The sequence below is a fragment of the Pseudomonas sp. genome, from assembly GCF_049590575.1.
Lineage (GTDB): Bacteria > Pseudomonadota > Gammaproteobacteria > Pseudomonadales > Pseudomonadaceae > Aquipseudomonas.
In genome coordinates, this window is sequence record NZ_JBAWDE010000310.1 from 1 (window position 1) to 47,095 (window position 47,095).

The window sequence follows — 47,095 nt, forward strand, 5'->3', positions numbered from 1 at the left end:
GACTGACACACTGCAATCGGGGGCAAGCCCCCTCCCACATTTGTTTTGCAGTGTTCTTTAGCGCAGGTTCAAGCTGAACCCCACCCGCGTCAGCCACTCCGCTTCCTGGGCGAAGTCCGCCTGGGTCAGCTGGTTCTCGTCCAGCCAACCTTTCGGGAACACCACGTCCAGGCTGTCGCCATTGGCGCGCAGGGTCACCTGAGGCATTTCCTGGGTGCCGCGGATGTGGTGGAACAGGATCGCAAAACGCAGCAGCGCGCACAGGCGGATCAGCTTGATGCCTTCGTCGCCGAACTCGGCAAATTTGTCCTTGGGAATGTTGCGGCGATGGCCGCGTACCAGCAGGGCAAGCATCTGTTGGTCTTCACGGGAGAAACCGGCGAGGTCCGAGTGCTCGATCAGGTAGGCGCCGTGCTTGTGGTAATGGTAGTGGGCGATATCCAGGCCCACTTCATGCACCTTGGCCGCCCAGCCCAGCAGTTCACGCCATACACCGTCTTCCAGGTCCCAGTCTTCGGCCACCTGGTCAAAGGCGTGGAGGGCTTTACGCTCCACCCGCGCGGCCTGTTCGAGGTCAACGTGATAACGCTCCATCAGCGAGGTCAGGGTGCGCTCACGCACGTCCTCGTGGTGGTGGCGGCCGAGCAGGTCGTAGAGCACGCCTTCACGCAGCGCGCCGTCGCAGTGGTCCATGCGTTGCAGTTCGAGGGCGTCGAAGATTGCTTCAAGAATCGCCAGGCCGGCCGGGAAAATGGTGCGGCGGTCGGGCTTGATGCCGTCGAAGTCGATTTTCTCCGCGTCGCCCAGCTTGAACAGCTTGCGCTTGAGCCACGCCAGGCCTTCGGCGTTGACCTCGCCGGTGCCATGGCCGCCGGCTTTGAGCGCCAGGCCGATGGCGCGAATGGTCCCCGACGAACCGATGGCTTCATCCCAGGTCAGGCGGTGCAGGGCGTGTTCGATGCTCATGATCTCCAGCCGCGCTGCCGTGTAGGCCTGGGCGTAGCGCGCCGGGGTAATCTTGCCGTCCTTGAAGTAGCGCTGGGTATAGCTGACGCAGCCCATCTGCAGGCTTTCGCGCAGCAAGGGTTCGAAACGTTGGCCGATGATGAATTCGGTACTGCCGCCGCCGATGTCCGCCACCAGGCGCTTGCCGGGGGTGTCGGCCAGGGTGTGCGACACCCCGAGGTAGATCAGGCGCGCTTCTTCACGGCCGGAGATGACTTCTACCGGGTGCCCGAGGATCTCCTCGGCGCGGCGGATGAATTCGCCACGGTTACGTGCTTCACGCAACGCGTTGGTGCCGACGATTCGCACAGCACCCAGGGGCATGCCGTTGATCAGTTGGGCAAAGCGCTTGAGGCAATCGAGCCCGCGTTGCATGGACTCTTCGTTGAGTTGGCGCTCGTCGTTGATCCCGGCGGCCAGCTGCACTTTTTCGCCGAGCCGCTCGAGGATGCGGATTTCGCCGTTCTGGGCCTTGGCCACGACCATGTGAAAGCTGTTGGAGCCCAGGTCGATGGCGGCGATCAGGGACAGATTCTTGGCTTGGGATTGCGGCATGGTTTGGGGGTCTCGGTCGATAACCTTGCCATCGTGCCACGATCGACCGCTGACGCCAACGCGTTGTGCTTCAGTAATTTCCATGGGGCTGTCTGTGGGGAATTATTGTGGGAAATGTAGGACTCTTTTGTAAGGCCCGGTGGGTAAGTTCCTCGACGCAGTAGGGCATTTTAGCTGTGCGGTGTAGTAGAAGGATTATGAGATTTTCCTACACTAAGTGAGTCAGTATCTTTTTCGTTATTGTGTCTGGGACTACCTCGTTGTGAAGATGTAGCGACTGCTTATTCTCGTGGCGCCCACAATTAACACCGTTTTATCTGATTCTTAAGTCGAGTGCCAAAGCGACAGACTGTCATCAGGCAATTCTGCCTGGGTGTTATTTATTTATCGTGGTGTATTTCCCGGAAGATGAAGAACAAGGCGATGGAGTCGCCAAGGCACAAATAAACAACGCCTGTAAACTTTATAGTGACAGGACAAACATGAAAAAAATTGTTGGCTTGACTCTCGGTATCGCATGCATGGCTGCTGGCTTGAGTGCCCAGGCATCCACCAGCGCCCAATTGGTGGTCAGGGGCACGATCACACCGGCGGCCTGTAACCTCAGCCTGGCGGGCAGCGGCATTATCGATTACGGCACGATTCGCTCCGGCGAATTGTCCCAGACGGCGTTCAACCCGCGCGAAGAACGCAGCACTTCGCTGGTCGTCAATTGCGGCGCGACGCCTACCCGCTTCGGGCTTTCCTTTACTGATCTGCAGGCCGGCAGCAAGGTGACGAATATCCTGGGAGCCGGGTTTACCGAGGCGCAGAACTTTGGATTGGGCGCGGTGGGAACCCGGCGAACCGGTGGCTATTCGGTCACCCTCAGGGACCTGCGGGCTTCCAATGTGGCACTGGGCCCCATCACGCGTATCGGCGCGGGTGCGTGGCAATTAAGCGATGGCAGGGTTGCTCAAACCCCAAGTCAGTACTCATGGCGTAATGGTGTGGCCGCTACTCCTGCGTCGATTAACCAACTGACCGGCACGCTTGTGGTCAGGGCAGTGATCAATCGGGCTCAGGATCTGGACTTGAGTCGCGATGTGTCACTTGATGGGCGCGCCACGCTTGTATTGAGTTACATCTAAACAACGGAAAACAGCCGGTCAGAAAGTTACGCTTTCTTATTGGCTGTTTTCTCGTGGGCGTTTGACTGTTAACAGTCAAGTTAATCGTAAGCGGGGAAGGTTAAGTGCGCGGTCTTTTATTAATAAGTAGTGCGCTATTGTGGAGTGCCAGTGGTTGGCTCTTTTTTACCGCTGCCGCCATCGCTGACGGCATGCAACCGGAAACCACCGTCGTGGTGCTTTATGAAGAAGACGGTGAAGCCACAATAAATATCAAGAATACCGATGCGGGGCCGGCGCTGCTCCATTCGGTGATCGAAAACGTACCCGAGGACCTGGAGCCGCTACTGATTGTCACACCGCCCATTACGCGGGTGGAGGCAGGCGACACGCAGTTGGTGCGTTTCATCAGCACCCTTAAGGCGCCGCTCAAGACTCAACGGCTCAAGCGCGTGTCCTTCGAAGGTATTCCCCAGGCGCGCACTGCTGGTGGAGCGACCATCGGTATCACGCTGCGGCAGAATTTGCCGTTGATCCTGCACCCGCGAGGCCTGCCTAGGCACCACACCCCATGGGAGTTGCTGACGTGGAAGCGCGCAGGCGAGCGCCTCAGGGTCCATAACGACAGCGCCTATGTCGTACGCCTGGCGCCGGAGGTGAAGTTGCTGCCGCAAGGTTTGCCGGCGACTTTGCCGCGGACCTACATTTTGCCGGGTGAAGTGCTGGAGGTGAAGGTCGACAGCCCGTTGGGCAGCGTTGCCGAGGTCGAGATCGAACCGGCCACGGTCTATGGGTTTGCGGTGGACAGCTACCGCACACCGATCAAAGCCGGCGAGGGTTGATCGACTCATGACAAACCCTTCGAGTGAGCGTTTTGCGGCCTGTACCTGGCCCGGCGTATCGACCCTGTTTATCGGCTTCGCGACGCTATGGAGTGTCCCTGGCCTTGCGCCCGCGCTGGAGTTGGGGGAGGGCTTCGATCTCGCCGCACTGACCGCCCACGGGATCGACCCAAAGGTCTCCGACTACTTCCGCAGTGCCGCGCGCTTTGGCGAAGGCGAACAGGTGGTGGGGGTGCGGGTCAACGGTAACCCGCTTGGGTTGGTGGACGCACGGTTCGACCAGGACGGCCGCTTGTGTTTCACCCCTGGTTTGCTGGAGAAAGCCGGGCTGGTGCAGCCCGCTGCAGTCATCCGCGAAGGCGCCGCACCGGAACAGGCCTGCCATGACTTCCTGGGTGCATTCCCGACGACCAAGGTAAAGCTGCAGCCCGGTACCGACGAAGTAGCACTGGTGGTGCCGACCCAGGCATTGCGTGCGCCCGAGTGGGACGTCGGGGATTTTTCCAGGGGCGGCGCGGCGGCGTTGTTCAACTATGACGTGCTGGGTTTCGACAGCCGCTCGCGCAGTGGTCCGAGCCGGTTTGTGTCGGCCTACACCGAGGTGGGTTTCAACCTTGAGGACTGGATTGTGCGCAGCCGTCAGTTCTACGTGTCCGACAACGGCGAGGCGCGTACCGAGCACCTGTACGCCTATGCCCAGCGCGATATTGCAGCACTGCATTCGACATTCCAGGTGGGCCAGATTTCCAGCAACAACCCGGTGTTTGGCGGCCTCCAATTGTCGGGCCTGCAGTTTTCCCCGGATGGTCAATCGCGCACACCCGCCAGCAGCAACAATGCTGTGGTGGAGGGCCTTGCCCAGAGCCAGTCGCGGATTGAGGTTCGCCAGTCCGGCGTATTGATCCACAGCACGCTGGTGCCCGAAGGTCCCTTCCGCTTGACCGGGCTGCCGTTGCTCAATGGCACCAGTGACCTTGAGGTCGGCGTGATCGATGCACGCGGCGTCAGGCGCAGTTTTGTGGTGCCGGCAGCTTCATTTGCGGGGGCTGTTCCAGCGGCGCCCGGTTATTATTTTTCGCTGGGCAAGCTGCGCGAAAACACCGGCGAGCATGTTCCCACCTCGGTGGTCGCCATGGGCAGCGGCACATGGGGGCTGGGGCAAAACGCCTCTGCTGGCCTGGGCTTGTTGGGCACCGAGGGTTACTGGTCGGCCGGTGGCACTTTGAGCAGCAGGCTTTTCCAGCAGGTTTCCGTGAGCGCACGGCAGAACCTTTCACGAGACAGCAAAAATTCAGTCTCCGGCTCGCGCACCAGCGTTTCGGCAAGCAGCCCGGTGTACGGCAATCTCGAGGTCAACCTCAGCGCGACCACCCAGACGCCGGGTTATCGCGAGGTTACTGAAACCACGCGGGGCTTGAGGGCTGATGCGCTGGGTTCGCGTTTCAAAAATCAATACACCGCCGGCATGAGCTGGGCCGAACCCACGCTGGGGGTGTTCTCCCTGGGCTATACCCGCAGTGCGCAATTTGACCGGCAAGCCACCGAGCATGTATTTGCCGCGTGGAACAAGTCATTCAGCCGTGCCGACGTTGCGCTGATCGCCGACTCGCAAGTAGGCGGAACGCGCAGGGAACCAGGCGCCAACCCAGGTGGCCGGGAGCGCGAAAGGACTGTGGATAATGAGCTGTCCGTGCGATTGCAGGTCAGCGTGCCCCTGGGCAGTGATCGCCGCGTGAGCAGCTTTACCAGTCGCCGGGGTGACCAGTTCACGGCCGGTACGGCGCTCAGCGAACGGGTCAATGACTACGTGAATTATGAAGTGGGTGTCGAGCGCGACATCAGCGCCCGGGAGCAATCTGTGCGTGGGCAGGTGAACCTGCTGCCGCGCTATACCCAGGTTGCCCTGGGCGTCAGTCGTGATCCCCAGGGCAATAGCTATACCGGGCAGTTGCAAGGCGGTGTAGTGGCCCACGGACGTGGGCTGACTTTCTCACCTTATCCGGTGCAGGACACGTTTGGCATTGTCTCGGTGGGGGATATTGGTTCGGCGAAGGTCGAGACTCCGCAAGGCCCGGTGTGGACCGACTTCAGCGGGCAGGCGGTGATCGCAGGCTTGCCGGCCTACACCCGCAGCCGGGTCGAAGTGCAGACCAAATCCCTGCCCAGGCGCGTCGACCTGAAAAACGGCACGCAGCTACTCGCGGCGGGCCGTGGGTCGGTCAATGCGGTGAACTTCGACGTGGTGAAAGTGCGCCGCCTGTTGGTCACCGCGAGTGATCAGCACGGCCGCCCATTGCCTCAGGGCGCCGCAGTATTCGGCAAAGGTGACCGCTTCCTCACCAGCGTGGTGGGTGAGGGCATGATTTTCCTAAACGACGTCGATGAATCGCAAAGCCTGCGGGTTTCATTGCCGGACTCTTCAACCTGCCATTTGCGCATTGACCTCGAGACCAAGCCTGACAATGACTCGTTCTATGAAACCACGTCGGCGGTGTGCCATGGCCGCCAAGCTTGACGTCCTGTGCCTGGCAGTGCTCTGCACGCTGCTGGCAGCGCCTCACGTACGGGCTGATAACTGCCGATTATCCTTAAGCCAGCCGCGCATCGACTATGGCGCCATTCGCAGCGAAGCGCTGGTTGAAAACGCTTCCGTTATGCTTGGCACACGCTCGTTGAGCCTGAGCGTTTTTTGCGCTGAACCTGCTGTGATGGGGCTGCGTTTCAATGCTGTTGCAGCTGATGCCGATGGGTTCCGGTTGGGTCGTCAGGGGCGGTTTCGCCTGAGCCTCAAACACGCCCAAGTCGATGGGCGTGCGGTGGGGTGGGCTGCTGCGCATTTACCCGGTGACCCCGCCAGCGGCCAGTTATCGCCCGGCCAGACCCTGGTGGCGCAAGCGGCAGGGCTGCCGGTGGCAGGTCGGCGATTGACCGCCCAGGTCGATATCGACACCGACCTGCCGGCTGACGCCTTTGCCGTGCGCAGCGAGACGCAGCTTGAAGGGCAGGGCAGTTTCGAGCTGGTCAGCCCGGCTGTTCCACCGAGCCAATGAAGTTGGCGAATTCAGGCGTCCTGGGGTTGGCGAACAGCTCCCTGGGGTCGCCCACTTCATGGACTTTGCCCTGGTGCATGAACACCAGCTTGTCGCCGACTTCCCGGGCAAAACGCATCTCGTGGGTCACCATGATCAGGGTCATGCCGTCTTTCGCCAGTTGGCGCACCACACTGAGCACTTCGTTGACCAGTTCCGGGTCGAGGGCCGAGGTGATTTCATCGCACAGCAGCACCTTGGGCGACATGGCCAGGGCGCGGGCAATCGCGACGCGCTGTTGCTGGCCGCCGGACAGGCGATCGGGAAAGGCGTCGAACTTCTCGCCCAACCCGACGCGTTCCAGCATCTGCTTAGCCAGTTGGGCCGCCTTGGCCTTGGGCACTTTTTGCACAACCTGCGGTGCGAGCATCACGTTTTCGCCGACCGTGAGGTGCGGGAACAGGTTGAACTGCTGGAACACCATGCCGACTTTCTGGCGCAGGCTGCGCAGGTCGGCGCGGGCGGCGTCGAGGTATTCGCCATCGACTTCGATCACGCCGTCGTTGATGGATTCCAGGCCATTGAGGGTCCGCAGCAAGGTGGATTTGCCCGAGCCGCTGCGGCCGACAATCGCCACCACCTGGCCTTCGTCCACCGTCAGGTCGATGCCCTTGAGTACGTGATGATCGCCGTAATACTTATGCAGGGCGGAAATTCTAAGCAGAGGCATGCAGTCTCCTTTCCAGGTAGCGCGCACTGAGGGACAAGGGGTAGCAGAGCAGGAAGTAACCGAGGGCCACCAGGCCGTAGACCATGAAGGGTTCGAAGGTGGCGTTGGCGAGCATGCCGCCGGTCTTGGTCAGTTCGGTGAAGCCGATAATCGAGGTCACGGCGGTGCCTTTGACCACCTGCACCGAAAACCCCACGGTGGGCGCGACGGCAATCCGCAGCGCCTGGGGCAGGATCACGTAGCGCAGTTGTTCAAGCGGGTTCAGCGCCAGGCTGGCCGAGGCTTCCCATTGCCCGTGGGCGATGGAGTCAACGCAGCCGCGCCAGATTTCGGCGAGGTAAGCACTGGTAAACAGGGTCAGGGCGATCGCCGCCGCCAGCCAGGGCGAGATGTCCACTCCCAGCAGGGCCACGCCGAAAAACACCAGGAACAGCTGCATCAGCAGCGGCGTGCCCTGGAACAGTTCAATGTAGGTACGCGCGACATTGCGCGCGAAGGCCTTGCGGCTGATGCGCATCGTCATCACCAGCAAGCCGATCAGGCCACCGCCGACAAACGCCACCAACGACAGCAACAGCGTCCATTGCAGGCCAGTGAGCAGGTTGCGCACGATATCCCAGAAGGAAAAATCACTCATCGGCTGTTCCTCATCACAAACCGGCGCCCGATCCAGTTGAGCAACTGGCGAATCATCAGCGCCATGCACAGGTACACCAGGGTGGTCAGCGCGTAGGTTTCAAACGCGCGGAAGTTGCGCGACTGGATAAAGTTGGCGGCAAAGCTCAGCTCTTCGGTGGCGATCTGCGAACACACCGCCGAGCCGAGCATCACGATGATGATCTGGCTGCTCAGGGCCGGCCACACCTTGCCCAGCGCCGGCAGCAGCACCACATGGCGGAACGCCTCGAAACGCGTCATCGCCAAGGCGGCTGCGGCTTCTAGTTGCCCGCGCGGGATGGCCTGGATGCCGGCGCGGATGATCTCGGTGGAGTAGGCCCCCAGGTTGATCACCATCGCCAGCACCGCGGCTTGCCACTCGGTGATCTTCAGCCCCAGGGACGGCAGGCCGAAGAAGATGAAGAACAACTGCACCAGGAACGGCGTGTTGCGGATCAACTCGACATAGACCCCGAAAAACCAGGCGAACGGCTGGATCTTCCACGCCCTTACCACCGCGCCGACGGTGCCCAGCGCGACCCCCAGGATCGCGCCAATCGCCGTCAGCTCAAGGGTGAACAGCGCGCCGCGCAACAGCAGGTCGGTATTGGCCAGCACCGGCATAAAGTCGAATTGATAGGCCATAAATCAGCTCCGTCGCGTTACAGGTCAGCAGGCAACGGCTCTTTGAGCCACTGCATCGCATTCTTTTCCAGGCTGCCGTCAGCCTTGGCCGCGACCAGGATCTGGTTGACCTTTTCCAGCAACGCCGGCTCGTTCTTGTTCACGCCCACGTACACCGGCGAATCCTTGAGTTTCACTTTCAGCGCCGGTACGCGTTTCGGGTTGCGCTCGCTGATCGCCACCATCACCACGTTACCGCTGGCGATCAGGTCGACCTGGCCGGCCAGGTAGGCGGCGATGGTCGAGTTGTTGTCTTCGAAGCGCTTGATCGTGGCTTCCTTGGGCGCCACGGCGGTCAGCTCGATGTCTTCAATCGCGCCGCGCGTCACGCTGATGGTCTTGCCCTTGAGGTCGTCGTTGGTGCTGATGGCGGCGTCAGGCGGACCGAATACGGCCAGGTAGAACGGCGCGTAGGCCTTGGAGAAGTCGATGACCTTTTCGCGCTCGGGGTTCTTGCCTAGGCTGGAAATCACCAGGTCGACCTTGCCGGTGGTGAGGAATGGGATGCGGTTGGTGCTGTTGACCGGAGTCAGTTCCAACTTGACCTTGAGCTGGTCGGCCAGCAGCTTGGCAGTGTCGATGTCCAGGCCGCGTGGCTTCATGTCGGGGCCGACCGAGCCGAACGGCGGGAAGTCCTGAGGCACGGCAACCTTGAGGGTGCCACGGGCGACGATGTCGTCCAGACCATTGGCCTGGGCGGGTGCCTGGCTCAGCATCAGGCTGGCAAACAAGGCAGTAAGCAGGGCGCTGTAGCGCTTGGTCATGGCAACTCTCCGAAAAGTGCGAAGGAATTTTCTGACTTTGCTCAGTGCACAGCCCATGCCAGCACTGCCAGGATCGTCTGCAGGGCCGGGATTTATTGAGGTGCGGTGGTCTTACTGGTCTGAACAGTTGATGGGTTTTTCGCACCCTTTTCGGGCGTCGACAAAACCCTGCGAGCCCCTTTGGGGCGTGGCTTGCCGCCAGCTTCGAATAGCTTTACAACTAGCCGCTCAGTTGACTGGAACCTTGAAATTTTATGAATTCCATCGCCCAAGCCGTACCGGAAGCGGCCCTGCAAGCCATCCGCAAACTGATCAAGGAGCAGGGCTTTGTCGCGGGCGATGCACTGCCGTCACAGCGCGACCTCGCGGTGCAGTTGGGCGTGAGCCGGGCGTCCCTGCGCGAGGCGTTGTCATCGCTCAGCGCGTTGGGTGTGGTCAGCGTGCAGCCGGGCAAAGGCGTGTTCGTGCAGGCGGCCGAGGAGTCGCCGGGGTTTGCCTGGCCGTTCGCGGCGCAGGCCACGCCGCTGGATATCTTCCAGTTGCGTTACGCCCTTGAAGGGTTTGCGGCGGGTTTGGCGGCGGTGACCTTGACCATCGAGGCGCTGGACAGCTTGGAAGACAATGTCGAGGCGATGCGCCAGGTGCTCAAGGCGGGCGACTTCGAGGCGGCCGCCCGGCTGGACTTCGAATTTCATCAGCGCATTCTGCTGGCCAGCGGCAACCAGGCGATGGTGAGCATTCTGAGTGCCAGTGCCGAGGTGTTCCTGGAAAGCCAGAAACTACCGTTCATCCGGCCGGAACGCGCGATGGAGACCTGGCAGGAACACCGCAAGATCCTGCGCGCCCTGGCCCGGCGTGCCAGTGCTGCGGCACAAAAAACCATGCAGGAACACGTACGCAATGCGGCGTTGCGTACCGGGATTGCGTTCGTGACTCCCGTAACGCCGTGAGCGGTTCATACCCAAACTCATGCATCGCCATAGCAAGAGTCAATCAGAGGCGGCTTCCTGAACGGGGGAAGGGCGGCTATGATGGGCAACGTTTTTTTTGCTTACAATCCGGAGACATCCATGAGCAACGATCTTATCAAGCACGTCACCGACGCGACCTTTGAGGCCGAAGTACTCAAGGCTGCTGGCCCGGTGCTGGTTGACTACTGGGCTGAATGGTGTGGCCCTTGCAAAATGATCGCTCCGGTCCTGGACGACATTGCAACTACCTACGAAGGCAAGCTGACCATTGCCAAGCTGAACATCGACGACAACCAGGAAACCCCGGCCAAGCATGGCGTGCGTGGTATTCCTACGTTGATGCTGTTCAAGAATGGCGAAGTTCAAGCCACCAAGGTTGGCGCGCTGTCGAAGTCCCAGCTGCAAGCTTTCCTCGACGCGAACATCTAAGCGTCGTCAAAAAAAGCCCCGCAAATAGCGGGGCTTTTTCGTGAAACAGGGCTAGACGCTCCCAAACTCAGGTGGTACATTCGGCCCCGCACTGGTTTCTCCACTGCCCCCTGCAAGCCGTCGCCGACGCATTCCTTTTCGATTAGTACGCGATCCTGTCGCCTTCTCCGCGGCGCGGCCTCATTAAGCCAAAAGCTTAATTTCCCCCCTCCATAAATGATTACGTCATTCCTATATGAATCTGACTGAACTCAAGCAAAAGCCGATTACCGACCTGCTCCAACTGGCCGAAGAGATGGGCATAGAAAATATGGCCCGTTCGCGCAAGCAGGACGTGATTTTCTCCCTGCTCAAGAAGCACGCGAAAAGCGGCGAGGAAATCTCCGGTGATGGCGTGCTGGAGATTCTCCAGGACGGCTTCGGCTTCCTCCGCTCTGCAGACGCCTCCTATCTTGCCGGCCCAGACGATATCTACGTCTCGCCGAGCCAGATCCGTCGTTTCAACTTGCGCACCGGTGACACCATCGTTGGCAAGATCCGGCCGCCCAAGGAAGGCGAGCGTTATTTCGCCCTGCTCAAAGTCGACACGATCAACTTCGATCGTCCCGAGAACGCGAAAAACAAGATTCTCTTCGAGAACCTGACGCCGCTGTTCCCGACCGTGCGCATGAAGATGGAAGCCGGTAACGGTTCCACCGAAGACTTGACCGGTCGTGTGATCGACCTGTGCGCTCCGATCGGCAAGGGCCAGCGTGGCCTGATCGTCGCGCCGCCGAAGGCCGGTAAGACCATCATGCTGCAGAACATTGCAGCGAACATCGCGCGTAACAATCCTGAAGTTCATCTGATCGTGTTGCTGATCGATGAACGTCCGGAAGAAGTAACCGAAATGCAGCGCACCGTGCGTGGCGAAGTGGTTGCCTCGACGTTCGATGAGCCGCCAACCCGCCACGTGCAGGTTGCTGAAATGGTGATCGAGAAGGCCAAGCGCCTGGTCGAGCACAAGAAAGACGTGGTGATCCTGCTCGACTCCATCACCCGTCTGGCCCGTGCCTACAACACCGTGATCCCGAGCTCCGGCAAGGTACTTACCGGTGGTGTCGATGCCCACGCCCTGGAGAAACCGAAACGTTTCTTCGGCGCCGCGCGGAACATCGAAGAAGGCGGCTCGCTGACCATTATTGCCACCGCGCTGGTTGAAACCGGCTCGAAGATGGACGAAGTGATCTACGAAGAGTTCAAGGGTACCGGCAACATGGAACTGCCCCTGGACCGTCGTATCGCGGAAAAACGCGTCTTCCCGGCCATCAACATCAACCGTTCCGGTACCCGCCGCGAAGAGTTGCTGACGGCCGACGACGAACTGCAGCGCATGTGGATCCTGCGCAAGCTGCTGCACCCGATGGACGAAGTTGCAGCCATCGAGTTCCTGATCGACAAGCTGAAAACCACCAAGACCAACGACGAGTTCTTCTTGTCGATGAAACGCAAGTAATACGCTGTTTCAGGTCCGAAAGAATGGCGCCCCCAGGGGCGCCATTTTTTTTGCCTGGAATTTTTAACGACACCTGGCGCGCAATTGCGCCGCGATAAGGCTGCCAGCCGCGTTCAGAGCAGGTAGGATGTACGCCTATTTTACGGGTGGCATGGTTAATGAAATTCAAGGATCTTCGGGATTTCGTGCAGCAACTTGAGCAGCGCGGAGAGTTGAAACGTATCCAGATGCCGATTTCCCCGGTGCTGGAAATGACTGAGATTTGCGACCGTACCCTGCGCAACAAGGGTCCGGCGCTGCTGTTCGAGAACCCGACCGGTTTCGACATCCCGGTGCTCGGCAACCTGTTCGGCACCCCCGACCGTGTGGCCTTTGGCATGGGCGCCGAGTCGGTCAGCGAGCTGCGCGAAATCGGCAAGCTGCTGGCGTTCCTCAAGGAGCCCGAGCCGCCCAAGGGTCTGAAGGATGCGTGGTCGAAGCTGCCGATCTTCCGCAAGATCATTGCCATGGCCCCCAAAGTGGTCAAGGACGCGGTGTGCCAGGAAGTGGTCATCGAAGGCGATGACGTCGACCTCGGCATGCTCCCGGTGCAGACCTGCTGGCCCGGCGACGTGGGGCCGCTGATCACCTGGGGCCTGACCGTCACCAAAGGCCCGAACAAGGACCGCCAGAACCTCGGCATTTACCGCCAGCAAGTGATCGGCCGCAACAAGGTGATCATGCGTTGGTTGAGCCACCGAGGCGGCGCCCTGGATTTCCGTGAGTGGTGCGAAAAACACCCCGGCAAGCCGTTCCCGGTGTCCGTGGCCCTCGGCGCTGACCCGGCGACCATCCTCGGTGCCGTGACCCCGGTACCGGACAGCCTGTCCGAATACGCCTTCGCCGGCCTGCTGCGTGGCAACCGCACCGAACTGGTGAAGTGCCGCGGCAACGATCTGCAAGTGCCGGCCACCGCCGAAATCATCCTCGAAGGCGTGATTCACCCCGGCGAAATGGCGGATGAAGGGCCATATGGCGACCACACCGGTTACTACAACGAAGTCGATAGCTTCCCGGTGTTCACCGTCGAGCGCATTACCCACCGGATCAAGCCGATCTACCACAGCACCTACACTGGCCGGCCACCGGATGAGCCGGCGATTCTGGGTGTGGCGCTGAACGAAGTGTTCGTGCCGATCCTGCAGAAGCAATTCCCGGAAATCACTGACTTTTACCTGCCGCCGGAAGGCTGCTCGTACCGCATGGCCATCGTGACCATGAAGAAGTCGTACCCGGGCCATGCCAAGCGCGTCATGCTGGGTGTATGGTCGTTTTTGCGACAGTTCATGTACACCAAGTTCGTTATCGTCACCGATGACGACATCAATGCCCGGGACTGGAATGACGTGATCTGGGCCATCACCACGCGCATGGACCCCAAGCGCGACACGGTGATGATCGACAACACGCCGATCGACTACCTCGACTTCGCGTCGCCGGTGTCGGGCCTGGGTTCGAAGATGGGCCTGGATGCCACCCACAAATGGCCGGGTGAGACCACCCGCGAGTGGGGCCGGGTGATCGTCAAGGATGAAGCGGTGACAGCGCGTGTCGATGCGATCTGGAAAGAATTGGGAATAGATTGATGCGTGTAACCCTGCAACCTTCCGGCGCAGTGCTGAAGCTGGCCCCTGGCGAGCGAATCCTCGAAGGCGCGCGCCGCCTGGGCTATGAGTGCCCTCAGGCGTGTCGCAATGGGGTGTGCCACGTGTGCGCCGCCTTGCTGGTGGAAGGCCGGGTCCAGCAAGCCGGTGAAGTGCGCGACCATGGTGAGTTCTACACCTGCATCGCCGAGCCGCTGGAAGATTGCGTTGTGTTGTGGGATGGCGTGCTGGCGCCGGGAGAGTTGCCGTTGCGCAAGTTGTCGTGCCAATTGAGTGAATGCGTGGAAGTCGGTGGCGATGTGTGGCGCGTGCGCTTGCGGGCTCCGGCCGGCAAAGCGGTGCGCTACCACGCTGGGCAATACCTGATGATCGAGCGGGAGAACGGCGAGAAATCCGCGTTCTCCCTGGCCTCGGCGCCCCACGCCGGGCGTGAGTTGGAATTGCATGTGCTGGTCCGCGAAGACAGCGCGCGCAGCCTGCTCGAGCAACTGCAGCGCAACCAGATGGCGCGTGTGGAGCTGCCATTTGGCGACACCCACCTGGCCGAACTGCCGGATGGCCCGCTGGTGTTGATCGCCGCCGGCACCGGCATGGCGCAGATGCACAGCCTGATCGAGCACTGCCGCGCTTCCGGCTTCAAGCACCCGGTGCACCTGTACTGGGGCGTGCGTCGCCCGGAAGACTTCTACGAGATCGAGCACTGGGACCAATGGTTGCAACTGCCCAACCTTTTCCTGCACAAAGTCGTCAGCGACCTGTGCGGCTGGGAAGGGCGTTGCGGGCTGTTGCATGAGGCAGTGTGCGAAGACATTGCCGACCTCAAGGGCGTGCACGTCTACGCCAGCGGTTCACCGGCGATGATCTACGGCACCCTGGACGCGCTGGTGGACGCCGGCATGGATGCGCACCAGATGCGTGCCGACGTGTTCGCCTACGCGCCTCGCCCTTAAAAGCGTATGCCGGCAGTCAGCATCGCCGCATTGAACCCGAGCAATACCAACTCACCGGCCACCGGGCCGAAGTGCACCCCTACCGATGGGATGATGGCCGGTGCGACGCCATACCGGTTGAGCGGGATCTTGTCGCGGTACTTGCCGCGATAGCCCTGGAGCGCGCCCGCGGTGACCTTCATGTAGAACGGCGAGTCGCCAATATCGAAGCGCTTGCCGGCGTAGACGTAATACGAGCGCTGGCTGAACGAGTTGCGAAAGGTCGCCCCGCCATACACCAGCCCTGATGCTTCGTTGCGCTCAAGGTTGAGCAGGGCCTGATTGTTGTTGTGTTGTGGGTCGGGTGAGAAATGCCGTGTGTACAGGCTGGTCTGTGCGTACCAGAAGCCTTTGTCGTCTTGAGTGGCCGTCTCAGCGGCCAGGCCGTTGGCGGCTTGCGCGAGAAGCAGCACGCCTAGGAAAAGATGTTTCATGGATCGACCTCATAGTCGTTTGAATGAGCGGCTAATGGGGGTCGCTAAACTTCTACAGTTTGGCGGCTAGCGTTCTGCGGGGCCTGAACCTGCGCTGAAGCTATGGACGCCTATGCTTATGCATTTAAGGTATTACTTCTGTAGGCCGAATCTCATTAGGCTATAAGCAAGGGGGACTACCGACGTGGCCAATCCCTTGTAATTGGCCGCCAAAACCCTCTTCGCCAAAGCACTTTTTCGCCGTACGGTTACAGCGGCGCTGTCTTATTACGGTAAAGTTGCTTACAACTGGTAACACACAGGAGGCGCACCGTTATTCGCCATGACCGCCATTGAATCCGATCTTTTGCAATTGGCTTACCCTCCGCAGCTCGATCTTGGGCCGCAACTCACTCACGAACAGTTAATGAGCTCGATGCAGGCCACCATGGGTCGGCACAAGGGTGGGCCGGTCTGGCTATTTGCTTATGGTTCACTGATCTGGCGACCTGAATGCTCGTCGACCGAGCGCGTGCGCGCCCGGGTGCATGGTTATCACCGGGGGCTTTACTTGTGGTCCCACGAGCACCGGGGTACGCCGGAATTGCCGGGGCTGGTGTTCGGGTTGGATCGGGGCGGTTCCTGCAGCGGGTTTGCCTACCGCTTGCCGGAAGACCAACTGGAAGCCTCGCTCTACGCGTTGTGGCAGCGCGAGATGCCTTACCCCTCATACCGCCCGCACTGGCTCAGCTGCCGCCTGGAAGATGGCAGTCAGGTGCAGGCGCTGGGGTTTGTATTGGAGCGGCACTTGCCCAGCTACGCCGGGAATTTGCCCGACGTCATACTGAACCACGTGTTGCAGAGCGCTTGCGGGCGTTACGGCACTACTCGCGATTATGTCGAGCAGACCGTCAACGCCCTGCGTAGCCACGCCATGCCAGACAAGAATCTGGAGGCGCGGCTCAAGCGGTGTGCAAAGGATTGCTCAGGCGATTAACGCGCCGAGCTGACGCTGTTGGTGTGCCACAGCGTTGGGATCAGGAACGCGATGGCCAGCAGGCACGCGCCGATCAGCAGCACGAAACCGCCGTCCCAGCCGAAATGGTCCACGGTGTAGCCCATGGCCGCGCTGGCTGCCACCGAACCGCCCAGGTAACCGAACAGGCCGGTGAAACCCGCAGCCGTACCGGCGGCTTTCTTCGGCGCCAGTTCCAGTGCCTGCAGGCCGATCAGCATGACCGGGCCATAGATCAGGAAGCCGATCGAGAACAGCGCGATCATGTCGACCATCGGGTTGCCTGGCGGGTTGAGCCAGTAAACCAGAGTCGCCACGGTTACCAGCGCCATGAACACGATGCCGGTCAGGCCACGGTTGCCACGGAAGATTTTGTCCGACATCCAGCCGCACAGCAGCGTGCCAGGGATGCCTGCCCACTCGTAGAAGAAGTACGCCCAGGACGACTTGTCGACCGTGAAGTGCTTGGCTTCCTTGAGGTAGGTCGGTGCCCAGTCCAGTACGCCGTAGCGCAACAGGTAGACGAACACGTTGGCAAACGCGATGTACCACAGCATTTTGTTGCGCAGTACGTATTTGACGAAGATTTCCTTGGCGCTGAATTCGTCTTCGTGGCTGGCGTCGTAGCCTTCCGGGTAGTCGTTCTTGTATTGCTCGATCGGCGGCAGGCCTACCGATTGCGGGGTATCGCGCATGGTAATGAAGGCAAACGCCGCCACTGCCAGGGCCACCGTCGCAGGCACATAGAACGCCGCGTGCCAGTCGTTGAACCAGGCCATGCCCAACAGGAACAGCGGGCCGATCAGGCCGCCGCCGACGTTGTGCGCCACGTTCCACACTGACACCACGCCGCCGCGTTCTTTCTGCGACCACCAGTGGACCATGGTCCGTCCACTTGGCGGCCAGCCCATGCCCTGGGCCCAGCCGTTGATGAACAGCAAAATGAACATCATGGTCACGCTGGACGTTGCCCAAGGTGCGAAACCGAAAATGAACATCACGCCCGCCGACACCAGCAGGCCGAAGGGCAGGAAGTACCGCGGGTTGGAGCGGTCGGACACCAGGCCCATCAGGAACTTGGACAGGCCGTAGGCAATCGCGATCGCCGACATGGCCAGGCCCAGTTCGCCGCGGGTGTAACCCTCGTCGATCAAGTAAGGCATGGCCAGGGAGAAGTTTTTGCGCAGCAGGTAGTAGCCGGCGTATCCGAAGAAAATACCGGCGAAAATCTGCCAGCGCAGGCGTCGGTAAGTGCTGTCTATTTTTTCTTCAGGCAGGGGCGCCTGGTGTGCGGCAGGACGAAAGAAAGCAAACATTCAAGAGCTCCAAATTTCTTGTTTTGACTGCGGATGCGAATGTTACAGTTTCGTTACCGAAAATAGCATCGCCTCTTATCTGCAAACACAGGAAATGAGAGCAATCGCATGTTCCCTTATGAACATGTCGTAAATGGATAAGTGTGGGTCGTTATCGACGCAGGCAATCAACTGTGGGAGGGGGCAAGCCCCCTTCCACAGTTGATTGCATTTCAAGTCGGTTATCGGGTTTGGACGACGACCTTGCCGACAGCCTTGCGCTGGCCAAGGTCATTGATCGCCTGGGCGGTCTGTTCCAGCGGATACACTTGCGACACCAATGGCTTGAGCTTGCCCTCACCGTACCAGGTGAACAGTTGCTGGAAGTTCGCCGCATTGTCCTGCGGCTGGCGCTGGGCGAACGAGCCCCAGAACACCCCGACCACCGCCGCACCCTTGAGCAGCGCCAGGTTCACCGGCAGTTCCGGGATGCGCCCGCTGGCAAAACCCACCACCAGCAAGCGGCCATTCCAGGCGATGGCGCGCACGGCCTGGTCAAACAGGTCGCCACCCACCGGGTCGTAAATCACATCGGCGCCGTTGCCGTCGGTCAGGCGCTTGATCTCGTCTTTCAGGCTGGCTTCGCTGTAATTGATCAGCTCATCGGCGCCGGCCGCCTTGGCCACGGCCAGTTTGTCGGCGCTGCTGGCGGCAGCGATCACCCGTGCGCCCATGGCTTTGCCGATTTCCACGGCGGCCAGGCCCACGCCACCGGAGGCGCCGAGCACCAACAGGGTTTCGCCGGGTTGCAGGTTGGCGCGCTGCTTCAACGCGTGCATTGAGGTGCCGTAGGTCATGCTGAAGGCGGCGGCAATATTGAAGTCCATGCTCGGCGGAATCGGCAGCACGTTATAGCCCGGCACCGCGACCTGCTCGGCAAAGCTGCCCCAACCGGTAAGCGCCATGACCCGGTCACCGACTTTCAAGTGGCTGACCTTTTCTCCCACCTCGCTGACCACGCCCGCCGCTTCACCACCCGGCGAGAACGGAAAAGGCGGCTTGAACTGGTACTTGCCCTCAATTATCAGGGTGTCCGGGAAATTCACCCCGGCGGCGTGCACGTCCAGCAGGATTTCGTTCTTCTTGATCACAGGGCTTGCGATCTCTTCCAGCACCAGGGTTTCGGCGGGGCCGAAGGCTTTGCACAGCACAGCTTTCATCGGACTATTCCTTTTGGCGTCGTGGCCGATAAGTGTAGGAGGGTACGCCCGCGGGTCAACGAGCATGCCCGGGCCTGATAAGCCGCCATAAGCTTGTGCTCAGCCTTGCTAGCGTTATGCTACCCGGCAACCGAATGTGAGGAATGAACTGTGAAAGCGTGGATTATGTTGATGCTGGCCCTGACCTTGCCGATGGCAGCCCAGGCCGAAGAGGCCAAAGAAGGCGAGGCGCCGAAGGTCAGCTATATCAGCCTGACGCCGCCGTTCGTGGGCAACTACGGCCTGGACGGTACGGCGAAACTCAAGGTGTACAAGGCCGACATCGCCCTGCGCGTGACCGGGACCGAGGCCGCCGCAGCGGTCAAAGCCAACGACGCATTGATCCGTAACCAGCTGGTGGCGTTGTTCACCCAACAGACCAACGAGACCATGAGCACCGTTGAAGGCAAGGAAAAACTGCGCCAGGAAGCCCTGAAGCAAACCCAGCAAGTGATGAATACCGAAACCGGCAAGCCGGTGGTGGAAGACCTGCTGTTCAACAACCTGATCATTCAGTAATCCGCCTGGCCGGCGGTTCAGGAAGCCAAACTCTTCCTGAACCGCGCCAACGCCACCGCAAAAAACAGCAAGCCGATTGCCGCCAGCGCCAGCAAATCCGGCCACACCACGCTCACCCCCGCATCGCGAAACAGAATCGCCGCGCTCAAACTCACAAAGTGTGTCGACGGCGAAGCCTGCATCACCCACTGCAACCATTCGGGCATGCTGTCGAGCGGCGTGCTGCCGCCGGAAAGCAGCAGCATCGGGATGATCACCGGGATCGCCAGCAAGCCGAACTGCGGCGTCGAACGGGCGAGGGTGGCGAGGAAGATTCCCAGCGCGGTGCTGGCAAACAGGTAGAGCGCCGTCACGAACAGAAACAAACTCAGCGATCCAGCCAGTGGCACGCCGAGCAACCCCTTGACCACCACCTCCAGCGACAGCCAGGTACACAGCACCACCACCAGCATGTTGCTCCAGATTTTCGCCAGCATGATTTCCAGTGCGGTCAGCGGCAGCACCAGCAAGTGGTCGAGGGTGCCGTGCTCGCGTTCGCGCAATAGCGCGGTGCCGGTCAGCACGATGGCGAGGATGGTGATGTTGTTGACGATCTGGATCACCGCCAGGAACCAGCCGCCTTCGAGGTTGGTGTTGAACAGCGCGCGGGTCGTGAGCAGGGCTGGCGCCTGGGCCGCAGCGTCGGTTTGCCCGCTGTAGGTCAGCAGCTCGCGCTGGAAGATCCGCCCGATGTAGCCTGCGCCCATGAACGCCTGGCTCATCGCCGTGGCGTCGACATTCACCTGCACGCCCGGCTGGCGACCGGCCAACAGGTCAGCCTGGAAGTTCGCCGGCACATTGATCACGAAGGTGTATTCGCCGCTGTCCATGACCTTGTCCAATTGGTCGTAGGCCAGCGGCGCAGGTGCCTGGAATTCGGGAGGCTGCAGCGCTTCGGCCAGCTGCCGCGACAGTGCGCTGTGGTCTTCATCGACAAACGCCACGCTGGCGTTGTGCACGCCAATCACCGAACCGGCAGCGGGCATGTAGATGGCCACGGTGAAGGCGTAGAACAGAAACAGCAGCAACACGCTGTCGTGGCGCAGGCTGGTGAGTTCCTTGAGACCCAGGCGCAGGATATGGGCGAGCTTGTGCATCAGGCCTCCTGCTTTTTGAGCATCACCAGGCTCAGCCCGGTAAACCCGACGAAGAAGCCGAACAGCGCCAGGCATTGCGGCCACAGCTGGCGCAGGTCCAGGGCTTTGGTGAAGGTGCCCACGGCGATGTCCAGAAAGTGCCCGGCCGGGAACAGCATGCCCATCAAAGCGGCTGCGCCTTCCAGGGACGAGCGCGGCACGATCAGCCCGGAGAACTGGATGGTCGGCAGGCTGGTGATGATCATGGTGCCGAGGATCGCCGCGATCTGGGTGCGGGTGAAGGCGGAAATCAGCAAGCCCATGCTGGTGGTGGCCAGCACGTAGAGCAGGCCGCCGAACGCCAGGGTCAGGCCGCTGCCTTTGAACGGCACGCCGAACAGCCAGCGATTCATCGCCACCAGCAGCGCCAGGTTGACCAGGCTCACAGCCAGATAGGGCGCCTGTTTGCCGAGCAGGAACTCCAGGCGGGTCAATGGCGTGGCGTAGAAATTGGTGATCGAGCCCAGTTCTTTCTCGCGCACGATGCCCAGGGCGGTAAGCATGGCAGGGATAAACGCCAGGATCAGCGCCATCACGCCTGGGCCGATGGCATTCACGCTGACCACGTCCTGGTTGTAGCGAAAACGGGTTTCGAGCTTGGCGGCGGCCTGGTTGCTGCGGGGCAGGCTGCTCAGTTCGGCCAGCTGCGCAAGATTGCCCTGGTGCACCGCCTCCACATAGTTACGGCTGGTTTCTGCGCGAAACGGCATGCCACCGTCGAGCCAGGCGGCCACGGTGGGTTGGCGGCCGGCATAGAGGTCGCGACCAAAGCCTGGCGGGATCTCCAGGGCGAGTTTTATTTCCGAGCGTTGCAGGCGCCGTTGCAATTCGCTCGCGTCACGGATGCTCGGTTGCTCGGCGAAATAGCGCGAACTGCGGAACGCTTCCAGGTAGGCGCGGCTTTGCGGGGTCTGGTCCTGGTCGTAGACGGCAAAGGCGAGGTTTTCCACATCCAGGGAAATGCCGTAGCCAAAGATCACCATCATGAACATCGCACCGAGCAGGGCGAAGGCCATGCGCACCTTGTCACGTAACAGCTCCTTGCCTTCACGGCTGGCCACGGCCAACAGGCGCGACAGGCTGAAGCCGCGCTTGCTGACAGGCGGCGGGTTGGTTTCGCTGACGGTTTTGGCGCGCGCTGTGGGTTCGGTTTCGCCCTGGGCCTGCTCCAGGCAGGTGACGAACGCGGCTTCGAGGGTGTCGCCGTGGAACTGCTGTTGCAACGCGTCCGGCGTGTCGCACGCCAGCACCTTGCCGGCGTGCATCAAGGAGATGCGGTCGCAGCGTTGGGCTTCGTTCATAAAGTGGGTGGACAGGAAGATCGTCACGCCTTGCTCGCGAGACAGTTCGATCAGCAGCCGCCAGAAGTCATCCCGCGCTGCCGGGTCGACGCCCGAGGTCGGCTCATCGAGGATCAGCACCTCCGGGCGATGCAGCACCGCCACCGCCAATGACAAGCGCTGGCGCAAGCCGAGGGGCAGCTCGCCAGAGGGTTGCTCGGCCACTTCATCGAGGTCGAAGCGCTGGATCAGTTCGTCGATGCGCGGGCCGCTTGCCGCCTTGGGCAAGTCGAACAGTTGCGCGTGCAGCACCAGGTTCTGGCGCACGCTCAGCTCGCCGTACAGCGAGAAGCTTTGCGACATGAAACCCACGCGCTTGCGGGTGGCCAAGTCCTTGGCGTTCACCGGGTTGCCCAGCAACGTGGCACTGCCCTCGGTGGCCGGCATCAGCCCGGTGAGGACCTTCATGGTGGTGGTCTTGCCGCAGCCGTTGGAGCCGAGGAAGCCGAAGATCTCGCCGCGACCAATCGCAAAGCTGACCTTGTTCACGGCGGTGAAATCGCCAAAACGCAGGGTCAGATCGTGGGCTTCGATGGCGATATCCGTAATGGCGCCTTCGCGCGGTGGAATGACCAGCGGCTTGTTGTTGTGGGCGCTGTCGCCCTGGAAGTGGGTGAAGGCCTCGTCCAGTTTGCCGCTGGGTGTGGCTGCCGCCAGTTCGCGGCTCAGGCCGTCGGCGATCAATCTGCCACGGTCGAGCATCAGGCAGTGTTCGAATTGCTCGGCTTCTTCCATGTAGGCCGTGGCCACCAGCAATGTCAGTTGCGGGCGTTCGCTGCGTACGGTTTCGACCAGCTCCCAGAAGCGCCGGCGCGACAGCGGGTCGACGCCGGTGGTGGGTTCGTCGAGGATCAACAGGTCCGGGTCGTGGATCAGTGCACAGCACAGGCCGAGTTTCTGTTTCATCCCGCCAGACAGTTTGCCCGCCGGGCGTTCGGCAAAGCGCGCGAGGTCAGTGGCCAGCAACAGATTGTGCATGCGCTGCTCGCAATCGGCTTTCGACAGGCCGAACAGCGTCGCAAAAAAACGAATGTTTTCGCTGATGGACAGCTCGGGGTACAGGTTGCCGCCCAAGCCCTGGGGCATAAAGGCGATACGCGGGTAGAGGCTGTTGCGGTGGCGGCGGTCGGCGATGGAACCACCGAGCACCTCCAGCTGGCCGTCCTGCAGTTTCTTGACCCCGGCGATCAGGCCCAGCAGGCTCGACTTGCCCGCGCCGTCCGGGCCAATCAGCCCGCAGCGCGTGCCGGCGGGCAGGCTGAAAGCAATGTCGAGCAGTGCCTGTTGCTTGCCGTAACGATGGTTGATGCCGGTGGCGTGCAGCGCCAGGCCGGTCATTGCAGGTTGGCCGGCCAGTCGATATCAGCCGTGCGTACGTAACCGGCGCCGGGCATGCCGGGCTTGGCCTGGGGCACGGCGCTGGGTTGGGTCAGGTGCAATTTGACGCGGAACACCAGCTTCTGGCGTTCGTCACGGGTTTCCACTTCCTTGGGGGTGAACTGGGATTTGGCCGCGACAAAGCTGATTTTGGCCGGCAGCGGTTGCTCGGGCAGGGCGTCGAGGAGCACTCGCGCGTCGCTGCCGACGGTCAGGCGGCCGGTGACGGAGGCGGGGAGGTAGAGGTTCATGTACTGATCATTCGGATCAATCAGCAACAGTACGCGCCCGCCCGCGCCAAGCACTTCGCCGGGCTCGGCCAGGCGCAGTTGGATAATCCCGTCGATGGGCGCGCGCAGGCTGCTGTCATCGATTTCGCTGGTGAGCTGGGCGACCTGGGCCTGTGCCGCGCCAATCGCGGCTTTCACCGAGTTGACCTGGGCTTGCGCGGCAACCACGGCGGCGTTGCCGGTGTTCTGACGGGCCTGCTGTTGGTCGATCAACTGGCTGCTGGCGAAGCCGCGCTTGTACAGCTCCTGGGTGCGCCTGAGCTCCTGGTTGGCCAGCAATTGCTCGCTCTGGCGCAGCTGCACATTGGCTTCGGCGGCGGCGAAATTTTCCCTGGCGCGCAGCACTTCTGCTTCAGCCTGGGCGCGCTGGGCCTCCAGGGTGCGGGTGTCCATGCGCGCCAGCAGTTGGCCCTTGAGCACCTTGTCGCCTTCATCCACGCGCACTTCGGCCAGGCGCCCAGGGATCTTGGCGGCGATCTGCACTTCAGTGGATTCCAGGCGGCCGTTGCCCATGCTCAGGCCTTCGGGCAGGCGGTCCTGGGTCGAACGCCAGTAACCGAAGCCACCGGCACCCAGCAACAGGGCGATCAGGGCGAAAGCGAAAAGGCGCGACATATGAGGGGGCTTAGACATGGCTGCATCCTGCGGCATTAGCGTCCTAGTGTGACCGGTTTACCGCGTGGAGGTGTTGATGTCGATCAGTTAAAGCAGATTAACGATCATGGCCCATTGCTCAGGCGTGACCGGCATCACCGAGAGACGGCTTCCCTTCTGCACCAGTGGCAACTCGGCGAGGGCAGTTTGCTGCTTCAGGTAGCCCAGGCCCAGCACCTTGGGAAACGTCTGCACGTGCGCCACATTGATTGCGCTCCAGGGGTTTTTCTCGGGGCTGGCTTTGGCGTCGAAGTAGTGGCTTTCCGGCTCCAGCGCAGTCGGGTCCGGGTAAGCCGCTGCGACGATTTTGCCAATACCGGCAATGCCGGGCTCGGGGCAACTGGAGTGGTAGAAGAAAAACTCATCGCCCACGGCCATGGTCCTGAGAAAGTTGCGCGCCTGGTAGTTGCGCACCCCGTCCCAGCGGGCTTCGCCAAGCTCTTCCAGGCCCTTGATGGAGAGTTCGTCGGGCTCTGATTTCATCAGCCAATAGGCCATTTTTCGGCTCCTGAAATAGGCAGTGGGAAAGTTGTCTGGCAATTTTATGACAAACCGACAGTCGGTTGGCGCCAAGGTTTGCGTGTTGGTTCACGTTACCGCAGAATGCGCGGGTTTTAAGCTTGACACAGCTGCAACGGACTACTGTGGAACGTTGTTAACATCGTGTACGAGGTGCCTGGAGGGGGGCAATCGATGCAACGTAAACCGGATTTACTATGGATATTGGTTATTTTGTTTGGTCTGGGTGTCGTGACCACCGGATATGCGCAAAGCCTGTGGTCGAACAAGACCGATGCTCCCGTTGAGCTGGCGCAGCAGCAACCGCAACCGTTCAAGCGTTAACTCTTCTTCAAGGCGCCGCTGACTCCAGTGGCGTCTCTGCGATATACAATCTCTTGTCAGTGACCGTGCCAGCCAGCGGCACATCCCAGCTCGCCTGTACCAATCGTTCGACTTTCTGACATTCATGGGCCAGGCCCAATAGCGTCGGTTTGCGCCAGCACTGGCGGCGAGCCAGGTACGCGAGGCTGCGGTCATAGAAGCCGCCGCCCATGCCCAGGCGCCCCCCGGTTTCATCAAACCCCACCAATGGCAGCAACACCAGGTCCAGCGCCCAGACCTTGCGTTGTCGGCTGATATTTACCCGCGGCTCAAGAATCCGAAAACGGTTGGGCAGCAGTTTTTCGCCGGGCCGTACGCGTTGGAACACCATCTTGGTCCGTGGCCAGGCGCTGAGGACCGGTAGGTACGTGGCCTTGCCCCGGCGCTGTGCTTCACGCAGCAGCAGGCGCGGATCGATTTCACCGTCCGTTGGTAGATACAAAGAGATATGTTTGGCCCGGCGAAACAGCGGGTGCTGTGCCAGTTGCCGATACAGGCCGAGGGCGGCCTGGCGCTGCTCGCTCGGCGTGAGGGCGCGGCGGGCGTTGCGCAACATGCGTCGAAGTTGCGGACGAGAAAGCGGCGCAGGTTCGGTCATGGTTTCGGCTCATAAAACAATGCCAGTCCGAGGACTGGCATTGAGTTTGGGAATTCAGGCTCCCCGACAGAACCGCTGTCGACTAAGCCCTTGAACCCGAAAGTTCAAGGTGGAAGAAGCAGTAGGCTTTAAGGCTTTCCGTCTAGCGGACATGCACACCAGCCCAACGTGCAACTTCCAGGGTAGTGCGAATCGGCTCCGGGACATCGCCGACTGGCAAGCACGCCAGGGAGTGGGGCGAGTATACCTTAAACAGACTCGGCAATCAGCCCTTGGGTGCGTCTGAATCGCTGGAAAGTACCAGATCGACACGATCCAGCAGGTCACGTACCTGCTCGCGTGTCGAGCCGCTGGCCTGCACGTCAGGGCGTTCCTGCTTATGCAGCAGGTCGTGGGTAATATTCAGCGCGGCCATCACGGCGATGCGGTCGGCGCCGATCACCTTGCCGCTGCTGCGGATTTCACGCATCTTGCCATCCAGGTAGCGGGCGGCGCTCACCAGGTTGTTGCGCTCTTCCTGGGGGCAGATGATCGAATATTCTTTGTCGAGAATCTGCACGGTGACGCTATTGCTTGAACTCATGAGTCTTGCTCCAGGGCCTTCAGGCGCGAAATCATCGATTCGACCTTACGCCGGGCGATTTCGTTTTTTTCAATGAGGTGAGCGCGTTCCTCGCGCCAGGTCTTTTCCTGAGCTAATAGGAGTCCGTTTTGACTCTTAAGTTGCTCGACCCGAGTAATTAGCAATTCGAGTCTGGCCATCAGCGCTTGCAGGTCGGTGTCTTCCATTGGGTTCCACTGGATTTGTCTGATGAATGGCAACTGCAGGATAAACGATCTGACGCCCTTGATAGTCTTGGTACGTCTGCCGGTGCTAGGATACAGCGCTCCATTCTAGACATTGCGCCGTCTGGCGCCTAGCTCACCATGCCTAATCAGAACTCCCCGTATGACGCTTTTTCCAAACTGCTGAGCACCAGCGGCCACCCTTGCTCGCCTGCCGAACTGCACGGCGTGTTACTAGGCCGCAGCTGCACCGGCGTTGGCTTTGATGCCGACAACTGGCTGGCTGATGTGGCCGAGCTGCTCGAAACCGAGCCGAACGAAAACGTGCGTAACGCGCTGATCGGCTTGCAAGAGATGGTCAAGGGCGAGCTGACCGGTGATGACGTCACCGTGGTCCTGCTGCTGCCGACCGATGACGCGCCGCTCGCCGACCGCGCCGCCGCCCTGGGCCAATGGTGCCAGGGTTTCCTCCATGGTTTTGGGGTGAACGCCGGCGGCCTCGACCTGAGCATCGACGCCAAGGAAGTGCTGCAGGACCTGGCGGCAATCTCCCAGGTGCAAGACGCCCTGGAAGAGTCCGAGGACGGCGAAGGCGACTACATGGAAGTCATGGAATACCTGCGCGTTGCGCCGCTGCTGCTGTTCACCGAGACCAAGAAGTCCGCCGAACCTGCTGCGCCAAAGCCGTCGCTGCACTAAAAAGGAAGCCCATCTGCCCATGATCCATATCCCCAAAGCGGAATACACCCGCCGCCGCAAGGCGCTCATGGCGCAGATGGAACCCAACAGCATCGCGATCTTGCCGGCCGCTGCCGTGGCTATCCGCAACCGCGATGTGGAACACGTGTACCGCCAGGACAGCGATTTCCAGTACCTCAGCGGCTTCCCTGAACCGGAAGCGGTGATCGTGCTGATGCCTGGTCGCCAGCATGGCGAGTACGTGCTGTTCTGCCGCGAACGCAACGCCGAACGCGAACTGTGGGACGGCCTGCGCGCCGGCACCGAAGGCGCAATTCGTGACTTTGGTGCCGACGACGCTTTCCCCATCACCGATATCGACGACATCCTGCCCGGCCTGATTGAAGGCCGCGACCGGGTGTATTCGGCCATGGGCAGCAATGCCGAATTCGACCGGCATGTGATGGAGTGGATCAACGTGATCCGCTCTAAAGCGCACCTCGGCGCCCAACCGCCGAATGAATTTGTTGCCTTGGATCATTTGCTTCACGACATGCGCCTGTATAAATCGGCGGCAGAGGTGAAGGTGATGCGCGAAGCCGCGCGAATCTCCTGCGCGGCCCACGTCAAGGCCATGCAGGCCAGCCGCGCCGGTTTGCATGAGTTCAGCCTGGAAGCCGAGCTGGATTACGAATTCCGCAAGGGTGGCGCGAAAATGCCCGCCTACGGTTCCATCGTCGCCGCCGGGCGTAACAGCTGCATCCTGCATTACCAGCAGAATGACGCGGTGCTCAAGGATGGCGACCTGGTGCTGATCGACGCCGGTTGCGAAATCGACTGCTATGCCAGCGACATCACCCGCACCTGGCCGGTCAATGGCAAGTTTTCGCCGGAGCAAAAGGCGATCTACGAGATTGTGCTGGCTTCCCAGGAAGCCGCGTTTGCCGAGATCGCGCCGAACAAACATTGGAACCAGGCCCATGAGGCGACGGTGCAAGTCATCACCGCCGGGCTGGTGAAGTTGGGGCTGCTGCAAGGTGATGTCGACGAACTGATCGCCAGCGAAGCCTACCGTGCGTTTTACATGCACCGCGCCGGCCATTGGCTGGGCATGGATGTGCACGATGTGGGCGAGTACAAGGTGGGCGGCGAATGGCGTGTGCTGGAAGTCGGCATGGCCCTGACCGTGGAACCGGGCATCTACATTTCGCCGGACAACCAGACCGTAGCGAAGAAATGGCGTGGCATTGGCGTACGCATCGAGGACGACGTGGTGGTGACCAAGCAAGGCTGTGAAATTCTGACTGGCGGCGTGCCCAAGACCGTGGCCGAGATCGAAGCCCTGATGGCGGCTGCCCGATGAGCCGGGTCAACCTGGCGATTATCGGCGGCGGCCTGGTCGGCGCCAGCCTGGCGTTGGCGTTGCAGGCCGGGGCCAAGGCGCGGGGCTGGAAGATCGTGCTGATCGAACCGTTTGCGCCGGGCGACAGTTACCAGCCGAGTTACGACGCGCGCTCGTCAGCGCTGTCTTTTGGGGCGCGGCAGATTTACCAGCGTCTGGGCGTGTGGCAGGAAATTGCCCGCCGCGCCGAGCCGATCAAGCAGATTCACGTGTCGGACCGTGGGCGCTTCTCGACGGCGCGCCTGTCCGCCATGGAGGAGGGCGTGCCGGCCCTCGGTTACGTGGTGGAAAACGCCTGGCTGGGCCAATGCCTGTGGCAGGGCCTGGACAAGGACGTGGTGAGCTGGCGCTGCCCTGCTGAAGTCGCGCGCATGGAGCCGCTGCCCGACGGCTATCGCCTGACCCTCAACGATGAAACCGTGCTGGAGTGCGACCTTGCCGTGCTCGCCGATGGCGGCCGCTCCGGCTTGCGTGAGCAATTGGGCATCGGCGTGAAAACCCGCCCGTACAACCAGAGCGCGCTGATCGCCAACATCACCCCGAGCGAAGCGCACAACGGCGAAGCCTTCGAGCGCTTCACCGACGAAGGCCCGATGGCCTTGTTGCCGCTGCCTGACAACCGTTGCGCGCTGGTCTGGACCCGCATCGGCATGGACGCCCAGCGCCTGGCCAACCTCGACGAACGCAGTTTCCTGAGTGAATTGCAGGGCGTGTTCGGCTACCGCCTGGGTACCCTGAAACAGGTCGGCGTGCGTCACTTGTACCCGCTGACGTTGATCGAAGCTGAAGAGCAAGTGCGCTCGCACCTGGCCGTCCTCGGCAATGCCGCCCACAGCCTGCACCCGATTGCGGGGCAGGGCTTCAACCTCTCGTTGCGTGACGCGAATGCCTTGGCTGACGCCTTGCTGGCCGGGCCGGCGGTGCCGGGTGACTTGGCGACCCTGCAAAATTACCGCGAACGCCAGCGCCTGGATCAGAAATTGACCGTGGGTTTCTCCGACCAGGTCACGCGGTTGTTTGGCAGTGCGCAGCCGTTGGTGGCCCTGGGCCGCAACATGGGCCTGCTGGGCCTGGATCTGCTGCCGCCGGCCAAACGCTGGTTCGCCCGTCAGGCCATGGGCCTGGGCACACGCCCCGATGCGTAAGTGGCTGATTGAGCGCCTCGGCAAGGCGCGGCTGTTGCGCTGGGTCATGACCCTGTACCCGCCGTACCTGGGCGCGGGGATCAGCGTGCGGCACATGAGCGCCGATTTTCGTCACGTCAAAGTGCGCATGGGCCTGGGCTGGTACAACCGCAACTACGTCGGTACGCAGTTCGGCGGCAGCCTGTATTCGATGGTCGACCCGTTCTACATGCTGATGCTGATGGAGAACCTGGGCCGCGACTACATCGTTTGGGACAAGGCTGCGAGCATCGATTTCATTTCGCCGGGTAAAGGCCCGGTGTACGCCGAATTTTCCATCGACGAGGCCTTGCTAAATGAGGTGCGTCGCCAGACCGAAAGTGGCGAGAAATACTTGCCCCACCTCAAGGTCGAGATTCATGACGGCTCCGGCACCCTGGTGGCGCGGGTCGACAAAACCCTTTACGTGCGGCGCAAGCCGCCAGCGAGACAGGCTTAAAGCATGGACATGCGCGCAGATGTGCTGATTGTCGGGGCCGGAATGGTCGGAAGCGCCCTGGCGCTGGCCTTGCAGGGCAGTGGCCTGCAGGTGTTGCTGCTCGACGGCAGCCCGCTGAGCGTCAAACCGTTCGACCGCGAGGCGGCCTTCGAACCGCGCGTCAGTGCCTTGTCGGCCGCCAGCCAGCGCATCCTCGAACGCTTGGGCGTGTGGGATGGCATCGTCGAGCGGCGTGCCAGCCCGTATGGCGAGATGCAGGTGTGGGACGGCAGCGGCACCGGGCAGATCCACTTCTCGGCGGCCAGCGTGCATGCCGAAGTGCTTGGGCATATCGTCGAGAACCGCGTGGTCCAGGATGCCTTGCTCGACCGCCTGCATGACTGCGACCTTGGCCTGCTGGCCAATGCGCGCCTGGAGCAGATGCGCCGCTCCGGCGATGACTGGCTGCTGACCCTGGCCGATGGGCGCAAGCTGCGTGCGCCGCTGGTGGTGGCCGCCGATGGCGCCAACTCCGCCGTGCGCCGCCTGACGGGCACCGCGACCCGGGAGTGGGATTACCTGCATAACGCCATCGTCACCAGCGTGCGCAGCGGCCAACCGCACCAACGCACGGCGTGGCAACGTTTTACCGACACCGGCCCGCTGGCATTTTTGCCGCTGGTGCGCGACGGCCAGGAGGACTGGTGCTCGATCGTGTGGTCGACCACGCCGGCTGAATCCGAACGCCTGATGGCGCTGGACGACGCCAGCTTCTGCCGTGAACTGGAGCGCGCGTTTGAAGGGCGCCTGGGTGATGTGGTCAGCGCCGACCCGCGTGTGTGCGTGCCGCTACGCCAGCGCCATGCCAAGCGCTACGTGGCCGAAGGCCTGGCGTTGATTGGCGATGCCGCCCACGTGATCCATCCGTTGGCCGGGCAGGGCGTGAACCTGGGTTTCCTCGATGCCGCGGTGCTGGCCGAAGTATTGTTGGCCGCCACCGAGCGTGGCGAACGCCTGGCGGATGTGAAGGTGCTGAGCCGCTACGAGCGTCGGCGCATGCCGCATAACCTGGCGCTGATGGCGGCGATGGAGGGCTTTGAACGCTTGTTCCAGGCCGACCAACTGCCATTGCGCTGGTTGCGTAATGCAGGTTTGAAACTGGTCGACCAGATGCCCGAAGCCAAGGCCGTATTTGTGCGCCAGGCCCTGGGCCTGACCGGCGACCTGCCAGACCTCGCAAAGCCCTGATTGAAATATGCCCCCCCTGTGGGAGGGGGCTTGCCCCGATGAGGCCAGCCCATCCAGCGTAAATCCCAGCCGTGCAACATCTGGTAACGCCTCCGCCAAGCGTTACCAAATGTGAGTCCTTATCATTTGCCCTCTTTTTGCGAATGAGAGACCGCACCCATGTTGGCACCCAAGCGCCTCCTGACTGCCCTGGCACTCACCCTGATCGGCAGCACCACCGTGCAGGCAGCCGACGAGGTGGTGGTCTACTCCTCGCGCATCGACGAGCTGATCAAGCCGGTATTCGACGCCTACACCCAGAAAACCGGCGTGCAGGTGAAGTTCATCACCGACAAGGAAGCCCCGCTGATGCAACGCATCAAGGCAGAGGGCGAAAATGCCACCGCCGACCTGCTGCTGACCGTCGATGCCGGCAACCTGTGGCAGGCCGAGCAAATGGGCATCCTGCAGCCGTTCACCTCGGCGGTGATCGACAAGAATATCCCCCTGCAATACCGCTCTTCCAACCATGCCTGGACCGGTTTGAGCCTGCGCGCGCGAACCATCGCCTATTCCACCGACCGGGTAAAACCGGGTGACCTCACCACGTACGAAGCCCTGGCCGACAAGCAGTGGGAAGGCCGCCTGTGCCTGCGTACGGCGAAGAAGGTCTACAACCAGTCGCTGACCGCCACGCTGATCGAGACGCACGGCGCGGCCAAGACCGAGGAAATCGTCAAGGGCTGGGTCAACAACCTGTCCACCGACGTGTTCTCCGATGACATCGCGGTACTCGAGGCCATTAACGCCGGGCAATGCGACGTGGGCATCGTCAACACTTACTACTACGGTCGCCTGCACAAGCAGAAGCCGGACCTCGCGGTAAAGCTGTTCTGGCCGAACCAGGGCGACCGTGGCGTGCACGTGAACCTTTCGGGCATCGGCCTGACCAAACATGCGCCGCATCCCGAGGCAGCCAAGGCGCTGGTGGAATGGATGACTACACCTGAAGCGCAGAAGATCTTTGCCGACGTGAACCAGGAATTCCCGGCCAACCCGGCGGTGCCGCCGTCCGCCGAAGTGGCGACCTGGGGCAAGTTCGTGGCGGATACCTTGCCGGTGGAAGTCGCAGGCAAGCGTCAGGCCGAGGCGATTCGCCTGATGGATCGCGCTGGCTGGAACTAAAAGCACTGCAGTTCCACATGTGGGAGCGGGTTTGCTCGCGAATGCGTTGTGTCAGTCGATACATAGGTGACTGATACACCGCTTTCGCGAGCAAGCCCGCTCCCACATTTTGGTTTGGCGGTGTTTTCAACATCTTCATTCTTTGAGAGTTAACCCTTGGCCCACCCCGCCCAACGCCGCTGGTACCTGCCGGTGTTCACCGTCGCCGCCCTGGTGCTGCTGCCGCTGAGCGTGCTGTTGCTGTCGTGGCAAAGCATCGACGCGCAAATCTGGTCGCACCTGTGGGAAACCCAGATGCCGCGCCTGCTGGGCAACACCCTGACCCTGGTGCTGGGCGTCGGCGTTGGCGTCACCCTGTTGGGTGTGAGCCTGGCCTGGCTGACCAGCCTCTGCGAATTCCCCGGCCGGCGCTGGCTGGATTGGGCGTTGATGCTGCCCTTCGCGATTCCAGCCTACGTGCTGGCGTTCGTGTTCGTCGGCCTGCTGGACTTCGCAGGCCCGGTGCAAACCCTGCTGCGTGACTGGTTCGGCAGCGGCTTGCGCTTGCCACGGGTGCGCTCCACCAGCGGTGTGATCATCGTGTTGGTGCTGGTGTTCTACCCCTACGTCTACCTGCTGGCGCGCAGCGCCTTCCTGGCCCAGGGCAAAGGTCTGATGGAAGCGGCGCGGGTACTGGGGCAATCGCCCTGGCAGGCATTCTGGCGTGTGGCCCTGCCCATGGCACGGCCAGCGATTGGCGCAGGCGTGGCCCTGGCGTTGATGGAGACCCTGGCGGATTTCGGCGCGGTCTCGGTATTCAATTTCGATACCTTCACCACTGCCATCTACAAGACCTGGTACGGCTTTTTCAGCCTGTCCAGCGCAGCCCAACTCGCCAGCCTGTTACTGCTGGTGGTGATGTTGGTGCTGTACGGCGAACGGCGCGCTCGCGGGGCCAGCCGCTCCAGTAACGAACGACCACGAGGCAAAGCCCTGTATCACTTGCGCGGGTTCAAGGCGGCGGCCGCCAGTACCTGGTGTGGCTTGGTATTCGCCTGCGCCTTTGTCATCCCGATGCTGCAGCTGATCGCCTGGTTCTGGCAGCGCGGCCGGTTTGACCTGGATGAACGCTATTCGGGCCTGATCGTCCACACGCTCTACCTGGGCGGCATCGCGGCACTGATTACCGTCAGCGTGGCGCTGCTGTTGGCCTTCGCCAACCGCCTGGCACCGACCCGCGCGATTCGCTCCGGGGTCAGCCTGGCCAACGTCGGCTACGCCTTGCCCGGCTCGGTGCTGGCGGTGTCGATCATGCTGGCGTTCAGCTACCTGGACCGTGAGCTGGTGGTGCCCCTGTCGGGCTGGTTGGGGGGCACGGGCAAACCCTTATTGCTGGGCAGCCTGTCGGCGCTGGTGCTGGCGTATCTGGTGCGTTTCCTCGCGGTGGCCTATGGGCCACTGGAAAACAGCCTGGCGCGAATCCGCCCGTCGCTGCCCGAAGCGGCACGCAGCCTTGGGGTGAGCGGTCCACGACTGTTTTGCAAAGTGTATCTGCCGTTATTGCTGCCCGGCACCTTGAGCGCGGCGCTGCTGGTATTTGTCGACGTGCTCAAGGAAATGCCCGCGACCCTGCTGATGCGCCCGTTTGGCTGGGACACCCTGGCGGTGCGGATTTTTGAAATGACCAGCGAGGGCGAGTGGGCACGGGCTTCTTTACCGGCCTTGACCCTCGTGTTGGTGGGCCTGCTGCCGGTGATCGGGCTGATCCGCCGCTCTGCCCGTCAAATCGGCTAGGTGCCAGTCCTACGGCTTGAGGCTACAATGCGCGGCATTCGGTGCGGTCCGTCTTTCGGATCGAGTCGCTGGGCGTGGCTGCAGGCCTTGTAATTCAAGGCATTCAACGCGAACGGCTACGCTGCGCACCTTCGCCACGCCCGGAAGGAGAAACCCATGGGACAGCGTACGCCTCTGTATGACCTGCATCTCGCCCTCGGCGCGAAAATGGTCGATTTTGGCGGTTGGGATATGCCTCTGCACTACGGCTCGCAAGTCGAGGAACACCACCAGGTGCGACGCGACTGCGGGGTGTTTGATGTATCTCACATGACCGTGATTGATGTCACCGGCCCCCAGGCCAAGGACTGGCTCCAGCACCTGCTTGCCAATGACGTCGATCGTTTGCATGGCTGCGGCCGTGCACTGTACAGCGCCATGCTCAACGAGCAGGGCGGCGTGGTGGACGACATGATCGTCTACCGCACCGAGGCCGGTTACCGCCTGGTGGTCAACGCCGCCACCCGCGACCAGGACATGGCCTGGATGCAGGCGCAACTGGGCAACTTTCAAGCCCGGCTCCACGAGCGTCCCGAGCTGGCGATGCTGGCCATTCAAGGGCCCCATGCCCGGCAGAAGATCGCCGAATTGGTCACCCAATCGCGCGCCACGCTGATCCACCAGCTCAAGCCTTTTGAAGGCCAGGCCGACGGCGACTGGTTTATCGCCCGCACCGGCTATACCGGCGAAGACGGCCTGGAAATCGTGCTGCCGGCTGATCAGGCACCAGGGTTCTTCAACGATCTGGTCGGCGCGGGTATTTCACCCATCGGCCTCGGCGCCCGCGACACGCTGCGCCTGGAAGCCGGCATGAACCTCTACGGCCAGGACATTCACCAGGCTGTTTCGCCGCTGGCCGCCAATATGGCTTGGAGCATTGCCTGGGAGCCGGCCGAACGTGATTTTATCGGGCGCGCCGCGCTGGAAGCCGAATTGGCGGCAGGTGTGCAGTACAAACTGGTCGGGCTGGTACTGGAGGAACGCGGGGTTTTACGCGCTCACCAGGTGGTTCGTATCGCCAATGTTGGCGAAGGAGAGATCACCAGTGGTAGTTTCTCTCCTACGCTGAGCAAATCCATTGCCCTGGCGCGTGTACCGACGGCGACTGCCGACCGGGCCGAAGTGGAAATCCGCGGCAAGTGGTACCCGGTTCGAGTGGTCAGACCGACCTTCGTGCGCCATGGCAAAACCTTGATCTAACTATTTCCGGCAGGCCAATGGCCGCTGACATTTCTTCTTGAGGACACAGACTATGAGCGATATCCCTGCGGACCTGCGTTTTGCCGAAAGTCACGAATGGGCCCGTCTGGAAGCTGACGGCACCGTGACCGTCGGGATTTCCGACCATGCTCAGGAAGCTTTGGGTGATGTGGTATTCGTTGAATTGGCCGAAGTCGGCGCCACGTTTGCCGCTGAAGGTCAGGCGGGGGTGGTTGAATCGGTGAAGGCCGCCTCGGACATCTACTCGCCAGTTGCTGGCGAAGTGATTGCAGTCAACGAAGAACTGAGCGGTAGCCCTGAGCTGCTGAATTCCGACCCGTACGGCGCGTGGATCTTCAAGCTCAAGCCAAGCAACCCGGCTGACCTGGAAAAACTGCTGGATGCCGCCGGCTACGCCAAGGCGATCGGCGAGTAAACGCAGGACCCTGTGGGAGCGGCTTGCTCGCGAATGCGGTGGATCAGTCAGAACCTCTGTGACTGACAGACCGCATTCGCGAGCAAGCCCGCTGCCACATTGGCAGTGTCAGTTGTGAGTATTCAGCTGGCTTTCAGTACTGCCTTGACGGCTGCCACCGACCGCTCTACATCCGCCTCCGTCATCGCCGTAAACATCGGCAACGACACGATCAAACGCCCAACACGCTCCGCCACCGGAAACATGCCTTCCTTGAACCCCTGTGCCCGATAAAGGCTCAGCAGGTGGATCGGCGGATAGTGATAGCCAATGCCAACACCGTGGGCCTGCATCCGCTCCATGAACGTGGCGCGGGCTGGCAGGCCATCATGGCGCTCCGGCAGCACCAGCTGGAACAGGTGCCAGTTACTGTTTTCGAAGTCCGCCGGCGGCAACTGCGCGCCGTATGTCTGTTCAAAATCACTGCCGAAGCACTTGAAGTAGTGCCGTGCCAGATTCTGGCGATGGGCGGTGATTGTCTCGATATGCGCAAACTGCCCCAGGCCGATGGTGGCGGCGATATCGGTCATGTTGAATTTACCCCCCAGCACATCCACATCCAGGCCATCGAAGCCGGTACGCGTGACGCCTTGCAGGCGGTACTTTTCTGCCAGGCGCGCCTCTTCGGCATTGTTCAACACCAGGCAACCGCCCTCGGACGAGGTGATGTTTTTGTTGGCCTGGAAGCTGAACGACACGAAATCACCGGTTGCACCAATGCGTTCGCCATCCCAGCTTGAGCCCAGCGCCTGGGCGGCGTCTTCGATGATGCGCAAGTTGTACTTGTTTGCCAGGGCGTACAGCATCGGCATGTCCAGGGGCAAACCGGCCAGGTATACCGGAATGATCGCCTTGGTACGCGGGGTGATTGCGGCTTCCACCTGGGCCAGGTCGATATTGCGCGTGACCGGGTCGATGTCGGCGAACACCGGCGTGGCGCCTACTTCCATAATCACATTGGCCGTGGCGACCCAGGAAATCGGCGTAGTGATCACTTCATCGCCCGGCCCGATACCCGCTATGCGCAAGGCAATCTCCATGGTGCAGGTGCCCGAGTTGAACGTGCGCACCGGCCGTCCGCCGAAGTACTCCGATAACTGTGCCTCGAACGCCTGCACTTTCGGCCCGCTGGTGATCCAGCCCGAGCGGAGTACATCGCCGACCGCCGAAATGGTGGCTTCATCAATGGTAGGTTTGGAAAACGGCAGAAAGGGCTGTTGGCTCATAACGACGAAGGCATCCGTTTCAAATTGACGATGAGTAAGCGGGGTATCAGTACCGGCATGGTTGCACGGGTCGACTGAATATAGCCTGTCATGCGTGAATGAATCGTCGCGTTACACGCAAAAAAATGCCGCTTTTTCAGCGGCATTTTTTCGGTGTCAGAAGGCCAAGCGGGCCTCAAGGAATACATTCTGCTCTTTCAGCTTGCCTTTGAGCTGCTCATCGCGCGCGTTTATGCGGTTCACAAAAGTGTTGTAGCCGGTTTCGATATCGCCCATATCCACGTAACGCCAGCCGGCGCCCACCGTAATCTTTTCGCTGACCTTGGCCTCCAGGCCCAGGCCCACGCTGTAAGTGAAATTGTTTTGGCGGTTGTTGGCGAAGCGGCGGGTGTTATTGCTCTGATATCCCTCGGCATCGATTTGTGCCACACCCACGCCAGCCATGCCGTAGAACGACAGCCAATCATTGATCGGGATGTTTTTATAACCGTTGAGCATCAAGCGCTGGCTGTCGACTTCCATGCGGTTGACGTTGGCATTGAAGGGTGACCAGTAAGAGTCGAACGTAGAGCTGTTTTTTGTGGTGTATTCCCCTTCCAGGCGCCAGCCATCGGCAAAGGCATAACCGACAGCAAATGAGCCGGTGAATGCTTTGGCGCTATCAGGCGCTTCGATCCGATGGGTGACACGCGGGCTGGTCAATAGCGAACTGGAGAGATTCTGGCGGGCGCTGTTGAGCTTGGCCGACCCGTACCAGCCTTCTGCCTGTGCATAAGGTGTCGCGATAGCAGCGAGAAGCAGGAGAGTAGAAAGTTTTCGCATTGTTTCGATTCGCTTGGAAAAAGGAATCGCTAGCTTGTTGCGAGGCGGGCGAAGCGATCGAGAGGACTTTTCCTGTTGAATGTTTAATTCTTGAGCCTGAACTGTAGGAAAACAGCAAAAAAAACCGCTCCTAAGAGCGGTTTTTTATCAGGCCGTTTTACTCGGAGGCAATGGCGTTTTTCGCCAGGATGGCGTTGGCCAGCTCCATATCCGTGGCCTGCAGGCCAGGGTTGTCGGCACGCACTTTCTGCATTGCGGCTTCCAGGTACGGGCCGCGGATACCGCCGTCGCTGGCAACAAAGCTGCCGGCGTCATCTTGTGCGGCGACCACCAGCTTGTGGTCCTTGAAGGTCAGGTAGGTCGAGCCGGTAGTGGCGCCCGACGAGATGACATTGCGCCAGAAGCTGTCGGCCATGGCTGAACCGACAGGGAGGGAAAGCACAGCAAGGGTTGCGACAGCATATTTGAGACGCATGATGGGTGACTCCGGGTGGGTTATCTGTACTTTATGATTGTAGTTAGCCCAGCCAAGTTCCCCACTGGCTAAACCGTTTCGACGTTTAGGATTACGCCTACCTGCCCAATTACCCTTACCTGACGGCCTACTGCGCAGTCTGGGCCAGTGACCATCCACACGCCATCACCCACCTTCACCTTGCCTCGGCCATCCACGATGGCCTGATGCACCACGAAGGTACGGCCGATCAGCTCCGAGCCACGCTCGTTCAGGCCTGGTTGGTCACTGGCTTTGGCACTGCTGCGTTGGCGTTTCCACCAATACACCGCCGTCAGTATCGATAACACGGCAAACAACAGCAGTTGCCATTCCAGTCCCAGCGGTGGAACCAGAAACTTGATCACACCCACCGCCGCCGCCGCGATACCCATCCACAGCAGGTAACCACCGGCGCCGAACACCTCAAGTATCAACAGCACTGTGCCCAGCGCCAACCAATCCCAGAATGACAAATTCAGCAAGAAATCCCACATGGCGATGGCCTCAGCCTTTTTTGCTGTCGAACGTTGCCTTGACGATCTCGCCGATACCTCCAACCGCACCGATCACCTGGCTGGCTTCCAGCGGCATCAGGATGACCTTGCTGTTGTTGGCCGACGCCAGCTTGCCCAGCGCGTCGATATATTTTTGCGCGACGAAGTAGTTGACCGCCTGCACGTTGCCCGAGGCGATCGCTTCCGATACTACCTGAGTGGCGCGGGCCTCTGCTTCGGCCTGACGTTCGCGGGCTTCGGACTCGAGAAAAGCCGCCTGGCGGCTACCCTCGGCTTCAAGGATCTGCGCTTGCTTCTTGCCTTCTGCCGTCAGGATCGCCGACGCCCGCAGGCCTTCGGCTTCAAGGATTTGCGCGCGCTTGATCCGCTCGGCTTTCATTTGGCCCGACATGGCAGCCATCAGGTCGGCGGGCGGGCTGATGTCCTTGATTTCGATACGGGTGATCTTGATGCCCCAAGGCGCCGTGGCTTCATCCACTGTTTTCAGGAGTTTTTCGTTGATGCCGTCACGCTGGCTGAGCATGGCGTCCAGCTCCATGGAGCCAAGCACGGTACGGATATTGGTTTGCAGCAAGTTGCGAATAGCGTGTTCGAGGTTGTTGACCTCATAGGCAGCCTGGGCGGTATTCACCACCTGGAAGAAGCACACGGCGTCGATCTGCACGGTAGCGTTGTCGGCGGTGATTACTTCCTGTGGCGGGATATCCAGCACGCTTTCCATCACGTTGATCTTGCGACCGATGCGGTCCATCACCGGGATAATGATGTTCAGGCCAGGCTTGAGGGTGTTGGTGTAGCGGCCAAAGCGCTCGACTGTCCACTGGTAGCCTTGGGGCACCACCTTGAAGCCCATGAAGAGGATGGCGATGGCCAGGCCCACGAAAAGAAGCAGTACGGTTCCGATCTGCATAGCGATTCCTTATCTGATGGTGTCAGTGAAAAGACATTGGCCCGATTGTAACGGGGTTGTCACCGATAAGGACGGATTCACTGCGCAACACTAAAAGGATTTGTTACCGAATCCCCAGGGGTAACCCGCAATATTTCGCCCAGTGTGGTCAGCCCTGCCTTGACCTTTTGCAGGCCCGCCATGCGCAGGCTGCACATACCCTGGGCGATAGCCGCCTGGCGCAGGGCCTGCACATCGGCGCCCGGCGTGATCAATGCCTTGAGATCGTCGTTCAACACCATGATCTCGTAGACCCCGGCACGCCCCCGGTAACCGCTGTTTCGGCATTCAACGCACCCGATGGCCTCGTGGGTTTCCCCCAGTGCGCGTTTGCAATGCGGGCACAACAGCCGCACCAGGCGCTGCGCCATCACGCCCAGCAATGTGGCCTTGATCAAATAATGCGCAATGCCCAATTCCTGCAGGCGGCTGATGGCTCCCGGCGCGTCGTTGGTATGCAGGGTCGAGAGCACCAGGTGCCCGGTTAACGCAGCCTGAATCGCCATGTCTGCGGTTTCCTGGTCACGAATCTCGCCGATCATGATGATGTCCGGGTCCTGACGCAGCAGGGCGCGGATGCCGCCGGCAAAGGTCAGGTCGATATTGTGCTGCACCTGCATCTGGTTGAAAGAAGGCTCGACCATTTCGATCGGGTCTTCCACCGTGCACAGGTTGACCTCCCGGGTCGCCAGTTGCTTGAGCGTGGTGTAGAGCGTGCTGGTCTTGCCCGAGCCGGTCGGCCCGGTGACCAGGATGATGCCGCTGGTTTGGCGGGTCATGGCCTGCCAACGCTGCTGGTCTTCGCTGGACAAGCCCAACTGGTCAAAGTCCTTGAGCAGCACCTGCGGGTCGAAAATCCGCATCACCAGTTTTTCGCCAAACGCCGTTGGCAGGGTTGAAAGGCGCAGCTCAACTTCCGCACCTGCCGGGCTTTTGGTCTTGACCCGTCCGTCCTGGGGTTTGCGTTTTTCCGCCACGTTCATGCGGCCCAGGCTTTTCAGGCGGCTGACGACCGCCATCGTGACCTGCGGTGGAAACTGGTAAACGTCGTGCAGCAAGCCATCGATTCGAAAACGTACACGGCCCTGCTCACGGCACGGTTCCACATGGATATCACTGGCCCGTTGGCTGAACGCGTACTGCAGCAGCCAATCGACGATATTCACGATATGCGCGTCATTGGCATCCGGCTCCTGGTCGCTGGCACCGAGGTTGAGCAGTTCAGCAGTGCTGGGTATCGCCGCCTTTTGATCTGCGCCGCTGACGGACTTCGCCAACCGATAGAACTCGCCGATATAACGCGTTATGTCCTGTGGGTTGGCAACCACACGTGTGATCGAGCGTTTGAGCACCTGTGCAAGCCCGGCTTCCCAACCGGCGACGTAGGGCTGGGCACTGGCGATGGTGACGGTCTGCGCATCCACGGCGACCGCAAGGATGGCGTGGCGTTGGGCAAACGCGTAGGACATCAACGGCACAAGCGCGGCGGCGTCAATCTTCAGCGGGTCGATCCGCAGGTAGGGTTGCCGTGCCTGCGTGGCCAGCCATTGGGTCAAGGTTTCGAGGCTGGGGCCTTCGTTGGCGATGCACTCCAATGGGTGCCGTGCGGGGTAGGCCGGCAGGCTCGCCAAGCGCTGCGCGGCCTCGGGTGTGATCAGTCGTTCATCGACCAGCGTCGGCAACAGCTGCTGCAGTTCCAGTGGTTGATCAACGTGCATGCAGATTTCCTGGGCGGCTTCGGAGGTAACCCCCAGACTAGTCAGGCCCTGAGTGTCCGCCTCCCAGCGTGTATTGCAGGCTTTTACCGAGCCGCCGCTGCCGGCGTTGCAAGCCCCTGCACATCAGCCGGACGCACTTCCAGCGCGCACACGCTGATCAGGTTTCGAATCTTTTCAGCGATCACTTGAGCGCGGTGCCAGCTCAGGCTATCCATCACGATATCGATGTAAAGCAGGTCTTCCTCCCGATTGACCATGACCTGCCTGGGTGTGAGGAACTGCAGCGCGAAGTAGTTGAGCACCCGACACAGCACATCCGGCTCGGCCTCGGCGACGATCTGGTAGTGCGCCTGGCAGTGAGCGCTGGTGACAGCCCATGCGTCGATGCGGGTGGCGGGGTAGGTAGTTTCGACGGCGTGCATGCTGATTCTCCAGATTCGACTGGGAAAATTTTTACATGCGCTGTGGGAGATTTCTTATCTAAGATGAGCGTTAATGACGCTTAATAAACTCATTCAATTCAAGATAAGTATCAAAAAAGGTAATTTTATGCACAGCGAGTTGGACGCCTACGACCGCCGCATCCTGGCCTTGCTGCAAGAGGACGCTTCGCTGTCAAGCGCACAGATCGCCGAGCAAGTGGGCCTGTCCCAGTCGCCGTGCTGGCGGCGCATCCAGCGGCTCAAGGAGGAAGGGGTGATTCGCGGCCAGGTGACCTTACTGGACCGCAAGAAAATCGGCCTTAACACGCAGATTTTCGCCGAAATCAAACTCAACGCCCACGGCCGCTCCAACTTCACGGAGTTCACTGAAGCGATTCGCGGGTTTCCGGAAGTGTTGGAGTGTTATGTGCTGATGGGGTCGGTGGATTTTCTGCTGCGCATCGTCACCTCGGACATTGAGGCGTACGAGCGGTTTTTCTTCGAGAAATTGTCGATGGTGCCGGGGATTCAGGAGGTCAATTCGATCGTGGCGTTATCCGAGATCAAGTCGACAACCAGCCTGCCAATTTAGCGCTAGACCTGTGGGAGCGGGCTTGCTCGCGAAAGCGCCGGGTCAGCCACTGAGAAGTCGACTGATCCAGCGAGCAAGCCCGCACATTTGACCGAGTTGCCTGGTATTACAGACGCAGCAGGGTCTTCCACGCACGGTTCTGATACACCGCAATCGCCTGGTGCATACGTGCATCCAGCGACTCGTCGGTGATCGGCTGGTTGGCCAGTTGCACCAATTTGTTCAGCTCGCCGTACAGGCGGTCCAGCTCCGGGATGTCAACCACCTGACGCGCATGGTGCAGCCAGGCCTGGATGCGTTCGATGCGCGGCAGTTGCTCGGCCAGGTCTTCCGGTTGCTGCTGGTAGCGCGGCAGTTGCAGGGCAACGGCATCGTCGGCCAGCAGGCGCGGCAGCCAGTTGGTGATTTGCGCGGCGCCCTGGCGGTTGCCACGCACGTTGCGGTCGGCAGTCCAGGTGCGGGCCAGCAGCCAGCGCGAGGTGTTCAGTGAGAACAGGCCCCAGCGCACGTCTTCCAGTTCTTCAACGAACTGCTCCGGTGCGGCTTTGCGGATGTCTTCATCGTCGTCACCGGCTTGGACCAGCGGGCGCCAGTCTTCCAGCAGCGCGTCGAGACTGCTGCGCAGCTCACTGGTGGATTGGCGCGGTGCGGCCTGGCCGAGGCTGCCGATCAGGGCACGCAGTTCGCCGAGGTTATCGACCCAGTCCTTCAGCAGGCGCCAGTGGCCATTGAAGCGGTATTGCTCGGCCAGACGCTGGCTGCTGCCGAGCAGGTGCCACATGATTGCGGCGAAAGCGTCGTCCAGCGGCATTTCGGCGTGGATCTGCGGCGCCGGCAGGCTCAGGGAGTAGCTGCTGGCGTCGTACAGGCGGTAGCCGCGCTCGGCCTTGCTGATGTCACACGGCATCAGCGCCAGGGTGGCGGCCAGTTCGGCGGCGAGCTCCAGCAGGGCGGCCGGCTCACCTTCGCGCAGTTCCAGTTCCAGCTCGCAGATTTCTTCTTTCTGCTTGCCGACCACCACATGGCCCAGGTCCAGGGCGGCTTCGATCACTACCTTGGCCTTGCCACGGCCCCAGGCGATTTCGGCGCGCTCGCGCACGAAGTCGGTGGTGAAGATCGGCTTGAGGGTCTTTTTGTCCAGCTCGGCCAGTTGCTCGGGCCAGCAATCGCCGTCGAGTTTCTTCACATCGAGCTTGGCTTTGGGCAGGTCCCAGTTGTACTCGTTGCGTTCCGACAAGCCGGCGACGCTTTGGCCGCGGGTCTTGAGGGTCTGGATCACGTCGTCACCGTCCTTGCGCAGGCGCAGCGCAACCTTGGCCTGGGCCAGATCGCGTTCAGGGGTGTCGAAATACTGGTTCATCAACTCACGGCGTTCCCAGCCACTTTTGTTGCGTTTTTTCAGTAACGGGTGCTCACGCAGCGCGGCGAGTGTTTCGCGGCTGACGCGGAGCTTGATTTCGGTTTCTTTCTGCATGGCCGGAAAATCCAGGATCGGGAGCGCAGCCGGGGAAAAGAGTGGCTGCCAAGGCCGTGCAGTGTACAGGACTGAGCCCGGCAACGCGCCGCAACGGTTTATTGTGTCGTGCAGATGGCTCTATAGTGGGGCTCATCCGGGAAGTTGAGAGACCGCGCATGCCGTTACCGTCCATGAAAGAGCAGTTCGCCGCGCTGATTGCCGCGCCTTCGGTCAGTTGCACCCAAGCGTCTCTCGACCAGACCAACCGCCCGGTGATCGACCTGCTCGCCGGTTGGCTGGGCGACTTGGGGTTTGCCATCGACATCCAGCCAGTCAGCCCCGGCAAGTTCAACCTGCTGGCCAGCTTCGGCAGTGGCCCCGGTGGCCTGGTGTTGGCCGGCCATAGCGATACCGTTCCGTATGACGCCGCGTTGTGGAAGACCGATCCGCTCAAGCTGACGGAAGTCGACGGCCGCTGGGTAGGACTGGGCAGCTGCGACATGAAGGGTTTTTTCGCCCTGGCGATTGAAGCCGTGTTGCCGTTGCTGGATCAGCCGTTCAAGCAGCCGTTGCTGATCCTCGCCACTTGCGATGAGGAAAGCTCGATGTCCGGCGCCCGCGCGCTGGCTGAGGCGGGCCGCCCGCTGGGCCGCGCGGCGGTGATCGGCGAGCCGACCGGTCTCAAGCCGATCCGCTTGCACAAAGGCGTGATGATGGAACGCATCGACATTCTCGGCCGCAGCGGCCATTCGTCGGACCCCAGCCTGGGCCACAGCGCCCTTGAAGCCATGCACGATGCCATCGGCGAGCTGCGCGGCCTGCGCCTGGCCTGGCAGCGTGAATACCGCAACGCGCAATTCAGTGTGCCGCAACCGACCATGAACTTCGGCTGTATTCACGGCGGCGACAACCCCAACCGCATCTGCGGCCAATGCTCCCTGGAGTTCGACCTGCGGCCCTTGCCGGGCATGGACCCAGAGGTATTGCGCGCCGCCATCCGGCAGAAGCTCGAACCCTTGGCAGAACGCCATCAGGTGAAGATCGATTACGCGCCGTTATTCCCCGAGGTGCCGCCGTTCGAACAGGCCGAAGACACCGAGTTGGTACGCGTGGCGGAACGATTGACCGGCCATCGTGCCGAAGCAGTAGCGTTCGGCACCGAAGCGCCTTATCTTCAGCGCCTCGGCTGTGAAACCCTGGTGCTGGGCCCTGGTGATATCGCCTGCGCCCACCAGCCGGGCGAGTACCTCGAAATGTCACGCTTGACGCCTACAGTGCGTCTATTGCGGGAATTGATTGAGCATTACTGCCTGAAACCTGCATAAATTAACCCCCGTCCATTCGTACATAAGGAGAGCGAGCGTGTCGCCAAGCCTGTTCCGACGATAACCATCAGCCCGCTGTGCGTTTTCACGATTCATCCTTTTTCGGCTGCTTTTTATTACAGGCCCAGGTGTTATGCCCGAATACGTCAATTGGCTTCGTCACGCTTCGCCCTACATCAACGCTCACCGCGACTGCACCTTTGTGGTCATGCTGCCCGGCGATGGTGTGGACCATCCGAACTTCGGCAATATCGTCCACGACCTGGTGCTGCTCCACAGCCTGGGCGTGCGGCTGGTGCTGGTGCACGGTTCGCGCCCACAGATCGAAGCGCGCCTTGAAGCGCGTGGCCTGACCCCGGCTTACCACGAAGGTTTGCGCATCACTGATGCCGCGACGCTGGAGTGTGTGATCGACGCGGTCGGCCATCTGCGTATTGCCATCGAAGCGCGCTTGTCGATGGACATGGCTTCGTCGCCGATGCAGGGCTCGCGCCTGCGCGTGGCCAGCGGCAACCTGGTGACCGCGCGGCCCATCGGCGTGCTGGAAGGCGTGGATTACCACCACACCGGCGAAGTGCGTCGGGTTGACCGCAAGGGCATCAATCGCCTGCTGGATGAGCGCTCCATCGTGCTGTTGTCGCCGTTGGGCTATTCGCCCACCGGTGAGATTTTCAACCTGGCCTGCGAGGACGTCGCGACCCGCGCCGCCATCGACTTGGGCGCGGATAAGTTGCTGCTGTTCGGCGCCGACCTCGGCCTGATCGACGAAAATGGCCGGCTGGTGCGCGAGCTGCGCCCGCAGCAAGTGCCGGCGCATCTGCAACGCCTGGGCAGCAGCAACTACCAGGCCGAACTGCTCGACGCCGCGGCCGAGGCTTGCCGGGGTGGAGTGGGGCGCAGCCATATTGTCAGCTACGCGGAAGACGGCGCCTTGCTCACCGAACTGTTCACCCGGGACGGCGGCGGTACGCTGGTCGCCCAGGAGCAATTCGAGCTGGTGCGCGAGGCGGCGATTGAAGACGTCGGCGGCTTGCTGGATTTGATCAGCCCGCTGGAAGAGCAGGGCATCCTGGTGCGCCGTTCGCGCGAGGTGCTGGAGCGTGAAATCGAGCAGTTCAGCGTGGTCGAGCGCGAAGGCATGATCATCGCCTGCGCGGCGCTGTATCAGATCGCCGATTCGGACGCGGGTGAGCTGGCGTGCCTGGCGGTGAACCCGGAATACCGCCACGGCGCACGCGGTGATGTACTGTTGGAGCGCATCCAGACCCGCGCCCGGGCGCAGGGTTTGAAGACCTTGTTTGTGCTTACCACGCGCACCGCCCACTGGTTCCGTGAGCGCGGCTTTGTGCCCAGCAGCGTGGACCGGCTGCCGTCGGCACGCGCGTCGCTGTACAACTATCAGCGTAATTCGAAGATTTTCGAGAAAGCGTTGTAAGCGTATTTCCGAACCAAAGCAGTTTTCAATGTGGGAGCGGGCTTGCTCGCGAA

The 47,095-nt window shown here is 61.2% G+C and carries 47 protein-coding genes and 1 other RNA gene; 24 read left to right on the plus strand and 24 right to left on the minus strand.

Annotated elements, in window-relative coordinates; genetic code table 11:
- Window positions 1-57: 57 nt before the first annotated feature.
- Window positions 58-1,560: an exopolyphosphatase gene (gene ppx, locus WBR57_RS21605; RefSeq protein WP_424086450.1), complete on the minus strand. Its 1,503-nt coding sequence runs from the start codon at window positions 1,558-1,560 to the stop codon at window positions 58-60.
- Between the two features lie 482 nt (window positions 1,561-2,042).
- On the opposite strand from ppx, the gene WBR57_RS21610 reads away from it, so the two are divergent.
- The 4 genes from WBR57_RS21610 to WBR57_RS21625 all read left to right on the plus strand — a co-directional run bounded on the left by WBR57_RS21610 (window position 2,043) and on the right by WBR57_RS21625 (window position 6,561).
- Window positions 2,043-2,690 (plus strand): DUF1120 domain-containing protein, encoded by a 648-nt coding sequence (locus WBR57_RS21610; protein WP_424086452.1) that lies wholly within the window; start codon window positions 2,043-2,045, stop codon window positions 2,688-2,690.
- Between the two features lie 122 nt (window positions 2,691-2,812).
- Window positions 2,813-3,511, plus strand: a complete 699-nt coding sequence (locus WBR57_RS21615; RefSeq protein WP_424086517.1) for a fimbria/pilus chaperone family protein — start codon at window positions 2,813-2,815, stop codon at window positions 3,509-3,511.
- A gap of 7 nt (window positions 3,512-3,518) precedes the next feature.
- On the plus strand, window positions 3,519-6,026 hold the full coding sequence (locus tag WBR57_RS21620; protein ID WP_424086454.1) for a fimbria/pilus outer membrane usher protein: 2,508 nt from the start codon (window positions 3,519-3,521) through the stop codon (window positions 6,024-6,026).
- Complete coding sequence (locus tag WBR57_RS21625; protein WP_424086456.1) at window positions 6,010-6,561, plus strand: hypothetical protein; 552 nt, start codon at window positions 6,010-6,012, stop codon at window positions 6,559-6,561. Before WBR57_RS21620 ends, WBR57_RS21625 begins: the two co-directional genes overlap by 17 nt.
- Here the strand turns inward: WBR57_RS21625 and WBR57_RS21630 are convergent.
- Genes WBR57_RS21630 through WBR57_RS21645 form a run of 4 tightly spaced genes read right to left on the minus strand, consistent with a single transcriptional unit; the run spans window position 6,533 to window position 9,375 of the window.
- Window positions 6,533-7,270: an amino acid ABC transporter ATP-binding protein gene (locus tag WBR57_RS21630; RefSeq protein WP_424086458.1), complete on the minus strand. Its 738-nt coding sequence runs from the start codon at window positions 7,268-7,270 to the stop codon at window positions 6,533-6,535. The two genes, WBR57_RS21625 and WBR57_RS21630, sit on opposite strands and share 29 nt — an antisense overlap.
- A complete protein-coding gene (locus WBR57_RS21635) occupies window positions 7,257-7,907 on the minus strand; it encodes an amino acid ABC transporter permease (protein ID WP_424086460.1) in 651 nt (216 codons plus the stop codon). Before WBR57_RS21635 ends, WBR57_RS21630 begins: the two co-directional genes overlap by 14 nt.
- Window positions 7,904-8,572 (minus strand): amino acid ABC transporter permease, encoded by a 669-nt coding sequence (locus WBR57_RS21640; RefSeq protein WP_064454658.1) that lies wholly within the window; start codon window positions 8,570-8,572, stop codon window positions 7,904-7,906. The genes WBR57_RS21635 and WBR57_RS21640 overlap by 4 nt, the downstream gene beginning before the upstream one ends.
- Before the next feature lie 17 nt (window positions 8,573-8,589).
- Window positions 8,590-9,375, minus strand: a complete 786-nt coding sequence (locus WBR57_RS21645; protein ID WP_424086462.1) for a transporter substrate-binding domain-containing protein — start codon at window positions 9,373-9,375, stop codon at window positions 8,590-8,592.
- Window positions 9,376-9,629: 254 nt separating this feature from the next.
- Between WBR57_RS21645 and WBR57_RS21650 the strand changes: the two genes are divergently transcribed.
- The 5 genes from WBR57_RS21650 (at window position 9,630) to WBR57_RS21670 (ending at window position 14,863) form a co-directional block, all read left to right on the plus strand.
- Window positions 9,630-10,325: a FadR/GntR family transcriptional regulator gene (locus WBR57_RS21650; protein ID WP_424086464.1), complete on the plus strand. Its 696-nt coding sequence runs from the start codon at window positions 9,630-9,632 to the stop codon at window positions 10,323-10,325.
- 120 nt (window positions 10,326-10,445) lie between these two features.
- A complete protein-coding gene (gene trxA / locus WBR57_RS21655; protein WP_424086466.1) occupies window positions 10,446-10,775 on the plus strand; it encodes a thioredoxin TrxA in 330 nt (109 codons plus the stop codon).
- 235 nt (window positions 10,776-11,010) lie between these two features.
- Window positions 11,011-12,270 (plus strand): transcription termination factor Rho, encoded by a 1,260-nt coding sequence (gene rho / locus WBR57_RS21660; RefSeq protein ID WP_003176825.1) that lies wholly within the window; start codon window positions 11,011-11,013, stop codon window positions 12,268-12,270.
- A 158-nt stretch (window positions 12,271-12,428) separates the two neighbouring features.
- Window positions 12,429-13,895 (plus strand): 4-hydroxy-3-polyprenylbenzoate decarboxylase, encoded by a 1,467-nt coding sequence (gene ubiD, locus WBR57_RS21665; RefSeq protein WP_122541948.1) that lies wholly within the window; start codon window positions 12,429-12,431, stop codon window positions 13,893-13,895.
- Complete coding sequence (locus tag WBR57_RS21670) at window positions 13,895-14,863, plus strand: CDP-6-deoxy-delta-3,4-glucoseen reductase (protein WP_424086470.1); 969 nt, start codon at window positions 13,895-13,897, stop codon at window positions 14,861-14,863. The genes ubiD and WBR57_RS21670 overlap by 1 nt, the downstream gene beginning before the upstream one ends.
- Here the strand turns inward: WBR57_RS21670 and WBR57_RS21675 are convergent.
- A complete protein-coding gene (locus tag WBR57_RS21675; RefSeq protein WP_424086472.1) occupies window positions 14,860-15,336 on the minus strand; it encodes a sn-glycerol-3-phosphate transporter in 477 nt (158 codons plus the stop codon). The genes WBR57_RS21670 and WBR57_RS21675 overlap by 4 nt on opposite strands.
- Window positions 15,337-15,658: 322 nt before the next feature.
- Between WBR57_RS21675 and WBR57_RS21680 the strand changes: the two genes are divergently transcribed.
- Complete coding sequence (locus WBR57_RS21680) at window positions 15,659-16,312, plus strand: gamma-glutamylcyclotransferase (protein ID WP_122541951.1); 654 nt, start codon at window positions 15,659-15,661, stop codon at window positions 16,310-16,312.
- On the opposite strand, the gene glpT is transcribed toward WBR57_RS21680, so the two are convergent.
- Window positions 16,309-17,646, minus strand: coding sequence for a glycerol-3-phosphate transporter (glpT, locus tag WBR57_RS21685; protein ID WP_065926651.1), 1,338 nt, complete (start codon window positions 17,644-17,646; stop codon window positions 16,309-16,311). The genes WBR57_RS21680 and glpT overlap by 4 nt on opposite strands.
- A 221-nt stretch (window positions 17,647-17,867) precedes the next feature.
- On the minus strand, window positions 17,868-18,845 hold the full coding sequence (locus tag WBR57_RS21690; protein WP_424086475.1) for an NADPH:quinone oxidoreductase family protein: 978 nt from the start codon (window positions 18,843-18,845) through the stop codon (window positions 17,868-17,870).
- A gap of 150 nt (window positions 18,846-18,995) precedes the next feature.
- On the opposite strand from WBR57_RS21690, the gene WBR57_RS21695 reads away from it, so the two are divergent.
- Window positions 18,996-19,403: a flagellar basal body-associated protein FliL gene (locus WBR57_RS21695; protein ID WP_424086477.1), complete on the plus strand. Its 408-nt coding sequence runs from the start codon at window positions 18,996-18,998 to the stop codon at window positions 19,401-19,403.
- 17 nt (window positions 19,404-19,420) lie between these two features.
- On the opposite strand, the gene WBR57_RS21700 is transcribed toward WBR57_RS21695, so the two are convergent.
- The 4 genes from WBR57_RS21700 to WBR57_RS21715 are packed head-to-tail and all read right to left on the minus strand — an operon-like array spanning window position 19,421 to window position 24,737.
- The gene (locus WBR57_RS21700) at window positions 19,421-20,539 is read right to left on the minus strand and encodes an ABC transporter permease (RefSeq protein ID WP_424086479.1); all 1,119 of its coding nucleotides are present in this window, start codon (window positions 20,537-20,539) and stop codon (window positions 19,421-19,423) included.
- Window positions 20,539-23,256 carry a ribosome-associated ATPase/putative transporter RbbA gene (rbbA, locus tag WBR57_RS21705; RefSeq protein ID WP_424086481.1) on the minus strand — a complete coding sequence of 906 codons (2,718 nt, stop codon included), beginning with the start codon at window positions 23,254-23,256 and terminating at the stop codon, window positions 20,539-20,541. The genes WBR57_RS21700 and rbbA overlap by 1 nt, the downstream gene beginning before the upstream one ends.
- A complete protein-coding gene (locus tag WBR57_RS21710) occupies window positions 23,253-24,236 on the minus strand; it encodes an HlyD family secretion protein (RefSeq protein ID WP_424086483.1) in 984 nt (327 codons plus the stop codon). The genes rbbA and WBR57_RS21710 overlap by 4 nt, the downstream gene beginning before the upstream one ends.
- 51 nt (window positions 24,237-24,287) lie before the next feature.
- Window positions 24,288-24,737, minus strand: a complete 450-nt coding sequence (locus WBR57_RS21715) for an EVE domain-containing protein (protein ID WP_424086484.1) — start codon at window positions 24,735-24,737, stop codon at window positions 24,288-24,290.
- 195 nt (window positions 24,738-24,932) lie between these two features.
- On the opposite strand from WBR57_RS21715, the gene WBR57_RS21720 reads away from it, so the two are divergent.
- On the plus strand, window positions 24,933-25,082 hold the full coding sequence (locus tag WBR57_RS21720) for a hypothetical protein (protein WP_010207387.1): 150 nt from the start codon (window positions 24,933-24,935) through the stop codon (window positions 25,080-25,082).
- 7 nt (window positions 25,083-25,089) lie between these two features.
- Here WBR57_RS21720 and WBR57_RS21725 read toward each other — a convergent pair whose 3' ends face one another.
- The 4 genes from WBR57_RS21725 to WBR57_RS21740 form a co-directional block, all read right to left on the minus strand.
- Entirely contained in the window at window positions 25,090-25,719 is a 630-nt protein-coding gene (locus tag WBR57_RS21725) for a 5-formyltetrahydrofolate cyclo-ligase (protein ID WP_424086487.1), read from the minus strand.
- A gap of 56 nt (window positions 25,720-25,775) precedes the next feature.
- A non-coding RNA gene (ssrS, locus tag WBR57_RS21730) (6S RNA) lies at window positions 25,776-25,954 on the minus strand.
- A gap of 30 nt (window positions 25,955-25,984) precedes the next feature.
- Complete coding sequence (locus WBR57_RS21735; protein ID WP_105697237.1) at window positions 25,985-26,302, minus strand: cell division protein ZapA; 318 nt, start codon at window positions 26,300-26,302, stop codon at window positions 25,985-25,987.
- A complete protein-coding gene (locus tag WBR57_RS21740; RefSeq protein WP_007982902.1) occupies window positions 26,299-26,508 on the minus strand; it encodes a TIGR02449 family protein in 210 nt (69 codons plus the stop codon). The genes WBR57_RS21735 and WBR57_RS21740 overlap by 4 nt, the downstream gene beginning before the upstream one ends.
- A gap of 138 nt (window positions 26,509-26,646) precedes the next feature.
- Between WBR57_RS21740 and WBR57_RS21745 the strand changes: the two genes are divergently transcribed.
- The 9 genes from WBR57_RS21745 to gcvH all read left to right on the plus strand — a co-directional run bounded on the left by WBR57_RS21745 (window position 26,647) and on the right by gcvH (window position 36,047).
- Window positions 26,647-27,204 carry a YecA family protein gene (locus tag WBR57_RS21745; protein ID WP_424086491.1) on the plus strand — a complete coding sequence of 186 codons (558 nt, stop codon included), beginning with the start codon at window positions 26,647-26,649 and terminating at the stop codon, window positions 27,202-27,204.
- Window positions 27,205-27,223: 19 nt separating this feature from the next.
- Complete coding sequence (gene pepP / locus WBR57_RS21750; RefSeq protein ID WP_424086493.1) at window positions 27,224-28,546, plus strand: Xaa-Pro aminopeptidase; 1,323 nt, start codon at window positions 27,224-27,226, stop codon at window positions 28,544-28,546.
- A complete protein-coding gene (ubiH, locus tag WBR57_RS21755; RefSeq protein WP_424086494.1) occupies window positions 28,543-29,730 on the plus strand; it encodes a 2-octaprenyl-6-methoxyphenyl hydroxylase in 1,188 nt (395 codons plus the stop codon). The genes pepP and ubiH overlap by 4 nt, the downstream gene beginning before the upstream one ends.
- Window positions 29,723-30,208: a DUF4442 domain-containing protein gene (locus tag WBR57_RS21760; RefSeq protein WP_424086496.1), complete on the plus strand. Its 486-nt coding sequence runs from the start codon at window positions 29,723-29,725 to the stop codon at window positions 30,206-30,208. Before ubiH ends, WBR57_RS21760 begins: the two co-directional genes overlap by 8 nt.
- A 9-nt stretch (window positions 30,209-30,217) precedes the next feature.
- Window positions 30,218-31,435 carry a 2-octaprenyl-3-methyl-6-methoxy-1,4-benzoquinol hydroxylase gene (locus tag WBR57_RS21765; RefSeq protein ID WP_424086519.1) on the plus strand — a complete coding sequence of 406 codons (1,218 nt, stop codon included), beginning with the start codon at window positions 30,218-30,220 and terminating at the stop codon, window positions 31,433-31,435.
- Window positions 31,436-31,594: 159 nt separating this feature from the next.
- Window positions 31,595-32,599 (plus strand): extracellular solute-binding protein, encoded by a 1,005-nt coding sequence (locus WBR57_RS21770; RefSeq protein ID WP_119737320.1) that lies wholly within the window; start codon window positions 31,595-31,597, stop codon window positions 32,597-32,599.
- Window positions 32,600-32,755: 156 nt separating this feature from the next.
- On the plus strand, window positions 32,756-34,372 hold the full coding sequence (locus WBR57_RS21775; protein ID WP_424086498.1) for an ABC transporter permease: 1,617 nt from the start codon (window positions 32,756-32,758) through the stop codon (window positions 34,370-34,372).
- Window positions 34,373-34,528: 156 nt separating this feature from the next.
- Window positions 34,529-35,611, plus strand: coding sequence for a glycine cleavage system aminomethyltransferase GcvT (gene gcvT / locus WBR57_RS21780; protein WP_424086500.1), 1,083 nt, complete (start codon window positions 34,529-34,531; stop codon window positions 35,609-35,611).
- Window positions 35,612-35,663: 52 nt separating this feature from the next.
- Window positions 35,664-36,047, plus strand: coding sequence for a glycine cleavage system protein GcvH (gene gcvH / locus WBR57_RS21785; protein WP_424086502.1), 384 nt, complete (start codon window positions 35,664-35,666; stop codon window positions 36,045-36,047).
- 122 nt (window positions 36,048-36,169) lie between these two features.
- Here gcvH and WBR57_RS21790 read toward each other — a convergent pair whose 3' ends face one another.
- The 7 genes from WBR57_RS21790 to WBR57_RS21820 form a co-directional block, all read right to left on the minus strand.
- Window positions 36,170-37,312: a DegT/DnrJ/EryC1/StrS family aminotransferase gene (locus WBR57_RS21790; RefSeq protein WP_424086504.1), complete on the minus strand. Its 1,143-nt coding sequence runs from the start codon at window positions 37,310-37,312 to the stop codon at window positions 36,170-36,172.
- A 156-nt stretch (window positions 37,313-37,468) separates the two neighbouring features.
- On the minus strand, window positions 37,469-38,134 hold the full coding sequence (locus WBR57_RS21795) for an outer membrane protein (RefSeq protein WP_424086506.1): 666 nt from the start codon (window positions 38,132-38,134) through the stop codon (window positions 37,469-37,471).
- A 157-nt stretch (window positions 38,135-38,291) separates the two neighbouring features.
- Complete coding sequence (locus WBR57_RS21800) at window positions 38,292-38,609, minus strand: DUF2388 domain-containing protein (protein WP_122541969.1); 318 nt, start codon at window positions 38,607-38,609, stop codon at window positions 38,292-38,294.
- 68 nt (window positions 38,610-38,677) lie between these two features.
- Complete coding sequence (locus WBR57_RS21805) at window positions 38,678-39,124, minus strand: NfeD family protein (RefSeq protein ID WP_424086509.1); 447 nt, start codon at window positions 39,122-39,124, stop codon at window positions 38,678-38,680.
- Between the two features lie 10 nt (window positions 39,125-39,134).
- A complete protein-coding gene (locus tag WBR57_RS21810) occupies window positions 39,135-40,055 on the minus strand; it encodes an SPFH domain-containing protein (protein WP_010564478.1) in 921 nt (306 codons plus the stop codon).
- A gap of 77 nt (window positions 40,056-40,132) precedes the next feature.
- Window positions 40,133-41,812 (minus strand): GspE/PulE family protein, encoded by a 1,680-nt coding sequence (locus tag WBR57_RS21815; RefSeq protein WP_424086510.1) that lies wholly within the window; start codon window positions 41,810-41,812, stop codon window positions 40,133-40,135.
- 83 nt (window positions 41,813-41,895) lie between these two features.
- Window positions 41,896-42,234 carry a hypothetical protein gene (locus WBR57_RS21820; RefSeq protein ID WP_424086511.1) on the minus strand — a complete coding sequence of 113 codons (339 nt, stop codon included), beginning with the start codon at window positions 42,232-42,234 and terminating at the stop codon, window positions 41,896-41,898.
- Window positions 42,235-42,361: 127 nt separating this feature from the next.
- Here WBR57_RS21820 and WBR57_RS21825 point away from each other — a divergent pair, with 127 nt between their 5' ends.
- Window positions 42,362-42,826 carry an Lrp/AsnC family transcriptional regulator gene (locus WBR57_RS21825; RefSeq protein ID WP_424086512.1) on the plus strand — a complete coding sequence of 155 codons (465 nt, stop codon included), beginning with the start codon at window positions 42,362-42,364 and terminating at the stop codon, window positions 42,824-42,826.
- A gap of 106 nt (window positions 42,827-42,932) precedes the next feature.
- Here the strand turns inward: WBR57_RS21825 and WBR57_RS21830 are convergent, their stop codons facing one another.
- Window positions 42,933-44,300 carry an inorganic triphosphatase gene (locus WBR57_RS21830; protein WP_424086513.1) on the minus strand — a complete coding sequence of 456 codons (1,368 nt, stop codon included), beginning with the start codon at window positions 44,298-44,300 and terminating at the stop codon, window positions 42,933-42,935.
- A 158-nt stretch (window positions 44,301-44,458) separates the two neighbouring features.
- Here WBR57_RS21830 and argE point away from each other — a divergent pair, with 158 nt between their 5' ends.
- Both argE and argA read left to right on the plus strand, forming a co-directional pair.
- Window positions 44,459-45,607, plus strand: a complete 1,149-nt coding sequence (gene argE / locus WBR57_RS21835; RefSeq protein ID WP_424086514.1) for an acetylornithine deacetylase — start codon at window positions 44,459-44,461, stop codon at window positions 45,605-45,607.
- 133 nt (window positions 45,608-45,740) lie between these two features.
- The gene (gene argA / locus WBR57_RS21840; protein WP_424086515.1) at window positions 45,741-47,042 is read left to right on the plus strand and encodes an amino-acid N-acetyltransferase; all 1,302 of its coding nucleotides are present in this window, start codon (window positions 45,741-45,743) and stop codon (window positions 47,040-47,042) included.
- The last annotated feature ends 53 nt before the right edge of the window (window positions 47,043-47,095 follow it).

Bases quoted from the DNA above. Each gene is read 5' to 3' on its own strand.
- WBR57_RS21650 (WP_424086464.1), top strand. From the start codon at position 9,630: ATGAATTCCATCGCCCAAGCCGTACCGGAAGCGGCCCTGCAAGCCATC.
- gcvH (WP_424086502.1), top strand. From the start codon at position 35,664: ATGAGCGATATCCCTGCGGACCTGCGTTTTGCCGAAAGTCACGAATGG.
- WBR57_RS21790 (WP_424086504.1), bottom strand. From the start codon at position 37,312: ATGAGCCAACAGCCCTTTCTGCCGTTTTCCAAACCTACCATTGATGAA.
- WBR57_RS21815 (WP_424086510.1), bottom strand. From the start codon at position 41,812: ATGCACGTTGATCAACCACTGGAACTGCAGCAGCTGTTGCCGACGCTG.
- rho (WP_003176825.1), top strand. From the start codon at position 11,011: ATGAATCTGACTGAACTCAAGCAAAAGCCGATTACCGACCTGCTCCAA.
- WBR57_RS21645 (WP_424086462.1), bottom strand. From the start codon at position 9,375: ATGACCAAGCGCTACAGCGCCCTGCTTACTGCCTTGTTTGCCAGCCTG.
- argE (WP_424086514.1), top strand. From the start codon at position 44,459: ATGCCGTTACCGTCCATGAAAGAGCAGTTCGCCGCGCTGATTGCCGCG.
- argA (WP_424086515.1), top strand. From the start codon at position 45,741: ATGCCCGAATACGTCAATTGGCTTCGTCACGCTTCGCCCTACATCAAC.
- WBR57_RS21620 (WP_424086454.1), top strand. From the start codon at position 3,519: ATGACAAACCCTTCGAGTGAGCGTTTTGCGGCCTGTACCTGGCCCGGC.
- WBR57_RS21825 (WP_424086512.1), top strand. From the start codon at position 42,362: ATGCACAGCGAGTTGGACGCCTACGACCGCCGCATCCTGGCCTTGCTG.
- WBR57_RS21745 (WP_424086491.1), top strand. From the start codon at position 26,647: ATGCCTAATCAGAACTCCCCGTATGACGCTTTTTCCAAACTGCTGAGC.
- ppx (WP_424086450.1), bottom strand. From the start codon at position 1,560: ATGCCGCAATCCCAAGCCAAGAATCTGTCCCTGATCGCCGCCATCGAC.
- WBR57_RS21795 (WP_424086506.1), bottom strand. From the start codon at position 38,134: ATGCGAAAACTTTCTACTCTCCTGCTTCTCGCTGCTATCGCGACACCT.
- WBR57_RS21700 (WP_424086479.1), bottom strand. From the start codon at position 20,539: ATGCACAAGCTCGCCCATATCCTGCGCCTGGGTCTCAAGGAACTCACC.
- WBR57_RS21675 (WP_424086472.1), bottom strand. From the start codon at position 15,336: ATGAAACATCTTTTCCTAGGCGTGCTGCTTCTCGCGCAAGCCGCCAAC.
- WBR57_RS21810 (WP_010564478.1), bottom strand. From the start codon at position 40,055: ATGCAGATCGGAACCGTACTGCTTCTTTTCGTGGGCCTGGCCATCGCC.
- WBR57_RS21710 (WP_424086483.1), bottom strand. From the start codon at position 24,236: ATGCCGCAGGATGCAGCCATGTCTAAGCCCCCTCATATGTCGCGCCTT.
- WBR57_RS21805 (WP_424086509.1), bottom strand. From the start codon at position 39,124: ATGTGGGATTTCTTGCTGAATTTGTCATTCTGGGATTGGTTGGCGCTG.
- WBR57_RS21610 (WP_424086452.1), top strand. From the start codon at position 2,043: ATGAAAAAAATTGTTGGCTTGACTCTCGGTATCGCATGCATGGCTGCT.
- WBR57_RS21735 (WP_105697237.1), bottom strand. From the start codon at position 26,302: ATGAGTTCAAGCAATAGCGTCACCGTGCAGATTCTCGACAAAGAATAT.
- WBR57_RS21800 (WP_122541969.1), bottom strand. From the start codon at position 38,609: ATGCGTCTCAAATATGCTGTCGCAACCCTTGCTGTGCTTTCCCTCCCT.
- WBR57_RS21640 (WP_064454658.1), bottom strand. From the start codon at position 8,572: ATGGCCTATCAATTCGACTTTATGCCGGTGCTGGCCAATACCGACCTG.
- WBR57_RS21630 (WP_424086458.1), bottom strand. From the start codon at position 7,270: ATGCCTCTGCTTAGAATTTCCGCCCTGCATAAGTATTACGGCGATCAT.
- WBR57_RS21765 (WP_424086519.1), top strand. From the start codon at position 30,218: ATGCGCGCAGATGTGCTGATTGTCGGGGCCGGAATGGTCGGAAGCGCC.
- WBR57_RS21720 (WP_010207387.1), top strand. From the start codon at position 24,933: ATGCAACGTAAACCGGATTTACTATGGATATTGGTTATTTTGTTTGGT.
- WBR57_RS21725 (WP_424086487.1), bottom strand. From the start codon at position 25,719: ATGACCGAACCTGCGCCGCTTTCTCGTCCGCAACTTCGACGCATGTTG.
- WBR57_RS21760 (WP_424086496.1), top strand. From the start codon at position 29,723: ATGCGTAAGTGGCTGATTGAGCGCCTCGGCAAGGCGCGGCTGTTGCGC.
- WBR57_RS21820 (WP_424086511.1), bottom strand. From the start codon at position 42,234: ATGCACGCCGTCGAAACTACCTACCCCGCCACCCGCATCGACGCATGG.
- WBR57_RS21635 (WP_424086460.1), bottom strand. From the start codon at position 7,907: ATGAGTGATTTTTCCTTCTGGGATATCGTGCGCAACCTGCTCACTGGC.
- ubiH (WP_424086494.1), top strand. From the start codon at position 28,543: ATGAGCCGGGTCAACCTGGCGATTATCGGCGGCGGCCTGGTCGGCGCC.
- WBR57_RS21680 (WP_122541951.1), top strand. From the start codon at position 15,659: ATGACCGCCATTGAATCCGATCTTTTGCAATTGGCTTACCCTCCGCAG.
- WBR57_RS21625 (WP_424086456.1), top strand. From the start codon at position 6,010: ATGGCCGCCAAGCTTGACGTCCTGTGCCTGGCAGTGCTCTGCACGCTG.
- ubiD (WP_122541948.1), top strand. From the start codon at position 12,429: ATGAAATTCAAGGATCTTCGGGATTTCGTGCAGCAACTTGAGCAGCGC.
- WBR57_RS21670 (WP_424086470.1), top strand. From the start codon at position 13,895: ATGCGTGTAACCCTGCAACCTTCCGGCGCAGTGCTGAAGCTGGCCCCT.
- rbbA (WP_424086481.1), bottom strand. From the start codon at position 23,256: ATGACCGGCCTGGCGCTGCACGCCACCGGCATCAACCATCGTTACGGC.
- WBR57_RS21715 (WP_424086484.1), bottom strand. From the start codon at position 24,737: ATGGCCTATTGGCTGATGAAATCAGAGCCCGACGAACTCTCCATCAAG.
- glpT (WP_065926651.1), bottom strand. From the start codon at position 17,646: ATGTTTGCTTTCTTTCGTCCTGCCGCACACCAGGCGCCCCTGCCTGAA.
- gcvT (WP_424086500.1), top strand. From the start codon at position 34,529: ATGGGACAGCGTACGCCTCTGTATGACCTGCATCTCGCCCTCGGCGCG.
- WBR57_RS21830 (WP_424086513.1), bottom strand. From the start codon at position 44,300: ATGCAGAAAGAAACCGAAATCAAGCTCCGCGTCAGCCGCGAAACACTC.
- WBR57_RS21740 (WP_007982902.1), bottom strand. From the start codon at position 26,508: ATGGAAGACACCGACCTGCAAGCGCTGATGGCCAGACTCGAATTGCTA.
- WBR57_RS21690 (WP_424086475.1), bottom strand. From the start codon at position 18,845: ATGAAAGCTGTGCTGTGCAAAGCCTTCGGCCCCGCCGAAACCCTGGTG.
- trxA (WP_424086466.1), top strand. From the start codon at position 10,446: ATGAGCAACGATCTTATCAAGCACGTCACCGACGCGACCTTTGAGGCC.
- WBR57_RS21770 (WP_119737320.1), top strand. From the start codon at position 31,595: ATGTTGGCACCCAAGCGCCTCCTGACTGCCCTGGCACTCACCCTGATC.
- pepP (WP_424086493.1), top strand. From the start codon at position 27,224: ATGATCCATATCCCCAAAGCGGAATACACCCGCCGCCGCAAGGCGCTC.